The following is a 54955-nucleotide window of genomic DNA, read 5'->3' as shown; positions in this document are numbered from 1 at the left end:
CGTCGCCGTCCTCGACCTCGACCTCGAAGTCCGCGAGGCCGAAATCGACGCCGAATACGACATCTCCGACGTCGACCAGCTGAACGCCGCCATCGAGGCCGAGGAATCCGAACTCCGCGGCTACGCCGAAACCGTCGCCGACGCGGGCGTCGACGTCGCCTTCGTCACCGGTGACGTCGATGACGTCGTCGCCTCCTACCTCGCCAAGGAGGGCGTCCTCGCCTTCGACGGCGTCGACGACGACGAAGCGGCCTCCATCGCTCGCGCGACGGGCGCGACGACGGTCGGCACGCTCTCGGACCTCGACGGCGGCGTTCTCGGCTCCGCCGACTCCGTCAGCGTCCAGAAGTTCGGCTCCGACGAACTCGCCTTCATCGAGGGCGGCGCGGCCGCGAAGACGGTGACCGTCTTCGCCCGCGGCGGCACCGAACACGTCGCCGACGAACTCGAACGCGCACTGCGTGACGCGCTCGACGTCGTCACCGCCGCCATCGAGGAAGGTGGCGTCGTTCCCGGCGCCGGCGCGACCGAAATCGCCATCGCCGACCACATCCGCTCGGAGTCCGCCGCCGTCGAGGGCCGTCGGCAACTGGCCATCGAGGCCTTCGCCGACGCCGTCGACGTCCTGCCGCGCACCCTCGCGGAGAACACGGGCGCCGACCCCATCGACGCGCTCGTCGACCTCCGCTCGACCCACGAATCCGAGGGCCGCGCCGGCCTCATCAGCGAAGGCCAGACCGGCAACGTCGGCGACCCCGTCGAACACGGCATTCTCGACCCCGCCGCCGTCAAGCGGGAAGCCGTCGAAGCCGCGACCGAAGCGGCGACGATGATCGTCCGCATCGACGACGTCATCTCCGCGAGCTAAGGCCCGCGACTTTAGATTTCGTTTTTTATTTGGCGACTCCGCCGGTTAGCATCGCGTCTCTGGTTACTCTGTTTTATAAATAGAGCTTGGGAGCTACCTGACCGCAAACAGCCGGAAAGCCCTCGGCGGGGAGGCGGTCGCTGGGGAGGATACACTCGCTTCGCTCGGGTAGTACCTCCTCAGCGACTCCCCTCCGGCGCCACCGGGCCTCGCCCTTTCAGTCCACCAGGAGACGCACAGCGCCTGCCCTTCCCCGGGTTGCGCGGGCCTACGGCCCGCCCGCGCTCCCGGCCGAGTGTTTATAAATGGCGCGCGCTGGCCGACCGCCGTGAGGCTCGCCCGAACGGCGGTCGGGTGCCAGCGCGCGAGGGACGACCGACTGAGCGCAGCGAGGGAGGGAGTCGGTTGGGGAGGTGTGAGGTGCGGTTGCTGTCCTCGGTGGAATCGAAGGGCGAGGTCGGCTGGCGTTTACGTGGTCGCCTGAGCGGGCACTACTCGACCGAAGGGAGAGTATCCCGCTCAGCGACCGCCAGCCGGCTGAGGGCTTCGCAGGCTGTTGTACTGGAGCGAGCCGCTACGCTTGATTTATAAAAAACTCCGGAACCCCGTCGTGTTTTTCTGGTCGCCCACCAACACACCACCATGGGACGACTCGACGACGAGACGGTCATCGTGACGGGCGCCAGCCGCGGCCTCGGCGCGTCGATGGCGAAACGCTTCGCCCGCGAGGGCGCCAACACCGTACTGTCGGCCAGAAGCGCCGACGACCTGCGGGCGGTGGCCGACGAGGCCGACGGCGAGACGCTCGTGGTACCGGCGGACGTGACCGACGAGGAGTCGGTCGCCGAGTTGGTCGCCGCGACGGTCGACGAATACGGCGACCTGACGGGGCTGGTCAACAACGCCGCGACCGGCCTGTTGACCCTCTACGACGAGTTGCGGGAGGTTCCCGATATCGATGCCGAGGACTGGCGGCATATCATGGAGGTCAACACCACCGGCCCGTTCCTCTGTGCGAAACACGCCGTCCCCGAGATGGACCGCGGCAACGTCATCAACATCTCCTCGGGACTCGGCCGCCGCGGCGAGGCCGGGTGGGCGCCCTACGTCGCCTCGAAGTGGGCGCTGGAGGGCTTCTCGCGGACGCTCGCCGACGAGTGTGAGCCGGATATCAACGTCAATTGTCTGGACCCCGGCGGCCGCGCCGAGACGGGCTTTTGGGACCACCTGCCGGAGGAAGAACGCGAGAGCATTCTCGACCCCGACGTGATGAACGACGCCGCCGTCCTCCTGCTCGAACAGGGCCCCGGCGGCGTGACCGCGGAATCGATGCCCGCGAGCGACTGGGAAGCGCGCCTCGGCTGACGGAAGCGGCCGTATCGACGGGTACACAAGCGGTGAACTCCCAGCGCGCGTATGAGCGAACTCAGCGTCGAACCGGTCGAATCGGTCGACGACGCGGACGTGCCAGCGGGAATCGACGCCCCCGAATACGTCCTCTACGGCGGCAAGGGCGGCGTCGGAAAGACCACCTGCGCGGCCGCGACGGGACTGGCCAGCGCCCGCGACGGGACGGCCACGCTCGTCGTCTCGACGGACCCCGCCCACTCGCTTTCGGACACGCTGAGCACCGACATCCCCTCGGAGCCAGCGAAAATCAAGGACGACATTCCCCTCTATGCGGTCGAAATCGACCCGGAGGCCGCACCGGAGGGTCCCTTCACCGGCCCCGAGGGCGGACCCGAAGTCGAGGGCGAGAGCGACGCCGATGCGGGCGGTTTCGGTCCGATGGGCGGCGACGACGGCATGGGAGGAATGGGTGGCATGGCCGAGATGCTCGGTGGCGGTGGCCACCCGCTCGCTGGCGGGGCGATGCCCGGTGCCGACGAGGCGGCGGCGATGCAGTTGCTCTTGGAGTACCTCGACGACCCGCGGTTCGACCGCGTCGTCGTCGACACCGCGCCGACCGGCCACACGCTCCGACTGCTCGAACTCCCCGACGTGATGGATTCGATGGTCGGCCGCCTGCTTTCCTTCCGCGAGAAGCTCTCGGGGATGGCCGGTAGCCTCGGCAACCTCGGCGGCCTCTTCGGCGGCGACGACCCCGAGGCCGAGATGGACCAGGGAATGGACGACCTGAAGGAACTCTCGGCGAAAATCGAGCGCCTGCGGGCGGCACTCCGAGACCCCGCCCGCACCGACTTCCGGGTCGTGATGGTGCCCGAGGAGATGAGCGTCGTCGAGAGCGAACGCCTCATCGACCGCTTGGAGGAGTTCGGAATCCCCGTCAACACCGTCGTCGTCAACCGCGTCAGCGAGGACCTCGCGGACGTCGCGGACTTCGACCAGGACTGGTTCGTCGCACCCGACACCGAACACTGTGAGTTCTGCCGCCGGCGCTGGGAGGTCCAGCGGAACGCTCTCGCCCGGGCGCAGGAACTGTTTCGCGGCCGGGCCGTCAAGCGGGTGCCCCTCTTCGCGGAACCCGTCCACGGCGAGGCGATGCTCGGCGTCGTCGCGGCCTGTCTCGAATAGCGCCGGCGCTCCTTTTCAGGCGCTTCTGGCGATACCGACGCCCAGCATGATGACGAGGGCGGCGAGAACGCCCTGCATGACAGCGTTGACGGGGTCGTCGTGAATCAGGTTCCAGACGGCGACGCCGGAAAACAGCGCCGCTACCACGACGTGCAATCCCAGTATCCCGACGATTCGTGGCTCCACACGCGGCCTCACGCGGGACCGGTGCAAAACGATATCGGCTGTCCTACTCGCCGCCGAGGACGACGACTCGGAGGTCGTTGACGTTCGTGCCCGTCGCTCCAGACCGGAGCAACGCATCGCGGCCATCGAGGAACGGGTAACTGTCGTTGTCGGCGAGAGCGCGGCGAGCGGCCGCCTCGTCGTCGACGGTCCCCGCGTCGACGATGGCGCCCGCGGCGTCGGTGCTGCCGTCGCTGCCGTCGGTATCGACCGCCGCGAAGACGCTCCCCTCGGGGGCGTCGAGGCCCGCCGCGAGCGCCCATTCGAGGTTCGGCCCGCCCGTCCCGTCGCCGGTGACCGTCACCGTCGTTTCGCCGGCCGACAGCAAGACTGCGGGCGGTGCGACGGGATTTCCCGACTCGACGGCTTCCGCGGCGACAGCCGCGTGGAACCGCCCCGCCTCGCGTGCCTCTCCCTCGATTCGGGTCGACAGCAGACACGGCTCGGAGTCCGCTTCGCGTGCCACACCGACGGCGGCATCGATTGCGTCCCGGGCGGAGGCGATGACGTGGTTGTCGACGGCAAGCGAGGGTTCGGATTCGGGGTCGGCGGCGGCAAGCCACGCCTCGACGTCGGGGGCGTCGACATCGTACCGTTCCAGTACTGCGAGGGCGGCCTCCGGGTCGACGGCCGCGGGCACGGTCGGCCCGCTGGCGATGACGCTCGGTTCGTCGCCGACCACGTCGCTGACGAGCAGGCCGACGACGGTCGCGGGTGCGGCCGCCGCGGCGAGGCCGCCGCCCTTGATAGCTGAGCAGGCCCGCCGCACCGTGTTCACGTCCTCGATGGGCGCGCCCGCATCGAGCAGGCGGTCGGTGACACGCTGGACGGCGTCGAGCGAGAGGCCCTCGGCCGGCGCGCACAGCAGGGCGCTGCCGCCGCCGGTAATCGCCGCGAGTACGAGCGTCCGTTCGTCGGCCGTCTCGGCCGCTTCGAGAACTGCTTCGGCGCCGGCGACGCTGTCCTCGTCGGGCGTCGGGTGGCCGCCCGTCCGGACGGTCACGCGCTGGGGGTCGGCAGTCTGTTCGTTCGTCACGACGAGGCCGTCGTCGATGCGGTCGCCGAGCAGCGATTCGAGGCCCACCGCGAGGTCGTCAGCGGCCTTGCCGCCGCCGAGAACGAGGATTCGGTCGAAGGCGCCGAGGTCGTATTCGGCATCCCGGATGCGGAGCGTGCCGTCTTCGACAGCACAGTGTCGCCGCACCGCCGTCTCGGGGTTGGCGGCTTCGATGCCCGCCCGTAGACAGTCGAGGGCGAGTTCGCGGGCCGGCGTTGCCGGGTCGCGGTCGAACACGCTACGAGGTGAACTTCCGGACGGCCGCGAAGACCCGGTCGCTCAGCGGGTCAGGCAGGTGGCTGGCGAGCAACAGCGCCTGTGCGACGGTGCCGACCGGATAGCGGGGGTCGGGGTCCGGCGTGACCGCCGCCTCGACGATGACCTCCGCGACTTCGGCGGGGTGGACCGCGATGGGACTGTCGCCGCCGAACAGCGAGGCGTCCTCCTGGAACTCGTAGATGTCCTCGTAGGCGTCGGTGCGGTCGAGGCGACCGATTTCGTCGCCGACCCGGTCGCGGAACGACGTCTCGACGGGGCCGGGCTGGACGACGCTGACGTCGACACCGAAGGGTTCGACCTCCAGTCGGAGGGCGTCGCTGTACCCCTCCATGGCGTGTTTCGAGGCGGCGTAGGCGCCCATGCCGGGCGCGGCCAGTCGGCCGGCGACCGAGGAGACGTTGACGATGGTGCCGTCCTCACGGTCGCGCATGTGCGGGAGGACCTCCCGGACGAGCCGATGGGGCCCGAAGACGTTCACGTCGAACTGCTTGGCGAACAGGTCGTCGTCGACGTCCTCCAGCGGGCCGTGCTGGCCGTAGCCGGCGTTGTTCACTAAGGCGTCGATGCGACCCTCCTCCTCGATGATGCGGTCGACGACGCGCTCGACGTCCTCGGGGTCGGTCACGTCGATAGTGCCGATATCACAGCCCGCCTCGCCGAGTTGCTGGATGTCGGCGGGGTTGCGTGCCGTCGCGTAGACTTGCCACTCCTCGTCGAGGAAGGCGTAGGCCGTCGCCCGGCCGATGCCCGACGAACAGCCCGTAATCAGAACCGTCCGGTTGCTCATGTAGGTGGGGTCGGCGGGCCGGTAGTTAGGCGTTAAGGTCCCGGCGTCCTCCCGGCCGACTACAGCTCGGCCTTCAGGTCGTCGGCGTACGTATCTGCGAGTCGCGTCGGCCGCGGCAACTTGTATTGGCCGCCGCAGGCCTCGACACAGTCGACGGCCGTCTCCGCCGAGAGCCGATGGCCTGCCGAGACGTACAGCGGGTTTATCTTCGTCGAATCGGGGTACTGGCGGCTCTGATAGGCGTAGCCGACGGTCTCGCCGCCCGGCGCGGTCATCGAGTCGTCGGCCTCGATGGCGACGCGGGCGCCTGCCGGCAGCGAACCGACCGAGCGTCGCGGCTCGCCACACAGCAGGCTCTTGGCGACGCCGACGGCGGGCGTCTCGAAGAGCACGCCCACGTGGGTGGCGATGCCAGCCTCCCGGAAGTGGATGCGGCCGCTGCCATCGAGGACGAGCAGGTCGGGGTCGACGTCGAGTTCTTCGAGGGCGGCGACGATGGGTTCGCCCTCGCGGAAGGCCAGCAGGCCCGGAATGTAGGGAATCGAAAGCGACGTGACGGCGTGGGACCGGGCGACGACTTCCTCGCCGCGCAGGACGACGACGGCCGACAGCGCCCGGTCGTCGAGGAAGGCCTGGTCGACGCCCGCGACGAGGACGTCGCCGGCCGGAATGTCGTCGGGTTCGAAGTCGATGTCGTCGGCGAAGACCGCCGTCTCGGCGATGTCGCGTTGCATCGTCTCCATCCCCTCGCGGGAGAGAGCGGGGTCGGGCAGGAACCGCTCGCGTTCGACCTTCATGGGAACCGGCCGGGGCCGCCGGGGCCGTTACCGCCGCGACCGGGACCGAGGTTCAGGCGTCGGGGACCGCCGCGGACGCGGTCCTTGACGCGGTTGCCGTACCAGAGGCCGACCGCGAGGCCGGTGAGGTGTGCGAAGTGGGCGACGCCGCCGAGGATGCCGCCGGAGGCGACCGCGAACAGCGAGAAGGCCGCAAAGAGAATCGTCAGCGTCCGGATGGACATCGGGATGAAGAAGAACAGGAGCACCTTCAGGTCCGGTGAGGTAATCGAGAGGACGCCCATGATGGCCATCAGCGCGCCGGAGGCGCCGAGGACGCGCACCGTCTCGCCGGTGCCGAGGCCGAGGCCGACCTGTGCGAGGCCGGCGAGCATGCCGCTTGCGAGGAACAGCGCGGTGAACTTCTTGGAGCCGATTTGCCGCTCGACTATCGGCCCGAAGAAGTACAGCGCGATGCCGTTGAAAAGCAGGTGGGTCGGCCCGCCGTGGGCGAACACCGAGACGACCCACGTCCAGACGTATTCGGGGTTGGCCGTGGTGAGGGTAAAGAGGCCGTACCACTGCTGGGAGCCGATGGGGACGCCGAAAAGCGGCGCCAGCAGGTACTGAATCCCGAAGACGACGACGATGATGCCGAGGAACAGATACGAGACGTTGTTCCGGAAGTAGCCGAGGGGGCCGCCGGCGCCGGTGTCGAGGCCGACCTTCTCCATCACGCCCGTCGAGCGGCCGCCGCGTTGCTCGACGGAGTCGTCGAAGCCGCTATCGAAGACGCCCTTCGGGTCGTTCCAGTCCTCCAGGCCGGGACAGTTGTGGTTCTCCGGGAGGCGGTGTTCGCTACAGAAGGTCCCACCACAATGCCGGCAGTTGTACGGCATGTTCTCGTGGGCACCACACACGTCACACTTCGCCATTACACGTTCGTAGCCGTCGAGTCGGCAAAGTCGTTGGGATGTGTGGCAATTCCGCTGCACGGCCGGGCGGAGGGTGCCCGCTTCGAGCTATTTCACCTCGAAGGCGTCGGGCGGTTGCCCGGCCTCCTCGAGTACCTCGTCGGAGACGCGAATCGGGCAGTCGACCCGGAGGGCGATGGCGATGGCGTCGCTCGGGCGAGCATCGAGGACGACCTCCCGGCGCTCGCCGTCGGCGTATCGCTCGGCGTCGATCTTCGCGAGGAACGTGTTCTCCGCGAGGTCGTCGATGCGAACTCGGTCGATGGCCCCGCCGAACTCGGTGAGCATCTCCACGAACAGGTCGTGGGTCAGCGGCCGCTGGAAGGGGCGGCCCTCGAGCGCGTGCGAGATGGATTTGGCCTGGTCGGCGCTGATGAAGATGGGAATCGCCTCGTCGCGTGCCCGCAACACGACGACCGGCGCGCCTTCTTCGCCCCCCTCCTCGACGCTTACCCCGAGGCCGTGGACGGTCGCCTCGTGTGTCATCATATACCAATCGGGCGAGCGGCACCAAAACTTTTCGCACGAGGAGGTCCCACCGGGGGGTATGAGCGACCCCTACGTCGTCGCCATCAAGCCGTCGGCCCGCCGCGTCAGCCGTCCGGCGGGCGAGTGGGTCGCCAGCGAGGGCCGGTTCAGGGCCTTCGATTCGAAGGCGCTGGCCCGCGAGTGGGCCCGCGAGGCGAGCCCGCAGGGCCGCACGCTGTGGGTCCAGAACGCCCATCCGGACGACGCGGGGCCTGCGGACGGCTACCTGCTCGCTCGGGCCAGTCGCCTCAGAAGTAACGAAACGGAGTTGCCCGGCGAGCAGCGGGCCTTCGGCGACCTGCTCGCCGACGGGCAACGGAACCCGGGGCCGAAGGCGGACCAGTCCTGAACGCGCCGGTCGGCCGTCGGCGGGTACATCCCCACCCCGCTCGCACGGCCCCGACCAGAGGGAACGTGGCGGGGGAGCATTATGTTACCCCGTGCAATCGTTGCACGGTGTGCACACCCGGCCTCAGAACGCCTCGACCGGGAGGGACGCCGCGCTCTCGCGATACTCCTGGTAGACGCTTTCGGCCCACGCACGGACGCGCTCGTCGGTCGCCTCCAGTAGCGCCCGGGGAAAGCCCTCGTCGTCCTCGACGCCGACCTGGACGACCTCGCCGTCCGCGATGCCGAGATAGAAGGGCAGGGCCGTCTCCGCTCTGCGCACCGTCAGCCGACCCGTCTCCAGTTCCTCGCGGAACAGCGGTGCGAACTCCCCGGCGGTAATCGTCTCCTCGACCGCCGGTGCGACGACGATTTCGGCTTCGAGGGCGCCGCTGGTGATCTGGTCGTGGACGAGTTTCGAGCCTTCGAGGTCGATAGACGGGAACAGTCCCCGGAACCGCTCGGCCTCCCGGAGGAGTTCCGTCTGCGTTCTGGCTGGCGTGTAGGGGTCGCCTTCCGAGGGCGTCACGACCGTCGCCGCCGACAGCGCCGCGATGTCGAGGTCGAAGCGTTCGGTCGGGAACCACCGGAGGAACGGCGCGAGGTCCTCGGCGGCCTCGACTGTCTCGGCGAACCGCCGCGCGGCCTCGATGACCTGCTGGCCGACCGGGGTCAGCCGATAGGTGTCGCCGCTGTTTCGCACCCACCCGCGCTCCTGAAAGGCCGTGAGCGCCCTCGCGACCGTCGACCGCGAGGTATCGAGGTCGACCCTGAGGTCCCGCTGGGTCGCCGGCCCGCCTTCGAGCAACTGCTCCAACAGCCGGACTCGGGTCTCCGACCGGGTCAGAAAGGAGATGCTGTCTATCGTCGCTTGTTCCATTCGATTGGACGGTCATCCCTCGTGAATAAAATACCTGTCCCGTCTCCCCGTCACGTTTTAATAGCGACCACGGGACAGCATCGGTATGGAATCGGTTGGCACGGAACTGGCGGCGATCGACTACGAGTTACCGCGGGCGGACGTCTACCTCTCGCGGCCCGACAAGCGCAACGCGATGACCGTCGACCTGATGCGGGATTTGACGACTGCCGTCGAACAGGTCAGCCACAACGACGACGTGCGCGCGATAACGCTACTCGGCGAGGGCTCCGTCTTCTGTGCGGGGATGGACCTCGAGATGATGCGTGACCGGGTCGAGGAGGATTCGGACATCGAGCGGGACATCTTCCCCGACCTGCTCGATGCCATCGAGAACGCCCGCCAACCGGTCGTCGCGGGCATCAAACGGGCCGCTCCTGCCGGTGCCTTCGAGTTAACGCTGCCCTGTGACTTCCGCGTTCTCGGCTCGGAGGCGACCTACGGCGTCATCGAGGTGAAACTCGGAACCTTCCCTCACGGCGGTGCGACCCAGCGACTCCCCCGGCTGGTCGGCCTCTCGAAGGCCAAGGAACTCGTGCTGACCGGCGAGTTCATCGACCCCGAGGAGGCGCTGGACTGCGGGCTGGTCCACGAGGTTTGCGAGGACGAGGCGGTCGACGACCGCGCGCGAGCCTTCGCCGACCGACTCTGTGAGAACGCGCCGCTTGGGCTTCGACAGGGCAAGCGGGCCCTCAATGCGGCCTTCGAGATGCCGCTCCAGCAGGGCCTCGAACTCGAACGCTCGCTGGGCCAGAAACTCGACGACACCCACGACTACCTGGAGGGCTTCGAGGCCCGCATCGAGGACCGAGAGCCGGAGTTCCGCGGCGAATAGCTCTCGTTTGGACGAAACTGCCATAAGATACTTTCAGGCTCAGCGATAGGATTCGGTATGCGCTTGTCACCGCTGGCTATCGGCCTCGCAGTGTTGCTGACGGTCAGTCTGGCGGGGATGCCCGCCGCTGCTGCGGTTCAGGAACGCGACGACAGCCACAGCGCCGAGAACGTCGCCGCGACCTACAACGAGAACGTCGGCGACCTCCCGGACGTCATCAAGAACCGGGCGACGAACGAGCGAGTCGAGTTGACCATCGAAACCGCCGACGGCGAGGCGGTGACCTACACCGCCATCACCGACGACGAGGCGCGGGTCACGGAACTTCGAGAGGGTAGCCACGACCCGACCCTCCGTGTGAGTACCGACGAGGCGACCATCCGCGAGATCTCGAACGCGGACAACACCGGCGCGGCCGCCGCCGAGGCCTACGACTCCGGCGACATCCGAATCGAGGGCGTCGGCATGGTCAACAGCGTCACGGTCGAGGCAGTCAAGGTCGGCCACAGCATCGGTTCGGCGCTCGGCCTCCTGTAATCGGGCGTCGCTTCGCCGTTCCCCGTCCCGCTAACGAGGCGTTTTTCTCGCTGGCTCTCCAACCCCAGATATGGACGACACCGACGGGGGGTTCCGGAAGGGGCGCAAGACGGCGACGTTCGTCATCCTCCCCTTCGTCGCACTCGGCATCGGCAACCTGATTCTCATCCTGCTGTGGGGTATCGACCCGCTGTGGGGCTTCCTCGTGTTACCGCCGATACTCTTCATCTCGGCCATCGGCTGGATTGCCATTCGTGGCGGATTCGCTGAGGACCGGACCGGCGACGGCGACTACAACGGCGGCGTCTAGGATTCGACGATTGGTTGGGTCTGTTTAAATAGGGCTATCCGGCTACCGCTACTTCCTCCGAAGCCCTCGGCCGGCTGTTTGCGGTCCCGCTGTCGCCGAATCCGATTTATATACCAAACCAATCTTGGAATATGTCTAGTGGCCGTTCCGAACGGGCGCTGGCGCGTACGACTGGTCACGAGCGACGACGGACTCGGGCTCTATCCGGACCAGTAGCGCGGTGTCGGTCGGGTCGGCGACGTAGCCCGAGAAACGGGAGTCCCAGTCGGTGCGGTCGGGGCCGAGATACCGGGCCAGCAGTCGCTCGGCGAGGTCGCGGTCGAAGGGTTCGACGGTGCCGGTGCCGCGGATGCCGACGTGCTGGACGAGGCCGCGCTCGGCGTCGAAATCCACGACCCCGAGGGCACACCCGGAGTGCTTCTCGACGCGGTCGGGGAAGGTGTCGGTCGAGGAGTCCCCGAGTATCCAGGCGGCGTCGTCCTCCCAGAGGTACCAGACGGGCGATTCGCGGGCGCCTTCGGGCGCCGCAGTGGCGAGATGGCCGAACAGCGGGCGGGCGAGAAAGGCCTCGATGCTCGCACCGAGGGTGTTCTCGACGACGTTCATACCCGGACTGCGGGCGGTTCGGGAATGAGTGTGGCGATATTTGCCGAAAGAATCGCAGGCCCGCGGCTGGTCGATGTGAAGTGGTGAGAACGCCGAGGAGGAGATTTGAACTCCTGAGTCCGTGAGGACAGTTGCTCTCGAAGCAACCGCCTTGGCCAGGCTAGGCTACCTCGGCTCATCCGATTGTGGGGGTGTATCGACTTTATGGGTTTCGGTCCGCGGCCGTACGGCGGTTCGGATGGTGGGGTTTCACGGAAAGCGTTAGCCCTCGACGCGGTCGTGGCTCGGCGTCGCCTCGTGTTCGGCGCGGCCGCCGAGCGTCTCGAAATCGAAGTCGGTGAACTGCTCGGGCACCGAGCCCTCGCGGGCGTAGAGATACAGCGCCGTCTTGGCGATGCCGCGGATGGTCTGACCGATGAGGTAGGCCGCCAGCAGGCCGAAGACGACGACCAGTATGCCGACGCCGATGCCGGCGGTCGGCGATACCGTCGCGATGACGACTCCGAGGACGACGGCGATGGCAACCGCGCCGAGCGCGAGCAGGAGTTGGATGATGCCGAGGCCGAGACCGGCGCCGAGCGTCTCGCCCCACGTGTCCGTGAACGTCTCGGCGCTTCTGGTGAACATCGACGCGAGGTCGACGTCCTCGAAGACGATGACGGGGATGATGAAGAACGTCGTCACGGCCCAGCCGACCGAGAACAGCGAGGCGACGAGGCCCGACAGCGGGGTGTCGGATTCCTCCAGTTGCTGGATGATGAGGCTCACGGCGGCGGCGATGGCCGACCACACCGCGATGGTGCCCTTCATCCGCCACGCGGCGCGGGACGAACGGACGATAGAGGGCTTCCGCTCGTGGAAGGTGTCGTTGACCGCATGCACCAGCGCGGCGGTGAAAAACGAGGCGACGAACGTCGTCACGAAGTAGAGGACGAACAGCGCGACGTATTCGACGCCACCGCCGACGAGTTCGCCGACGAAGACGCCGATATAGAGGAAGACGAAGAACAGCCCCGTCGCGACGCCGCTGATGGCGGGAAACGCCAGCAGTTTCGGGTGGCTCCGAAGGACAGAGAGGCTGTCCATCGACAGCGTCCACCCCGTCTTGAGGTTCGCTACGATTCCCATACGGGGTCTGCGTCGAATCGGTATATAAAGCTCCGGCCGTCTTTATAAACAAGCTCGCTCGAACGGACGCGCTCGGGCGGGGCGGTGGTGGTCGTACGGTAACGTGATTCGCCTCAGTCGTCGGGCCGGATGACCGTGACGGGGACGGGCGAGCGGCGAACGACCGTTTCGGCGACGCTGCCGAGCAGGACTCGCGAGATGCCGTCCCGGCCGTGGCTCCCGATGACGATGTGGTCGATGTCGTGTTCCTCGGCGTAGTCGACGATGGCGCGTGCCGGTCGGCCGACGGTCGATTCGGTCGTGACGTCGACGCCGGCGTCGGCGGCCGCGTCCTCCGCACCGGCGAGGACGGTGTCGGCGCGCTCCTCGGCGGCCGCGAGCCAGTCGTCGGAACTGCCGGGCCCCCACGCCGTCGCGCCGTCGACGGGGTCCATCACGTACAGCGCGGTGATGGATTCGGTCGGGAACTGTTCGAAGGCGTGTTCCAGCGCCGCCTCCGACGGGGGCGACCCGTCGATGGGGATGAGTATCGACATGCCCGCCAGTTACAGGGGCCAGTATATAAAGCCGGCAGGCATTTGGATGGCCGACACGACGGGGCCGATATGTACGACGCGGTGTCGTCGCTGTTGGAGTCGTCTCCCCGTCTCGCCGCCTTCCCCGACGGCAGTCTCGATATCTTCTCGCGGGTGCGCGCTGCCGACGGAAGCCACCTCTCGAAAGCGGGATTCAGAGCCCGGCTCACCGACGCCCGCTCGCAGGCGTTCCACCTCGAGGAGCGCGTCGTCGAACCCGGCGGGCAGGCGGTCAACGCTGCTCAGCAGGCCCACGCCCTCGGCGACGACGTCCGTCTCGACGCCTGTCTGGACCACCATCGGCTCGACCTCCCCTTCGAGACGCACTCACACGGTCAGCCGAGTCGCGTTCACATCCACGAGTTCACCGACGGCGACCTCCTCTATGCCTCGGTCAGCGAGGACGTGGCGGGATGGTCCCCCGAGTCCTTCGAGACGCTGCCCGACGCCGACGGCTACTTCTGTGCCAACTGGGCCACCGTCGATGGGATGACCGACGCGCTCTACACGCTCGCCGGCGAACTCGATGGGGACGCGTTCGTGTTCGACCCAGGCGACCTGACGACCGCCGACCCCGAGGCGGTTCGCGGCCTCGCCGACGCGCTCGGCGCGGTCGACGACGGTATCGCCACCACACTCAGCGTCAACGCGCGCGAACTGGCGGCGTTCGCCGACGCCCTCGGTGTCGAGGCAGACACCGCGGCAGTACGGCGCGCGACTGACCTCTCGACCGTCGTCGTTCACGAGAAGGAGGCCGCCGACGCGGCCCACGCCGACGGCACCACGACCGTCCCCAACTTCGATATCGACCACGCGACCCGCAACACCGGCGGTGGCGACCGCTTCGGCGCCGGCCTCCTCCACGGGTTCGCGGTCGGCGGGGACCTCGATGCCGCGCTCGCGCTCGGCAACGCCTGTGCCAGTTACTACGTTGCGACCGGGGAGACGGGGACGGCAGACGAACTCGTCGAGTTCATCGACGGCCGGTCGACGCTGTAGCGGTCCCAGTCCTTCCGACGCGTCTCCAGATAAACAGGGCGAAGGATTCGGAGATTGGCCCGAGGCGGTTCACCGCGGCCGTTCCGGATGCTGATACTGTCGGACGTACTTCGGTGGCCACTCGAATCGCGGAGGTGTCCGAAACGCAGGTGCCGCCCGTGCGAAACGAGGCCGCGATTCGAGCAGTCACGTCCGACAGTATGAACCCTTTTGCGGCCGTCGCGCGTATCCTCGAGCATGTCACTCGACGACCTCGACCTCGATTTCGTCCAGTTGGGCGAGACGGGCCTCCAGACCAGCGAACTCCAGTTCGGCACGTGGCGCTTCGGCCGCGAAACCGAGGAAGGAAACCTCGAAATCAGCGAGGAGCGCGGCCACGAACTCCTCGACGCCTACGAGGCCGCCGGCGGCCGCTTCATCGACACCGCCGACATCTACGGCGGCGGCGTCGCCGAGGAGTGGATCGGCGACTGGCTCGCCGACCGCGACCGCGAGCGCTACACCATCGCCTCGAAGATCTACTGGCAGACCCGCGAGGGCGACCCCAACAGCCGCGGGACGAACCGCAAGAGCGTCCGCCACCGCATCGACGCCCTGCTGGAGCGTCTCGATACCGACTACGTCGACGTCCTCTACATCCACCGCTGGGACGACCAGACGCCCGCCCGCGAGATGATGAAGACCCTCAACGGCCTCGTCGAGGACGGCAAGGTCCACTATCTGGGCGCCTCGACCCTCCGGCCGAACGCCTGGAAGGTCGCCAAGGCCAACGAAATCGCCGAACGCGAGGGCTGGGAACCCTTCACCGTCGCCCAACCGCGGTACAACCTCGTCGACCGGGAGATAGAGGGCGACTACCTCGAGATGGCCCGCCACTACGGTATGGCCGTCTGTCCGTGGAGTCCCCTCGGACAGGGCTTCCTCACGGGCAAGTACGACCGCGAGGAGGGCCTTACCGGCGAATCGAAGGCCGCGGAATCCAGCCACTTCGAGTCGTATCTCACCGAGACGAACTTCGACGTCCACGACGAACTCGACGCCGTCGCCGACGAGGTCGACGCCTCGCCCGCCCAGACCGCCCTGGCATGGCTCATGCACCGCGACGGCGTCACCGCGCCCATCGTCGGCGCGCGAACGGTCGACCAACTGGAGGAGAACCTCGAAGCCGCGACCATCGACCTCTCCGACGAGCAGGTCGACCGCCTGACCGAGGCCAAGGGCGGCCCGTACGCGGGGCTGTAGCGGTCTCACCAGTAGATACAGACAAACCCACGCTAAAGCGGTAAATACGCGGCTTACGGTTCACGTCGAAGACGATTTATCGCGTCCGGTTTGGGGGTGGCCCGGGGTGTAATGGCTCTCAAGCGAGCCGGGCACCTGAAACCACAGCAGGGAAATGAGCGACATCCGAACCACGTATAAGGGCTACAAGAAATGATAGCGGTCTCCGGAGAGACCGTCGTCGAGTTCGTGACGACGGTCTTCGTGCTCTCGACGATGTTCTCGATGGGGGTGAAGCTATCCGTTAGTCAGCTCGTCAACGCGCTCCGAAAGCGACAGTTGCTGGCAAAATCCTTGGCTGTGAACCTCGTTGCGGTTCCGCTGATCGCCTATCTCCTCGTTCGGACGGTCTCGGTGGAGACCGGATTCGCGGCCGGAATCGTGCTGCTTGCGGTCTCGCCCGGTGCCCCGTTCGGCCCGAAGCTCGCGGAGATTTCGGACAGCGACGTGGCGTTCGCGAGCGGCCTCATGGCGATTCTCTGTATGCTCTCGGTCGTGACGATTCCTGTCTCCCTGTTGCTATTGCTCCCCGGTTCCGTCGCCGTCGATCCGCTTGCAATCGGACAGATGGTTCTGGGCATCCAACTGGTCCCGCTACTGCTCGGGCTCGGAACGTCGTTCGCGCTCCCGTCGCTCGCAGACCGGCTGTACTCCCCTGTTCAGCGACTCTCCGACTACACGTTCATCGGGCTGATTCTGCTGCTGGTGGTCGTCTACAGCGACAGTATGGTGTCTCTCGTCGGGACGGGAACACTCGGGCTCTCGACCATCGCCGTAGGCGCGTCGTTGGTCCTCGGGTACGGCCTCGGTGGGCCAGCACGAGGGACCCGAGAGGTGTTGGCGACGACGACTGCCGCCCGAAACGCGGCGATTGCGCTGTTCATCGCGACGACCGGGTTCTCGGACCCGAACGTCCTCACCACGGTCCTCGCGTTCTCGTTTATCGGGGTCGTTGGCTCCGGACTGATCGCGGGCGTGTGGCGACGACAGGTCGAACCGGTCTCATCACACGGCTAACGGCCAGCGCGGCGCTGCGATTGATACGTTTCCCACGGTTGATTGACGAGAAAACGAGAATCAGCGGATTGGTATCTGCCGCTGTTCCCCTACCGATGACGGTCGGAAAACGAAGTACAACCGCCTCCGTTGTCAACTGGTCGAACCTCGGTCCCGACTCACTCCTCGCTGTCGGCGTAGGTACTCCCCGTAATCTCTCGAATCCGCTCGGCGGTCACCTCGCCGACGCCGTCGACAGCCTGCAGGTCCTCTTCGTCGGCGGTCATCACGGCCTCGACGCTGCCGAAGTGTTCCAGCAGGCCGCGGGCGGTAATCGGGCCGACCTCCGCGACCGAACTGACGACGTACTCCTGTCGTTCCGAGAGGGTCTTGCCGCCCTTCTCGCCGTGGACGGAGACGCTGCGGTCGTCGGTTTCCTGTTCGCGCGTGGCGATGACCTCCAGCAGGTCCGCGGTCTCCTCGGGGTCGGATGTTTGCATCACGCTCGCACCGAAGTCGACCGCCAGCGAGGCCAGTGCGCCGCGAATCGCGTTCGGGTGGACGTTCCGCTTCTCGTAGAGCCCTTCGCCCTCGATGATGACGACAGGCCGGGCGTAATACCGGGCGGCCGCGCCGACCTGCTCGAACATCGAGCGGTCGCCGCCGGTCAGCGTATCGAGGAAGTCGTCGACGGCCTTCCGCTCGACGACGACCCTATCGGAGAGGACGTAGTCGCCGACCTCCAGCGTCTCGAGGCGGGTCTCGATTCCCTCCCGCGTCGAGAGGTCCCGGGCGATGTGGGAGTCGAGTTCGCGCTGGTCGGCGACGATCTCGACCGTCTCGCCGTCCGGTTCGGCGACCGGGACGGTTTCGGGTTCCTCCAGTTCGTCGTCGACCTGCGACGAGAAATCGGTGAGGCCGGCCTGCCCGTCTCCGCCATCGGACGAATCGGTTGATTCGTCGGCTTCGGTTTCGGATTCGTCGCCGGAGTCTTCGGCCGATGCTTCGGTTTCGTTTGCGTCTGCTTCCGCCTCGTCGTCCGTGTCTGTCTCGCTCTCTCCCTCGAACTCCGAGAGGCCCTTCTGTTCGGCGATTTCCGCCTCTATTTCGCCCTCGATGTTCTTCAGTTTCCGAAGCTCCTCTTCCATCTTGTTTTCCTCCCTGCGGGATATCCAGAAGAACGCCTCGTCGCGGGTATCCTCGGCCAGCAGGACGACGACGGCGCCCTCGCTGGCGCGGCCGGTCCGGCCCTTCCGCTGGATGGAGCGGATGCCCTTCGGGACCGGTTCGTAGAACAGCACGAGGTCGACGTCGGGCACGTCCAGTCCCTCCTCGGCGACGCTGGTGGAGACAAGTACCTCGAACTCGCCGTTGCGGAACGCGTCGAGCGTTTCCTTCTGCTCCTTTTGGGTCATCCCGTCGGAGCCCTCCTTGTCGCCCTGTCCGACGAATCGCTGGGTATCGAAATGCTCGCCGAGGAACTCCGTCAGGGTCTCGGCGGTGTCGCGGGATTCGGTGAAGACGATGACGCGCTCGCCGTTCTCGATGCCGAGCGTCTGGGCGAGCAGGATGCGCGTCCGCCTGAATTTGGGATGGAGGTCGTCGAACTCTTCGGCTTTCCGCATCGCCTCCTTGACCTTCGGTTCGGAGACGAACCGCTGGGAGGCCTTCGAGGAACCCGAGGAGCGGGCGGCGTCGCGCTGGCGTTCGAAGTACCGGCGGAGCGATTCGACGCTCTGGGTCTCGACGAGTTCGACCGCCCGCCGGAGTTTCATTATCTCCGCGTGGGCGGACATCCCCTTGTAGCCGTTGCTGTCGTCGCTGTTGATGAGTTGCTGGAGTTTCGCCCGAATCTTGTTCAAATCGCGCTGGGACATGTTCGGGTCCGTCGAGTTGGTCACGCCCAACCCCTTCAGTTTCTCCAGTCGCTCCGAAATCACCTCGTTGAGCGCGTCGCGAATCTCGATGACCGTCTCGGGCAACTCGACGCGCTCCCATTCGACGGACGTCTCGTGGGTGTGCTCCTCCACGTCGGCGTCGTCCTCGGTCATCACCGCGACCTCCCGGAGGCCGAGGTTGTCGCAGACGGTGAGAATCTCCTCCTTGTCGCCGCCCGGCGAGGCGCTCATACCCGTCACCAAGGGACGGTCGGCGTCCTGATGGTAGCGGTCGGCGATATAGTTGTAGGCGTAGTCGCCGGTCGCGCGGTGGCACTCGTCGAAGGTGATGTGAGTGACCGCCGAAAGCGAGACGCGGTTGCCGACGAGGTCGTTCTCGACGACCTGCGGCGTCGCACAGATTACGCGGGCGTCGTCCCACAGTTCGGCGCGGTCGTCGGGCCGGACGTCGCCGGTGAAGACGACCACCTCGTCGTCGTCGACGTCGAGGGCCTCCCGGTAGAAGGTCGCGTGCTGTTGGACGAGCGGCTTGGTGGGGGCCAAAAGGAGGGACTTGCCGCCGTACTCGGCCAGTCGGTGGGCCGTCACGAGCAGGCTGACCGCGGTCTTGCCGAGGCCCGTAGGTAGGCAGACGAGCGTATGGTCGGCCTTGGCCGTCTCGGCCAGTTTCCGCTGGTAGCGGCGGTCCTCGATGAAGCCGTCGACCAGCATCGGCCCCTCGATGTACGCCGCCTCGTCGGTGGCTGTCGCCATCTACTCCTCGCTTCGTCGTTTCCGCGGATAAGGGTTCGGTCAGCGGAGTGGAAGTGAAACCGTCGGCGTGTGGGACGAGACACGACGAACGCGACGGCCCTACTCGACGGTCGGCACCGGCACGGAATCGAGAGTATCGGCGACCACGTCGGCCTTACTGACGCCGGAGACGGTAGCGTCGGCGGTCAGGACGAGCCGGTGGGCGAAGACGGGTTGGATGCTATCGGCGATGTGGTCGGGGGTGACGAACTCCCGACCTTCGATGACGGCACGGGCGCGGGACGCCTCGAAGAGTCGCTGGATGCCGCGGGGGGAGACGCCCACGTCGACGCGGCCGTCCTCGCGGGTCGCTCGGCCCAACTCCGCCATGTAGGTCAGCAGGTCGTCGTCGACGCGGACGCTCTCGGGGGCTTCCCGGATGTCGTCGACCGCTTCGGCGTCGATGACCGGTTCGATGCTCGGACTGCGTTCGAGGCGGCCGGCCCGCCGCCGGAGGAGTTCCACCTCGCCGTCGAGGTCGGGATAGCCCATCGACGTCTTGACGATGAAGCGGTCCAGTTGCGCCTCGGGGAGAGGGAACGTGCCCTCCTGTTCGACGGGGTTCTGCGTGGCGATGACGAAGAAGGGCGACGGGAGGGGATGGGTGTCGCCGTCGACGGTGACCTGCCCCTCTTCCATGGCTTCCAGCAGCGCGGCCTGCGTTTTTGGGGGCGCGCGATTGATTTCGTCGGCCAGCACGACGTTGGCGAAGATGGGCCCCGGAGAGAACTCGAAGGTGCGGTCCCTCTGGTCGAAGACGTTCGTGCCGGTCACGTCGCTGGGCAGGAGGTCGGGCGTGAACTGGATGCGGGAGAAATCGAGGTCGAGGGCGGTCGCCAGCGTCCGGGCGGTCAGCGTCTTTCCGGTGCCGGGGACATCCTCGACGAGGGCGTGACCGCGGGCCAGCACCGCGACGAGCAGGTGTTCGAAGAAGGCCTCGTCGCCGATAACCGTCTCGCCGACGGCGTCGATGACCTCGCGACAGACGTCGTGGGGGGCGGGGTCAGGGCTCACACCGTGGCCTGTGGCGGCGGCGGACAAAAGCGCTTGCGTCGGGTGCCGTCGTCGCCGGCCCATTCCGGCGTTGGGTCCATCTGCCGTTCCGGGTCCGAAGATGGTTTTCGGGATGACTCCTAACGCGGGGTATGGACCAGCCAACGCGCCGGCGCTTTCTCGCGGGGGCCGCGGGAGTTGCTGCCGGCCTCGCGGGGTGTTCGGCCGGCCGACGCCAGTCGCCGGACCCGGTCGAGGTGCCCCAGCAGGAGGCTTCGAGCGATTCACAGTACGCCGCGGTCTACGACGCCACCATCGATTCGGTCGCCTTCGTCGGCGACGAATCCGGCGGCGGTTCCGGGTTCGTCTACGACGGCTACGTCGTCACGAACCAGCACGTCGCTCGCGATGCCGAGAGCATGGACGTCCGCTTCGAGGGCGGCGATTGGCGCGAGGCCGGCGTCACCGCGACGGACGTCTACTCCGACCTCGCGGTGCTGTCGACGGACGTCCCGGAGTACGCCCGCCCGCTTTCCTTCGTCGATAGCGTGCCGCCGGTCGGCAGCGAGGTCGTCGCCTTGGGCAGTCCCTTCGGCCTCGAATCCTCGATTTCGTCCGGCATCATCAGCGGCAAGAACCGCTCGCTGCGGAACCCGGTGACGAACTTCTCGATTCCCAACACCGTCCAGACGGACGCGGGACTGGACCCCGGCAACAGCGGCGGCCCGCTGGTGACGATGGACGGCGAGGTGACCGGCATCAACGTCGCGGGCGCGGGCACGAGCGTCGGCTTTGCCATCTCGCCGCTTCTGGCCGCCCGTGTCCTGCCGGAACTCATCGAGACGGGCGACTACGACCACCCGTTCCTCGGAATCACGCTGCTTACGGTGACGCCGGCGGTGGCGGAGGCCAACGACCTCGATACCCCGCGTGGCATCCTCGTCGTCGACGTCCTCGATTCGGGGCCATCGGACCAGACCCTGCAGGGTTCGGACGGCGAATCGACCGTCGACGGCCGGCGCGTCCCGACCGGCGGGGACGTACTCGTCGAACTGGCGGGCAACGAAATCCGGACGGACGCCGACCTCGGGACGACCACCGCCTTGGAACTGTCGCCGGGCGACCGCGTCCCCGCGACGGTCATCCGGGACGGCGAGCGACAGGAGATTCAGGTCCCCATCGGTTCCCGGCCGGAACCCAACCGATAGCTGGTGTCGAAACGACGGTCTGACCCGCCTCGCCGCCGCGGTATCGACTTCTGAATCCCGTCCGAGATTTAAGTAACACCCCACCTATCCCTCCGCTACTGGCTGGAAAGCCAGCGTGCCCCCACTTGGCGGGTATTCCCCACCCCCCGAAACGGTCCGTTCCTTGTCGGACCGCTTTTCACGCTCTCCCAGCGGCGCATTCGGGATTCGCCGGCGTGGGTTTATAAGCAAGGACGCGACCAGCACCGCCCGGGGCGTGTTCAGTCCCGAAGCGCGGTCAGCAGGAGGACGCCACCGAGCAGGAGGAAGACGAGCGCGGTCGTCGGCTGTCCGCCCGCCGCGACGAGGTAGCCGCTGAAGGCGAGGGCACCGGCGCTTCCGGTGACGGCGAGGCTCCCGGCGGCGTGGACGAGTTCGTTCCGCGAGGTGCGGGCCTCGCGGCCGACGTGGCGGCCCAGACCGATGCCGTGGTCGGCGACGTCCCACGCGCTCGTGGTAAGGACGGCGCCCCCGACCAGCGGCGCGACCGGCGCGCCCGTGGCGCCCCCGGCGACCAGCGCGAGCGCGAAACACCCGCCCGCCAATCCACACAGGCGGGTCGACGCGCGAGCCAGCGACGCCAGCAGGGCCGCAACCCCGAGCAGGGCGACGGCGCCGGACAGCGGCGACCCGGCCGCGAGGAAGGCTGCGGCGACGGTCCCGAGCGCCAGCGCCAGCCCCGTCGAGAGCTGCGGCGGGGCCTCGGTCGGTTCGGCGGCGTCGACCGGCGTCTCCGCATCCGCTGGCGATTCGGGCCCCGCGTCGCGTCCGTCTTCGGGGTCGCCCGCCGCGTCGGCTTCCGGTGCCGGTCCGCCGCTGGACGCGGCCCGAGCGTCACTCATCGCGACCACCGTCCGGCGACCCGGTCGGCGGCGACCGCGAAGGGTTCCGCGGGCGTCCAGTCGAGGACGCGAACCCCGCCGCGTCGGAGGTCGGCCAACCGAAGGTCCCGCTCGATGCCGACGAGTTCGCCGCCGAGGGTGGCCTCGGTGGTCGGGTCCGGCGAGATGACGGTCACCAGATGGCCGAGCGCGTCGAACCGCTTTGCCAACTGGACCGGCGGGTCGTCGACACACGGCGAGACGAGCATGACCTGTGCGTCGGCGGGGAGTCGCTGGCGGAACTTCCAGCGCCACAGCCGCGGGATGAACTGACGGTCGGCGCCGGCCGGCGTCGGCCCGAAGGCGGGGTCGGTCGCCAGCAGTTCCCGCAACTGCGCGCGGTGGGCCGTCCCGCTGCCGGGCGCAAGCCACGAATCCAGCGGCGAGAAGGCGGTCGCGCCGACGCGGTCGCCGTTCGACAGCAGCGCCTCCGCCAGCCCCGCGGTCGCCTCGATGCCGCGTTCGACCGCACCCTCGGCTTCGGGTGCGGGGGCCGCGTAGGCCGGCGCACGGGTATCGACCACGAACACGACCGTCGCGGCCCGCTCCTCGCGGAGTTCGAGCGTCGCCAGTTCACCGGTCCGTGCCGCCCGGTTCCAGTCGACGCGGGCCTGCGGGTCGCCACGCCGGTACTCCCGGACGGCGTGGAACTCGACGCCCGAGCCGCCGATATCTGTCGGGACACGCCCCGAATACGGCGTCGTGAGGCCGCGAAGCGGGAGGTCCGAACCGCTCTGGAAATCGGGGACACAGCGGAGCGTCGTCTCGGCGCCGACGGTCGTCTCGATCTCGTGGGCACCCATCGGGTCGCGGGCGATGGCCGTCAGCCGCCGCCAGTCGTGGTCTCCCCGGACGGCCCGGACGGTGTAGGCGAACGTCGCTGCGGTGCCCGGCCGCAGGGCAGTCGCGTGTCTCGCGGGACCGTCGACGACGGCCAGTCCGTCGGGCACCTCGTCGATGAGTCGGAGGTCATAGAGAGCGTCCCCCTCGTTGGTGACGGTTACCTCGACGCGAACCTCCGCTTCGGGCGCCGGCGTCGGGTCCTCGACGGTTCGTTCGACCCGAAGCGACGGTCGGGGCGGGGCGGAAGCGCGAGCGGCCAGCACCCCGGCCGCGACGGCGCCCGCGACGAGCAGCCCCGCGGCGCGGAAGAAGACCCCGGCACCGACGACAACCAGCGCGAGGCCGCCGAGGCCGAGCCAGCGGTTGGTCCTCATCGGCCGCCGCGCACCTCCCGGAGCGCGTCCAGCGCGTGGCGGACGAACACGCGCGTCGTCGACCGACGGCGGAATAGCTGTCGGACCTGCAGCCGCGGCGGAATCCGCATCGGTTCGGCGAGATAGCCGGCGGCGACCTCGTCGTCGGTCCACGTGCCGTCGTCGACGGCCTGCTGGGCGTCCTCGGGCCGATAGCCCCCGGTGGTAACGAGCACCTCGGCCGTCACCTCCCGCAGGCGGTGCCGAATACGACTCCGGCGTTCGGCGCCCTCGGTCCCGGTGGTGGCGAGGTCGGCGTCGACGTCCTCGCCGGGGACCGTCGACCGATAGCCCGGTTCCGGCGGGTCGACGTCCGCGGCTTTCCGGGGCGTTCCGCGACGGCGCCGGAGGTATTCGAGGCCGACGAGGACCGTGAGGCCGCCGATACCGCTGACGGCGAGCGAGCCGAGCGGGAGGGCGTTCGCGAGTTCTCGGAGCCACAGCATTCCGAGTCCCAGCACGGCGGCGATGAGGCCAGCCAACGCGCGCCGACGCATCAGGCCTCACCCCCGTAGGTCTCCTCGATGTGTCGGAGCGTCTCGACGGCCCGTCGCTCGCGCTCTTCGGTCGCGCCGAACCCGCCGTACCGAACCGTCTCGAAGAGGTCGGTCAACTCGGCGACGTCCTCGGCGTCCATCCCGGCCGCGATTGCGGCGTCGGCGAACTCGCCGGGTGTCGTCGCGTCGGGGTTTTCGACGGCCAACTCCTTGGTCATCTCCCGCCACGCGCGATAGACCTCGTTTTCGGCGGCGGCGTCGGCCTCGATGCGGTCGGCGGCCGTGCCAGCGACGCGACCGACGGCGGCCACGTCCTCGTCGTCGACCGCCGGTTCGATGTCGGGTTCCTCGTCGGGCACGTCGTCGCCGTGGGCGCCGAACACTGCGACGACCACGACGGCGACCGCGAGGACGAAAAGCAGCGCCACGAGCACGGTGGGTGACGAAAGCGTCTCGGCGGCGACCTCGCCGAAGCCGCCACCGCCGCCCCCCTCGGCGACCGAACTGCCGTTGGGGTCGGTGGTTCCGGGGGTCGCCGTCGTCGATTCGTTGTCGGGCGGATCCGGCGAGGGACAGGTCGCAAGCGTCCCCCAGATGATGGCGACGGGAACGACCGCGGCGAGACAGACGGCGCCGGCAGCGAGTTTCGAGTCGGTGGCTCGTCTCACGAGGGCGAACAGGGCGACGAAGAGGCCGAACAGCGCGAGGAGGGCTGGCGGTTCGGCGAGGACCGGCCAACAGGCGGCGACCGGCGACCCGCCGTCGACGGGGGCGGCCGACCGGTTCTGTTCGGGCGTCGGCGTCCGTGGGCTGTCGTCGCCGACGCCGGCGTCGCTGCCGCCGTATCCGGAGCCGCCCGGAACGACGGCCGAATCCAGCGTCGCGGCTGCCAGCCCTAACGAGATGATGGCGAGAAGGGCGAGGGCGAGCGGGAGGGCGCGGTCGCGGTCCACGCCCCCCGTTACGGGCCGAGTTTCAAAAGCATTCGTGCGGTTCCGGGGAATCCCCGGTCTGTGGTCGCTCGATGACGTCGTCGCCCCGGAAGGTGCGCCGTCGATTCGACAGGCATTTGCCTGACTGACTGGTCAGTTACCCTGTCGCTGTGTCTCCCGTTCCGAACCCCGTTCGACTGGCGATACTCGCTATCGGCCTCGCGCTGGCGCGTGTCGGCCTCATCACCGAACAGCGGGCGCGCCGGACGACCGAACTCGCGTGGCCGCGGGTCGTGACGGGTATCGCCAGAATGTCGAAAAACGCCGTCGACGTGGCGATGGTCGGCGTCGCCGTCGGGTCGGCGGCCATCGCCGGCGTCGGTATCGCCGGTCCCTTCTGGGGATTGGCCTTCTCGGTCGGCGGCGGCATCGCCGGCGGCACCATCGCCCTCGTGAGCCAGCGGTTCGGGGCCGACGCCTACGAGGAGTTGGGGTTGGCGGTCCGCTCCAGCGTCTTCCTCGTCGTCGCCGCGACGCTGCCGCTCACCGCCGTCTTCTGGACCTTCTCGACGGAACTCATCGGCCTGCTGAACAGTAGCGACGAGGTGGTCCGCCTCGGTGGCGAGTACCTCCGCATCGTCGGCCTCGGGGTGCCCTTCGCCGGCCTCAATCTCGTCGGCAGCCGCGTCCTCGTCGGCGCCGACGACTCCTATACCGCGATGATACTCCGGGCCGGCGGCGCCGTCGCCAACGTCGTCATCAACGCCGTCCTCATCTTCGGCCTCGGCTGGGGCGTCGAAGGGGCCGCCCTCGGAACGGTCCTCTCGAACGTCGGCGTCACGGCCGCCTTCGCCATCGGCCTCACCGTCGGCCGCTTCCCGGGGGCCGGAGAGTTCCCGGTCACCGTCGACCCCCTGGGTAACTACGTCGATGCGGGCAACATCGCCGACCTCATCTCCATCGGCCTGCCGGTCATGGGCCGGAACCTCGTGTGGACCGTCGCGGAGTTCCCCATGTTCGCCATCCTCGACATCTTCGGGCAGGACGTCGTCTCGGCGTTCGTCATCGCCCGCCGTATCTGGGGCCTGATGAACACCCCCGGTTGGGGCTTCGGGCTGGCCTCGTCCAGTCTCGTCGGACAGGAACTCGGCACGGGCGCGGAGGACATCGCCGAGGCCTACGGCCGCGAGATAATCCGCTTCTCCTTTGCCGTCTACGTCGCCTCGGCGGCGCTGGTCTTCGCCTTCGCCGACCCCATCGTCAACCTCTTCGTCGCCGACCCGGCCGCACCCGAGGTGCCCATCGCCATAACGCTCGTCCGGGTCGCCTGTGGGGCCATCCTCTTGCAGGGGATTTCGGGTGCAGCGGCGGGACCGCTGGACGCCTCCGGGGATACCCGCTGGACGTTCATGAGTCAGGCACTCGGAATGTTCGGCTGTTCGATTCCGCTGGTCTACATCGGCGCGACGACGCCGCTGGGCATCTACGGCCTCTATCTCGCCTTCGTCGCCGAAACCTCCGTCCCCGCGGTGCTGAACTACTACCGCTTCCACACCGGCAAGTGGAAGGCGAAAAGCCGCGAGTACCGCCCGGAGACGCCGGCCGACGACTGACCGTCGAGCGGCCGTCTCGCCGCCGTTCGACCGGTTCGCTCCCGAAACGGCCAACGGGCTTTTAAACACCTGACAGAAACGTTCCGGCAATATGGGCCTCGACGCCCCGGAGACGTCGACGGTCGAGGAGACCGCCGGGACCGACAGGTTCGCCGAGCGCTTCGAGTGGAACGAGACGGAGGGACCACGCTTTCTCGCCGCGTGGACACTGGCGGCAGTCCCCTACGCCGTTGCGGGCCTTCTCGTCTTCACGCTCCTCGTCGGCGCCGGTACCACGGCCGCCGGGCCGATGGGCGACCGCGTCGCTTCGGCCGTCGACGGCGTCGAACTGAACCCGCTGTCGGACGACGAGACCGACCCCGTCGCCGATTCCACGACGCTGACACCGACGCCCACCGACACGCCGACTCCGACCCCGACAGCAACACCGACGTTCACCCCCACGCCGACTTCGACAGCAACACCGACACCGACACCTACAGCAACCCCGACGCCTACGCCAACATCGACACCCACCGAAACCTCGATATCAGGCGGCGGCTCCGGTAGCACGGGCGGGTCCTCTTCAGGTGGCTCTCCGTCGACGCCGACAGCGACGCCGTCGCCGACTCCGATGGCGACTGTTACGCCAACGCCGACTCCGACGCCGTCGCCAACGCCCACAGCGACGTCGACACCGGCATCCACTCCGACATCAACCCCGTCGTCCACGTCAACGGCGACGACCACGCCGTCGTCCACGCCGACCTCTACCACGACCGTGACATCGACTCCGACCCCGACTCAAAGCCCCACACCAACGGCGACGGCGGCGCCGACGGCCACGCCCGAACCAACCCAAACAACGGAGACGGATGACCCGTTAATTCCTCTGTCTTCGACAGCGCCTCTCGGCTGGTCGCCGTCTTCGATGTGGCCCCTCGTAATGGGACTGGGACTGATGGCGCTCGGCGTTCGGCGTACGGATATCGAATGAACACCACGCGCGAACGTCTCTTATAAATCCGGTAGCGTCCCTACGCCGAGGCCAGCGAGGGCACGCGGTCGCTTCGGTCGGCGACCCGCTCCCACGTCACGATAATCGACGGCAGGAACACGATAGAGCAGGCGTAGGCGTAGAAGACGCCGAGCGCGAGCAGGAGGCCGAACTCCTGAATCAGCGGGATGACGGCGAAGAACAGCGCGCCGAGGCCGAAGACCGTCGTCAGCATGCTGCCGGTGAGCGCGCCGCCGGTCCCCTGTATCGTCACCCGGAGCGCGTCGAAGACGTCGGTTTCGGGGTCGTACTCGTCGACGAAGCGGTGCATGAAGTGGACGGCGTAGTCGACGCCGAGACCGATTGAGACGCCGAGTATCGGCGCGTTGATGGGCGATAGTGCGACGCCGAAGTATCGCATCGACGCCGCCAGAAGCGCGACGGTCACGAGGATGGGAAGCAGGTTGACGATACCGTAGACGGCCCGCCCCTCCAGCAGGCGGTAGGAGGCCATCAGGAACACCGCCGTCAGCAGGAAGGCGACCAGCAGGCTCTGAATGGCCGATTCGAGGATGACGTCGATGACGGCGGCGTTGACGATGAGGGTGCCGGTGGCGACGGCGTCCATCGGCATCCGGTCGGCGACCCGGCGGGCGTCGGCGACGACGGCGTCGTCGTCGGCGCCGGATTTCAGCGTGAAGTCGATGCGGGCGCTGCCCCGGTCGGCGGCCAGATACCGGCGTGCTTCGGCTTCGCCCGACGATTCGAGCAGTTCGTCGTAGACGGTGTCGACGTTGCGGTCGGGAACGCCGTTGCCAGTGTAATCGTTGCGCGCGACGAGGGTGGCGAACTCGGGGTCGCGGTCGGCCTGTGCGTCGATGACCGTGACGATGCTGTCGGCCTCGGCGGTGCCGTCGTCGGCGCGCTGGAAGGAGTCCGGCGGCTGTCTGGTCGCGCGATGGAGCCGTTCGAGCGAGTCGTCGTCTCTGACCGGTTCGTCGACGTAGATGGTGACCGTGCTGAACTGCCGGCCGCCGAACTCGTCTTCGAGCAGGCGGATGGTCGTCGTGAAGGTGTAGTCGGCGGGCGCGAACGGTTCCGGAAGCGACTGGTACTGCTCGACGCGGTCCTCGTCGGGGAAGAATATCTCCTGTGAGAACTCCGCGTCGACGCCGGTGCCGTAGGCGGCGGCGCCGGCGCCGCCGACCAGCGCCGCGACGAGGACGAACGCGGGCGCGATGCGTGCCAGCGAGACGCTGGATTCGAGTGCTCGGCCCATCAGCGACCCCTCCCGACCGAGCGGTGTCGTTCCGAAACTCGGGAAGCGGGGGATGCGGGCCCGGCCCCGGTCGGCGAGGACCTTCGCCGCCGGCAGGAACCCGCCGAAGGCAAGGAGCGTGACCGTGATGCCGAGCGCGGCGACGACGCCGAAGTCCTGCAGCGAGCCGAGGGGGCTGGTGAGGTTCGCGGCGAAGCCGATGGCGGTCGTAATCGTCACGATGGTGAAGGCGACGAGCAACTGGTCGGTGGTCCGCCGCATCGCCGGTTCGATGTCCTCGCCCGCGGTTCTGGCCTCCCGGTATCTGTTGATGGTGTGGATGCCGAAGTCGATGCCCACCGCCAGCAGGAGCGGGAACAGCGGCACCATCACGTTCGAGAAGGGGACGCCGAGCCAGCCCATCAGCCCGAAGGTCCACAGCAACACGAGGCCGAGCGTGCCGAGCCCCAACAGCATGTCGATGGGGTCCCGGTAGGCCAAAAGGAGGAAGCCGAGGATGAAAAGCACCGCCAGCGGGAAGACGATGATGGCGGTGTCGGTCAGCAGGGCGTTGAACTCGCTTTGGATGATGCCGGTGCCGAACAGGATGGCGTTCTCGCCGGGGTCGTTGCCCTCGACGGTCCCGATGACGTCGACGGTCCGCTCCTGCAGGGTCGCGACCTCGGCAGTCGAGGCCGACTCCGGCAGGTCGTAGGTGATGCCGATAATCGTGCCGGTCGCGTGCCCGCGGGTCGGGTTGTAATCCGTCGATAGCTGGGGTTCGAGACGGCCCTGTGCGTCGGCGTCGGCGATGGCTGCCCGGAGTTCCCTGTCGGTCGCCGCCTCGACCGCGCGCCGCTGTTCCAGCGGCGTCTCGGCGGTGGGGTCGAGCTGGCGGGCGACGATATTGGCGTGGCTGCTCGTGGAGGAAATCCGGAGGCTCCCGTGGTCTTCGAGCCGGTGTTGGGTCTCTAGGATGCGGACCAGCGCCCCCTGCGAGAGGACGTTGCCGTCCTGAACGATGAGGGTCCCCGAGGTATCGGAACTGCCGATGGAGCCCTCGAACTCCTCGTCGATCTCCTCCTGGGCCTGCTGGGCCTCGACGTCCTCCGTGAACTGGTCGGTGTCGGCCTGCGTCGTTATCATCCCGAGGCCCGGGACCATGAGCGCCGTCACCGCGAGGAAGGCGACGATGACGAGGCCCGGCCGTTCGACTATGAAACGGTCGATTCGCTCGACGACCGGCCGGTCGGTACCGCCCTCGGCGTCGCTCATCGTCGCCGGGCGAGCGCGATACCGATGATGACTGCGACGGGAATCACCAGCGGCGACAGCGAGCCGTCACCGTCCGTGGATTCTGTCACCTGCACGGGAAGCTGTGAGACCCCGGAGATGCGCTCGTCGCCGCGGGCGTCGGTGTACTGGAAGTCCATCTCGACGGAGTAGGTGTTCGGCATCGCGCTTCCGGCCGCCGAGAGTTCGAACTGCACGGTCGTCGTCTCGCCGGGTTCGAGTTCGTCGACGAACGACTCGTCCGTGCCGGTCGACAGCGGGCTGTCCGCATAGAGGTTGGCCGTGATGTCGGTCAGCGTCTCCTCGCGGTTGTTCGTGATGTCGACGGTCACGGTCTTCGAGCCGCCGGCTTCGATGGTCTCGTTGGCCGCGACGGCGAAGACCGGCTCGCGGGGCTGGACCTCGATGCGGCTGGGTTGCCGGTCGCTGCGGAGTTCGGTTCCGCCGTCGGTGTACTCGACGACGAAGCCGAACTGTCGTGGGCCGGGGTCGGCCTGCCCGCTGACCTCGGCGTCGAAGGCGAAATCGGCCGATTCGCCGGCTTCCAGTTCGGGAAGCGCGTATTCGCCCTCGCCGAGCGTGATGCGCTCGCTGCCGGTCGTGGCGACGAGGACGCCGTCGTCGACGGCGGTCGGCCCCTCGTTGGTGACGGTGCCGGTCACCCGGCCCGTCGACCCGACCGACAGCGTCGTCTCGACGCCGTCGACCGAGAAGGACTGCTCGGCGGTCGGCGTCAGCGACCCGACGGCCGGACCGGCCTGCCGCTGGAGGCCGTCGACCGTCCGGTACTCGAAGGTGGCCTCTATCGGCCGGGCGCCAGCCCCGACCGTCTCCGCGAGTCGGGCGTCGACGTCGACCGTCGCGGCCTCGCCGGGTTCGAGGTCGCCGACGAAGGCCTCGGCGGCGCCGCCGTCGAGGGTGAGCCCGCTGCTGCCGGTCAGCGTCGTGCGAACGGCGTTTGCGGGCTCGCTGCCGACGTTCTCGACGGTTATCTCGGCCGTGTCGGCGGTCCCGGGCTGGACGTCGCCCTCGACCGACGTAATCTCGAATCGGGGCTCCTCGGCCACCTCGATTTTGACGGTGCGGGTGACCGAATCGGAGTCCCGTTGCAGCGTCCGTTGAGAGACGTACTCGGAGTAGGTATAGCGGACCCGCACGTCGATTTCGTAGGTACCCGGTTCGACGTCTTCGGGGACGACCAACTCGACCGTGGCCGGGACCGACGACCCGTCGGGAATCGTCCCGACCGAGCGCCGACTCGTCCGGACGTCGAAGGGGCCGTCGTCGGTGACGCCGACGGTCACCGACTTCGCGGTCAGCACGGCATCGGGCTGGGTCCCGGTGTCCAGATCGCCGTCGTTGGCAATTTGCAGTTCGAGGACCGTTTCGCTGCCCGGCGATACCGTGTTGTCCGGCGCGTGGACCTTGATGTCGGGTTCGCCGCGGTTGACGTCGGCGGCGACCGACCCGGCGGCGACCGACAGCACAGCGGCCACGGCGACCGCGACGACGAGAAGTGTGCGGTTACGCGACACGGGACCGCCCCCAGCCCGCCTTCCCTTCGGTCGTCGACCGTCTCCCACTCCGCTGGATGCCCTCACGGGCTTCCGATGAAGAACGCATTAGCGATACTGTTATACCGACCGACAATAATCGTTTTGATTGAATGTTCAATCAATCTCGAGGATCGGGGGCCGGGCGGTGACCGACTTCTTCGAATCACCGGATTCGACCCGCGAGGAGATACTCGCGGCGGCCTACCGGGCGCTGTGTCGGCACGGCTACGCGCCGCTGACCATCGAGAAAATCGGCGCGGAACTGGACAAGAGCACGTCGCTGGTCTATCACCACTACGAGGGCAAGGACGACCTGCTGTTGGCGTGTCTGGAGTTCATGCTCGACCAGTACGAGGCCGACTTCGTGGCGACGGAGATCTCCGACCCGAAGGCGACCCTCGATGCGGCCTTCGACGAGTTCCTCGCACCGGGGATGCCGTCCGAACGCTACGAGTTCATCCAAGCGCTCGTCGAACTCCGGGGACAGGCCCCCCACGACGAACGCTACCGCAAGCAGTTCGACCGGAGCGACCGCCTCTTCGAGCGGCGCTTCGCCGAACTCATCGAGGCCGGCATCGAAACCGGCCAGTTCCGGGCGGTCGATGCCGAGTCGGTCGCTGCGATGCTCCATACGCTCTTTTCGGGCGCGCTGTTCAAACACGCGACCGCCGAGGACGAGTCGGGGGAGGCGCTTCGCGCGGAAATCGACGCCTACCTCGAAGCGCGACTGTACGCCTGATACGGACGGTCGACGACTGAATCGCCCACAACCGTCTTGCCGGGGGCGCCTGTATCCGAACCGATGACGACCGACGAGGAACTCCAAGCGGCCGCCTCGGAACTCGCCGAGTCGGTTCTCGTGGTCGGCTACGGTTCGTCGGGCCGTCGCGCGGCCGCCGAGGTCGTCGGCCGCGACGTTCCGGCCAGCGACGACGCCGACGCCCCCGACGCCGTCGTCCGCGCCGTCGACGGGACCGCCGACCCCTCGTCGGTCGCCGCCTCCGAACCCCCGGAAGCACCCCTGAACGTCGCCGTCGTCACCCTCCCGGACCGCCCGACCGACAGCGAACGCGACCTGCTGGCGGCCCTCGACGACCGGACCGACGCCGTCGTTCTCGCTCCCGGGACCGCCGATGATGCCGACGCCCTCGCCGATGCGGCCGGCGCCTTCGTCTCGGTCGTCCGCGACCCCGGGTTCGTCAATCTCGACCTCGCGGACGCGCGAACGCTGCTCGCCGACGTCGACCGCGCGGCCCTCGGCGTCGGGGAAAGCGACGCGGGCACGCCGGCGGAGGCCGTCGCCGCCGGCTTTGCCTCCCTGCCGGCCGGCATCGAAACCGACCCCGCAAGCGGCGTCCTCGTCGATCTGCTCGGCGGCCCCGAGATGAGCGTCGAGGACGTCAGCGATGCGGTCACGGCCGTTCGCGGACGAGTCGGCCCCGATGCCCACGTCATCTGGGGCGGCGCCGTCGACCCGACGCTCGAAGAGGCGGTTCGGGTCCGCCTCGTCGTCGCCGGCGTGGCCTCGGCCCGGGTGACCGCCGGCGACCCCTGTCCCCGCTGTGGCGCGCCACTGTCGGCCTACACGCTCGGCTCCGCGGCGACGGTTTCCTGCGACAACTGCGGATTCGCCGGTGTCTCCGCGAGATTGCGGGATTGACCGAGCGCGTCAGGCGAAATACGCGGCCAGTCGCTCGGCGGCCTCGTCGGCCCGCGGCGTCACCAGCGCAAAGCGGAGCCAATCGGCTCGGGACTCGCCGAAGACGTCGCCGGGCATCCCCGCGACGCCGGCCTCGTCGATGAGTCGTTCGGTGTTCTCCAGCGTGCCCGGGAAGCCGTCGAACCGCGCCATGACGTAGAAACTGCCCCGTGGGCGGGTGTACTGGGCCCCGGCTTCGTCGAGGGCCGCACAGAAGTTCTCGATGCGCTCGTCGAGCATCCGGCGGTTCTTCTCGTAGTAGTCGGCGGGCGTCTCCCGAAGCGCCTTCAGGACGGCGTATTGAGCGGGCCGCGACCCGGCGACGTTGACGAGCATGTGGCGGGTTCGGACCGCGTCCATCAGCCACTCGGGGAAGACGGCGTAGCCAACTCGGAAGCCGGTGATGGCCATCGACTTCGAGAAGGCGTTGGTGACGACGGCCCGCTCGGAATCGAATGTCAGGACGCTCTCGAAGGCGCCCTCGTCGTAGACGAAGTGGTCGTAGACCTCGTCGGAGACGAGCAAAGCGTTGTGGTCTTCGGCAATGCTCACGAGTTCCTCCTTCACGTCGCCGCCGTAGACGGCGCCCGTCGGGTTGTTCGGCGAGTTGACGACGATGACTGCGGTGTCGTCGCTGGCGGCAGCGCGGACATCCTCGGGGTCGAGGTTCCCTTCATCGTCCGCGGCGACGAAGCGGGGCGTGGCGTCCAGCATCTCCGTCCGCTTGTGGTAGTAGGGGTAGACGGGGTCGGTCAGGAGGATTTCGTCGCCGTCCAGCGCCTTCAGCGCGCAGGCCATCGCGAGGTAGTTGGCCTCGCCGGCGCCGTTGGTGATGACGACGCGGTCGACGTCGACGCCACGGCGGGCCGCGATTTCCTCGCGGAGTTCTAGCAGCCCCTCGCTGGGCGGGTACTGGAACTCGTCGACGGGCGCGTCGGCGTACTCCTTGAGGCCGGACCGCAACGCCTCGGGGGCCTCCCAGTCGGGGTTGCCGGAGACCATATCGACGACGTCTCGGTCGGCCGCGTCGGCGTACTCCATGAGATGGAAGAACAGAGGCCGCTCGTAGTCGTCCATACGCCCGCTTGCGTGGCCGGTTACGTCGGTTTGTCGCTTTTCCGTGGGGACGGTCGCTTCTCGGCCCCCGTCGACTTGAAGGGCCGGCCGGCCCTCCCTCCGGACATGGCAATCGAGGAACGGGTCGGCGAGGCGCTCGCCGACCGCGGCGAATACGTGGCGGCGGCCGAATCTTGCACCGGCGGCCTCATCGGGTCCCTTATCACCGATGTACCGGGGTCCAGCGACTACTTCGACCGCTCGATGGTGACCTACACCTACGACGCCAAACTCGAAGAACTGGGCGTCTCGCGCGAGGTTCTCGACGACGTGGGCGCGGTCAGCGAGCCGGTCGCCCGGCAGATGGCACGCAGAATCCGCGACGGCGCCGGGGTGGCGTGGGGCGTCGCGACGACGGGCATCGCCGGGCCGACGGGCGGGACCGACGAGAAGCCGGTCGGCACGGTCTACATCGGCGTCGCGCACGCCGCCGACTGGGGGACCGGCGATTCGTGGTGTGCGGTCGAACGCTACGTCTTCGACGGTTCGCGGACGGAAATCAAGCGGAAAATCGCCGAGCAGGCCCTCGAAGACCTCCTCGAAGCGGTCGAGCGAACGGACCCCCGCGGCGAATAGCCCCACGTCGGCGGCGCGGCGGCGAACAGGCTTTTGAGGCCCCCACGCGATTTCTCCGTCGATGGACAAAGAGGGTCACGTACTCAACGCGATTCTACTCGGTATCGGGCTCGGAATAATCATCGAGCCGTCGGGCACTATGGATACCCTGCAGGCCGTCGTTGCGGTCACCATCCCGGTGACACTCGGGGCGCTGTTTCCCGACGTGGACACGGCCTTCGGCAAGCATCGGAAGACCCTACACAACCTCCCGGTCATCGTCGTCTTCGCCGCCTTCCCGTTCGTCTTCGAGAACCTCCAGTTCGTCTGGGTCGGCATCCTCACCCACTACGTGCTGGACTACCTCGGCAGTCGCCGGGGTATCGCGGTGTTCTACCCGCTTTCGAGCAGCGAGTACGGCTTCCCCTCGGGTGTCACTACCTCCAGCAAATACGCCAACGTCGTCACCATCGTCGTGACTATCGTCGAACTCGCCATCGCGGCGGCTATCGTCCACGTCCTGCCGCAGTACGTCGACCTGAGCCAGTATGCGGCGATGCTGCCGGTCTAAGCGAGCCGAGACTTCTGTAATAAGCATCCGCCGAGCGGGGCGTCCGGTTGGGTCGCGGCGTAGCCGCGACCTTATAACGTGGCGGCTTCGCCGCCACGCAGGTCGCCCCCGAGGCGGTTCGCCGGACAAGGGCGCCGGAGGCGCCCGCAGTCCGGTAGCGAGAGCCGACTAACGCGGCCCGAAGGGACGCGGCTGGAGGCTCTCGCGCATATTTTCCCCACGTTTTTGCCGCGGAGCCGGGTCTGGCGCCGTAGCGCGCCAGACCGGCGGAGCGTGCAAAAAGTGGGTTCAGTAGACACTAACCCCGTCGAACCGCCCGTCGTAGGCGATGTGGTCGGGGTGGGTGGGCTCGGTGCCCGAGAGGAAGAGGCGGTCGACCTTCTCCCAGGTGTTCTCGTAGAAGAGATGGCCGAACTCGGCCAGACACCGGGCGCGGTGGCCGAGGCCGTCGCGGTGGTAGACGCGGCGGTCGGCGCCGGTTTTGAGCGCCGCGACCAGTTCGGCTTCGGTCTCGAAGGGCTCCTCGAAGGCCGTCCAGACCTCGCCGACGGTCTTCGGGAGGTGGGCATACGAGGAGCCGAAGACGGGCTTGTCGAACTCCCGTGCCAGTTCCCGTGCGCGTTCGTTGTGGTGGGCCCAGTGCTTGGGATTGTAGACTTCGATGGCGTCGATGCGGTCGCCGTGGGCACGCAGGTCGTGGGCTTCGAGGCTGACGGTCGCGAAGTCGGGATGGGGCGCGAGGACGGCGGCGTCCTGCCGCTCGAACTCGGCCATCGCACCCTCCAGCGAGATGAAGTCCGGAATGGGGTCCTCGAGGCCGACCGCCAGCACGTGTTTGCGGTTCCGCCAGTCTCCGGTGAAGACTTCGCGGGCGGGGACGACGAGCAACTCGTCGTCGGAGAAGCGCTCGGCGCGAGCGCGGATGTCGGGGAGGCGGGTGAAATGCGGCGCGTACACGAGCGCGTCGAGCCCCCGGTCTTTGGCCCGCTGGGCGACGGTCTCGTCGAGTACCTTCACGTGGAAGTCCACGCGGAACTCGTCCATATCGCCGTGTTCGACCGGAGGGCGTTAGCCGTTCCGATTCAGACAGGCCGTCTCCGGCACCGACTATCGCGCTGTCGCGGCCGGCGGTCGTCGATGACCCGTTACGACGGTCCGTATTAGCGGGAGCCTTTTTAACAACGGGTGACGAGGGACCGCGTATGTGGGAATGTGCGATCGCGGGGTGTGACTACGAGACGGGGGACGTCGAGGAGCTACTCGTCCATCAGGCGGAGACCCACGATCGACACCAGTGCCAGATCTGTGGAACCGTGATTCCGGACGGCTATTTCGCCATCCGCCACGTCTTCTCGGAGCACTCCCGGGCGGAGTACCTCCGGAACTACGACGCCGACACCGACGACATTCGCGTCCGCGAGCGGGTGCTAAAGGAAATCGAATCCGAGGCGGACGTCGAAGCGGTCGTCCAGCGACTCGGCGGCGACGCCAGCGCCTGAACGCGCCGCTGGTCGTGTAGCGAGACGAAAAACAGCCCGCTCGGTGTTCTTACCGTTCTTCGGAATCCAGCACCCGAATCTGGTCGCCACGGACGGTGACCGGAATCGGGACCGTCGCCTCGTAGAGTTCGACTGTGACTTGGTCTTTGCCCTCGTCGATGCGCTGGACCTGTGCTTTCTCGCCCTTGAACGGCCCGGCGATGAGTTCGACGATGTCGCCTTCCGCGATGCCCTCGACGTCGGGTTTGGGGCTGAGGAAGTGCTCGACTTCGGCCATCGACGACTTGCCGGGAACGAGGTTCCGCGCGTGGGGGATGTCCTCGAGCGCACGCTCGATGGACGCCGTGTCGTCGGCTTCGACCATGACGTAACTGGTCAGCGAGTCCGGCGCCAGCGCGGCGTGTATCTCGTCTTCCTCGCGGCTAATGATCATGTCCGCGACGGTCTGTTCCTGACTCGCGGTGGTCTTGACGGCGAAAATCGCCATCACGGACCCCCCGGGACGAACGTCATGATCGCGAAGATGACGAACCCGATGAGGCCCACGAGGACGATGCCGAGTCCGGCGACCAGCGAGACCTTCGAGAACTCGTCCCACGACGGCGTACTCGCGAGTTTGAGCACGCGAATGTAGGACGTGAGGTCGGTCGGCGTATCCATATCCGACAGTATCGTCTCCGGGGTTTTCTACCTGTTGGTTAGTCGGGACTGTCTATATGGCCGCGAACTGGCCGCTAACGTCAGCGTTCGACGGTTCCGAGAAGAGACGCAAACTGGACTCGGCTGGGCGCCGCCTTCATGTCCGTGAACGGCGACGCCGATGAGGACGGTCACGCACCGAACGGCGTACGGGGCCGGTTACTCGACGTAGTCGATGTCGTCGCCGCCGTCCTGGACGGCGCGTTCCTGCTCGGCCTCGCTCTTGCCGTATATCTGGGGGCTCTCGACGCCGGTGACGACGATCATCGTCTCCATCTTGCCGTCGAACTCGGGATTGACCGAGGCGCCCCAGATGATGCGGGCGTCGGGGTCGATGCGGTCGTAGATCTCCTCGACGACGCCCTCGGCTTCCTCGATGGACATGTCGGGGCCACCGACGACGTTGACCAGCGCCGAGTTGGCGCCGTCGAACTCGACGTCGAGCAGCGGCGAGCGCAGCGCCGACCGAATCGAATCCTGGGCCTTGTTCTCCGAGTCGGACTCGCCGAGGCCGATCATGGCGACACCGCCGTTCTCCATGATGGTCTTCACGTCGGCGAAGTCGACGTTGACGAGACCGGGCTTGGTGATGAGTTCGGTCATGCCCTTGACCGACCGCATCAGGACACGGTCACAGATCTTGAAGGCGTCCTGCAGGGGCATGTTCGGGGCGTAATCCAGCAGGCGGTCGTTCGGGATGACGATGACGGTGTCGGCGACGGCACGGAGGCGTTCGAGGCCGGCGTCGGCGTTGGCGCGACGGCGCTCGCCCTCGGCGGTGAAGGGAATCGTGACGATGGCGATGGTCAGCGCGCCGGCGTCCTGTGCGGCCTGTGCGACGACGGGTGCCGAACCGGTGCCGGTGCCGCCGCCGAGGCCGGCGGTGACGAAGACCATATCGGAGTCGTCGATGGACTGGTTGATGTCGTCGATGTTCTCCTGAGCGGCCTCCTCGCCTATTTTCGGGACGGAGCCGGCGCCGCGGCCGCCGGTTCGCTGGCGGCCGATGAGGATCTTCTCGTCGGCCTCGACCTCCGTCGCGAGGTGCTGGGCGTCGGTGTTGGCGGCGACGAGTTTCGCCCCGTGGATGCCGGCCTCGGCCATCCGGGTGACGGTGTTGCCGCCGGCACCGCCGCAGCCGACGACGGTGATCTTCGTCTCGAGGTCCTTGACGACCTCGGCGAGTTCGTCGTCGGTCATCGTCCCCGACCCTTTTACCTCCTGGTCGGTCGCTCCACCGTCGGTGGCGTTGCCGTTCGCCGCGGACGCTGGCTCCTCGCTGTCCCCATCCTCTTCAGCTTCGTCGATAGCGTCCTCGATAATCGAGTCCATCTATGAATGGCGGTGTCGCGCACGCGCTTAAAGTATCTTTCCCCCACGTCTGACACCCGTCATACGATTTGCGGCCGTTTCAGGGGCCGATAGGGTGAGTGGCCGATAAACCATTAGGCACGATATAAAATATGTCCCGTTCAGAACGGGAACCGCTGCTCGCGCGCGCGACGAACGTCGTCGGGCGTGACCGTCTCGCTGCCCGTTTCGACCGGTTCGCCCGTGGAGAGTCGTCCGAACGCTGGCCCCTCCTCGACGCCGGCCTCGCGTGCGAGTTCAGGGTCGAAGGCCTCGCGTCGGGCGACGACCGCATCGTCCGCGACGCTGACGGTGTCGTACTTCGATTCGAGAACGGCGGCCAACTCCCCGATGAGGTCCCGGTAGGTCGCCGCCTCGGGTAATGCGACCGGTCCCGAAACCAGAGAGGCACCCTCCTCCGTCTCGTAGGCGAGGGCGTGGGTGGAGAGGACATCGAAGACGGCCTCTCGGTCGATGCCGTTGGCCTCGTCGAGCAGTTCTGTCGGCAGGTCGTCGACGTAGAAGCCGCCACCGTATCCTTCGGCGGGACCGCCGAACCGGAGGCCGTCGTCGACCGGCGTCAGGTCCCGCTCCAGTTGTGCGACGAGGTCCAACGGAACGCCCGTCGTCTCCCGAAGCCACGTCTCGGAGACGACTTCGAAGCCCAACTCCTCGATGACGCCTTCGAGTTCGGGATACTCGCCGTCGACCAGCGCGTGGTCGGCGCCGCTGGCCTGAAACGCCTTGGCGACGACCGCCCGGGCTTCGTGGGGCTCGCCCATCTCCTCGAGGGCCCAGTCGGCGGCGATGTGGCCGACGCCCCAGTCGGTCTCGGTCAGCACGCGGTCGAAGCGGGGCGCGTAGTGGTTGCCGCCGAAGCCGACGACTGCTCGGTCGGTCGATGAGTCGACGCCTCGGAGATCCAGTATCGCGCGCGCGACGGCTGCTGCCCCTTCGGCGTCTTCCCACTGTTCCTCGCCGCTACCCAACTCGACGAACAGCGAGGGACAGCCGACGCTGCTCGGGCCGTGGTGGGTACACTCGATACCTGCGTCGTACCCCTCGGGTGCGTGTTCCTCGAAGGCCCTCCGGACGGTCGAAAGCGCGTTCGGTGCGGCACGGGCCAGGGACCCGGCGTAGCCGCCGTATTCGGCGGGGCCGAAGTTCCCGGTCGCGTGGGCCGTCAGGAGGGCGTCGGTATCACCCGAATGTCGCGAGGCGAAGACGAGCATGTCGGGGCTGTCGAAGGCGGCCGCCACGCCGTCGAGGCAGAGGTGTAAGTCCTCGAAGGTTCGCAGCTCTGCGCCGTCGGTGCGGTAGTATCTGCCGCCGCCGTTCTCGTCCGAACGAGTGTCGTCTTCGTGTTCGGTCCACTCGGCCAGCTCCAGCAGGTGTTCGCCGATGTGTTCGGAGGCCTCGTCGGCCCGTGAGACGACGATTGCGAGCATACGCCATCTCCTCGTACCGGCCGCTAAAGCGGCCCGGTTCGACGAACGCCCCGTTTCAGGTGGATTCCTGTGGCTTGGGGCAGCCACGAATCTCGCATTTGCTATCTCAGCATATGATTTATCTCGCGTTCGGGAACCCTTTTGCCGGTGGCCGGAGTCGCCCTCTATCATGCAGGTTTACGGCCTCATCGGCAATCCCGTCGGGCATTCGGTGTCGCCGCCGATGCACGAGGCGGCGTACGAGGAACTGGGTCTCGATGCTCGCTATGTCACCTTCGAACCGTCGCCGGACGCGCTCGGTATCGCGCTCGACGGCGCCAGTGCCCTCGGCGTGAGCGGCCTGAACGTCACGATTCCGTTCAAGGAGGACGTGCTGCCGCTGGTCGAACCGGACCCGCTCGCCGAGCGCATCGGCGCGGTCAACACCATCGATTTCGATGGCGAACCGACCGGCCACAACACCGACGCTGCGGGGGTCACGCGCGCGTTCGAACACCACGACGTCTCGCTTTCCGGCACCGCGGTCGTCGTCGGGGCTGGCGGCGCCGGTCGGGCGGCGTCCTTCGCCCTCGCCGACGAAGGGGTGGACGTCCACATCGCCAATCGAACCGTCTCACGGGCCGAAGGTCTCGCCGAGGACGTTCCGGGCGCCAGCGCCCACGGACTGGACGATCTCGCGGGACTCCTTTCGGACGCCGACCTGCTGGTCAACGCGACGAGCGTCGGCATGGAATCCGACGAGACGCCGGTCCCCCGCGAGGCGCTCCACGCCGACCTCGCGGTGCTGGATGCCGTTTATAAGCCGCTGGAGACGCGATTGCTCCGGGACGCCGACGACGTCGGTGCGACGGCCATCGACGGTGGGTGGATGCTGCTCTATCAGGGGGTCGAAGCGTTCGAGTTGTGGACCGGGCGCGATGCGCCCGTTGACCCGATGAACAACGCCCTTAGAGCGTCGCTGTGACCGGGTTCGCGGCGTTTGCGCCAGTGGTCGGGGTTTAAGTAACCGCCGATTAATATTTCAGATATGCCAATCGTCAAACTCCTTCGAACGGTTCTGGGTCTCGATGACTCCGACTCTGAGGAGTCGACCGACGTTACCGTCGAACACGACCCCGACACGGACGACGCCGCGGCGGCCGGGACCGACGCGACCGCCTCGACCGGTTCGATGACCGAGGAACCGCCCGAAGACGAGGAGTCGGCCGCCGAACCCGCGGAGGCCGGAACCGATGTGAGCGACCACAGCGGGACCGACACGCCGGCCGCCGAATCTGCCGAGGCCGCCGGTCCAGTCCCGGACGAGGCCGAAGGCGGCTCCGAGCCCGTCGAGAACGTCAGCGGTATCGGCCCGGCCTACGCCAAGCGGCTCGATGAGGCTGGTATCGAGACCGTACAGGACCTCCTCGATGCCGATGCCGAGGAACTGGCCGCGGAGACGGACCTCTCCGAAAAGCGCATCGGGCGCTGGCAGGACCGCGCGACCGAGACATAGACCGCAAAACGGTTACTCCTTCGCCGCTTTTCGCTGTGTAATGCGAGTCGTTACCGACCGGAACGCGTTCCGTGTGGCGGCCGCGTCGGCGCCTGCCGACGCACGCCTGCCGGTCGAACTCCGGGTCCGGGTCGCCGACCCATTCGAGGCCTACCGCCGGGCCCGACACGGAGACGGCGGCGACGTGTTTCTCGAAACCACGGGGGGACAGGAAGGATGGGGTTACTTCGCGACCGACCCCATCGAGCGCGCGACCGTCGGCCCCGATGCGGCGTCCCTCGGCGACGGGTCACCGTCGCTGGCGACGCTCGACGCCCTCCTCGACAGCGAGACGCTCGAACGCGGCGACTGTGACGTTCCGTACCCGTGCGGCGTCTTCGGCTGGCTCTCCTACGACATCGCTCGCGAACTGGAGGACCTTCCGGACGGAACGGTCGACGACCGCGGTCTGCCACGGCTTCAGGTCGCGAAATACGACCGGGTCGCCGCGTGGGAGGAGCCGTGGACGAGCGAGGCGACGCTCCGGGTGACTGCCTGTCCCCGACTCGACGAATACGAGTCCCCGGATGCGGCCTACGACTGGGCGGTCGGTCACGCCCGCGAACTCGTCGCTCGTGCGGTCGCCGGCGACCGCTCGGTCGGTCGTGCACCCGTCGAAACCGAACGCGCGACCTTCGATGCCGGCTGTTCCCGCGAGGAGTTCGCCGACCGGGTCCGACGCGTCAAAGAGTACATCCGGGACGGCGATACCTTTCAGGCCAACGTCTCCCAGCGGCTCTCGGCACCGGCGGCGGTCCACCCCGTTGAGGCCTACGCTGCACTCCGGCGGGTCAATCCCGCGCCCTATTCGGCACTCGTCGAGTTCGACGGTGTCGACCTGGTCAGCGCGAGCCCCGAACTCCTGCTCGACGTCGATGGGGACCGCCTGTCGACCGAACCGATAGCCGGCACGCGCCCACGCGGGCACACGCCCGACGAAGACGAAGCGATGGAGGCGGACCTCCTGTCGGACGACAAGGAGCGGGCCGAACACGCGATGTTGGTCGACCTCGAACGCAACGACCTCGGGAAGGTAAGCGAGTACGGAACCGTCGACGTCCGGGAGTACCGACGCGTCGACCGCTACTCGGAGGTGATGCATCTGGTCAGCCTCGTCGAGGGCCGCCGACGTGAGGACTGCTCGATTGCCGACGCCGTCGCGGCGGTCTTCCCGGGCGGCACCATCACGGGCGCGCCGAAACCCCGGACGATGGGGATAATCGACGAGGTCGAAACCACACGTCGTGGCCCCTACACCGGTGCAATCGGTGCGTTCGGCTTCGACGACCGGGCGACACTCAGCATCGTCATCCGAACGCTGGTCCGCCACGGCGACCGCTACGACCTGCGGGTCGGCGCCGGTATCGTCCACGATTCCGAGCCCGAACGCGAATACGAGGAGACCCTCGACAAGGGCCGCGCGCTGGTCAACGCCCTCGACCGGGCACTCGACGAGCAGACGGCGCTCGGCCTGGAGGTGGCCGACCCATGACCGACGAACCGACCGTGCTGGTCGTCGACAACTACGACTCGTTCGTCTACAACCTCGTCCAGTACGTCGGCACACACGCGGAGGTCGTCGTCCGGCGAAACGACGCCATCGACGTCGACGGCATCCGCGAGATGGACCCCGACGGCATCGTCGTCTCACCGGGGCCCGGAACGCCCGCGGAAGCCGGCGTGTCCGTGCCCGTCTTCGAAGAGCTTGCCTACCCCACGCTCGGCGTCTGTCTCGGCCATCAGGCCCTCTGTGCCGCCAACGGGACAGCAGTCGGCCACGCGCCGGAAGTCGTCCACGGCAAGCCCTCCGTGGTGACCCACGACGGTTGCGGCGTCTTTGCGGACCTGCCCGAGCAGTTCGAGGTCGGCCGATATCACTCGCTCGCCGTCGAACGGGATGGCCTGCCGGAGGCGCTCGTCGAGACGGCCCGAACTGACGCCGAAGGCAGCATCCTGATGGGCGTTCGCCACCGCGAGAAACCACACGCGGGCGTGCAGTTCCACCCCGAGAGCATCCTCACCGACGTCGGTGAGCGCATGGTCGAGACCTTCTGTACCACATGCAGTACCACGTAAACGGCGAACTGGTCGACCGGGAAGCAGCGACAGTCAGCGTCGACGACCGCGGGTTCCGCTACGGCGATGCGGCCTTCGAGACCTGCCGCGTCTACGGCGGGACCGTCTTCGCGTGGGACCGCCACCGCGACCGCCTCGAAGCCACCTGCGAGACGCTCGGCATGCCCGAGGCCGTCCCCGACGACATCGAGTCCCGCATCGACGAGACGCTGGCAGCGAACGACCTCGAGGACGCGTACCTCCGCGTTTCGGTCAGCCGCGGCGTCCAGCCCGGGAAGCTGACGCCCCACGAGGACGTCGACCCGACGGTCGTCGTCTACGTCAAGCCCCTCCCTCGCGGTGGCGTCGAGGGCGAGCGGGTCTGGGACGCCCCGGCGGTCGTGCAATCGGTCACGCGCCGTCGGCCGCCGGATGCCGTGTTGCCGGCCGACGCGAAGACCCACAACTATCTCAACGGTATCCTCGCACGATTGGAGCTCCGTCGGGCCTCCCGTGAGGGCTACCACCCCGACGAGGCGTTGATGCGCGATACCGACGGCTATCTCGCGGAGGGCGCGACGAGCAACCTCTTTTTCGTCGACGACGGCATCCTGCGGACGCCGGCCGAAGGCTCGTTGCTTCCCGGTATCACGCGGGAGACGGTCATCGAACTCGCCGAGGCAGAGGATTTCACCGTCGACCCGGGCCAGTACACCATCGACGACCTGCGGGACGCCGACGAGGCCTTCCTGACCAACTCGACGTGGGAACTCAGACCGATTGCGACGGCGGACGGCATCGATATCGGCGACGGCCCGATGACGAAACTCCTCCAGCGGCTCTACGACGAGCGAATCGAGGACCGCTGCTATTGAAGCGTCGTCCCAACCGACAGCAGACCGTCAGGCTGGTTCCCGATGCGGAGCCTCGAGGAGGCGGTCTCCACAGCCCTCACACCCGACCGCGACGACCGTCGTCGACCGACAGCAGGATTCGACGACTTCCGTGTCGGCGGTCACCGCGCCACCACAACTCGGACACTCGGTGACGAACACGCGGAGCCCGCCGAGCAACTGACTTCGGTTCCGCGATGACAGCTTCGGCCAGTAGTCTATCCAGTCCGGTAGTTCCTTTGCTGCCGCCAGATCGGCCAGCAGCGCTGCTCGTGACTCCCACTGGCCGACCTGCGTTTCGTCGCTGTGGGCGCTGAAGGCATCACCGTAGGCGTCGAAGGTGACCGTCTCCGGGTCGAGGTCCAACTGGTCGGCCAGTTCCGTTCGGAGGTCGTCCTCGTTTTCGAGGGCGTCGATACGCCTTCGCCACGCCGTCTCGAACTCCGTGGTCAAACAGAGGTCGTCGACCTCGGCGCAGGGTTCGACCACGTCGGCCTCCAGCAGGACGGCCTCGGGGTCGAACTCGCTCGGCGGTTCCGGAACCGGGTCCGGTGCCTTGTCGAACTTTGCCAGCAGCCAGTCGGGGAAATAGCGTTTCGTGAGCTCAGGGGTCTTGGGGACGAGATACCCCCGAAGCCAGATGCTCCCTGCGGCGAGGGCGACGAAGACGACGGCGAGCGGCGGCGATAGGAGTGCAAGCACACTGGCGAGCACAGCAGCGATGACGGCGTTCGTGACCGTACAGGGGATACATCGGTTCTCGCCCGTGTATTCTGGCTGGCGGAGCCTCGAGAGCACGTCGCTCGACGTTTTCATGGGATACCGTATACGGCGATACGGGAAAACTGGATGGGTCAATTGCCGCTGAAGCCGATACGCCCCGAGGTGGTCGAACTCGTGGTCTTCCCCGGCGAGGTAGACCCTGTCGTCGTCGACGGCCACGTCGACCTATTCGAGCGTCGCGCCCTCGCAGGGGCCGTAGGTGCACTCGCCCGAATCGGGCAGGAACGTCGCGCCGTGGCGAGTGCAAACCAGTTCCCCGTTCCGGAACTCGGCTCCGCTGCCCTTGTCGAGGCGAACGTCGCCAGTGGGGTCAGTAGAGTATATTATACAATTGCTGGGATTTCAACAGAGCCTCACTCTTCTGTAGTGGAGCCGAAATCAGGAACGCTGCACGGCGTCAAAATTTGTAGTTCGATTTTGATTCCAAATCAATTTCGTCTTCCTCAATCGGCCCTTGACTCACAAACTCGAAGTCCTCATCGGTGAGGAATACGTCTCCGTCCTTGACCGAGACGTCGACTTCATTGAGATAGGCGCCTTCGCAGGGGCCGAACGTACAGAAGCCGGTACTCTGTTCGAAATACGCCGCGTGGTTCGTACAGACGATCTCGCCGTCGCGCATCTCCGCTCCCGAGCCCTTGTCGAGTTTGATGTGGGTGTAGTGCTGGCAGTAGTTCAGCCATCCGTGGATGGAATCGTCATCTCGAAGCAGGATTGCCTCCTTTTCTTCGCCGGAATCGGTTTCCTCGAGAGTGAATATATACGTCGTATCGACGGGTACGTCATCGACAGCTACGATTCTGCTTCCCGAGTCCATTACCGGCGGCTAGCAGGTGCCGGGACTTAGATGTGTAGTTTGAAGATCCGCTCGCGGTAGATCGGTTCGATATTCTGGTAGTCCGTCTGCTGGGACCCACTACGGCTGGTATCCTGTGTACGGAAAAGATGGTCGGATACACAGCACTCAATAGATTCGTTCCCGTATCCGGGTGTAATGGGGCAGGATCTCATCGCAGCATTGTTCGGCGATCCATTCGCGGTAATGAACACGATCGGCCTGATCGCGTTCGCCCTCGTCGGATCGTCGAAGGCGATTCGTGAGGAGTTCGACCTGCTCGGTATCACCATCGTCGGTCTGGCGATGGCGTTTGCTGGCGGCGCAACCCGCGACCTGCTGGTGACACGCGTCCCCTTAGCACTTCAGTCACCGGTCGAAATCAGTCTTGGACTTTTCGGGGTCGGCTTAGCGATCGCCTTGAGCGTCGTCCTCTCGGAACCCGATACGCATCCAATCTCGCTTGTCGCCGACGCTATCGGACTCGCTGCCTTTACGACAACGGGTGCTATCGTCGCCACCGAAGCAGGCGTTTCGGCCTTCGGCGTCGTCGCTATCGCGACGATCAATGCAGTCGGTGGGGGTGCGCTTGCCGACATCCTCCTTGACCGAGCCCCGTTCATCCTCTTCGAGGATTTCTATGCGAGTTGTGCAGTCTTAGGCGGGAGTGCGTACTTCGTAGCCGGGGTCGTGGGAGCCTCCGGCGGTACCGCTGCTGGAATCTGTGCCGTCGTCACCGTCCTAACGCGGTTGGTTGCAGTTACGTACGACTGGCATCTCCCCTCGATACAGGACTTAGGGCTTCTTAAGCGATGAATCGGCACTCACGATAGGTCGTACTCGACTACCCGCCGCTTCTGAACGACTCGACCGTCTATTCGAGCCAGTCTTCGCCCCACTCGTCCAATGCCTCGAAGACGGGGCAAAGCGCATCGCCTTTCTCGGTCAGGGCGTAGTAGCTCGCGACCGGTGATTCGAACTCCTTGCGGTTCTCGATGAGTCCTTCGTCCTCCAAGTCATCGAGCACACGTGAGAGCGTGTAGGAACTCGCGCCAGTCGAGCGCTTGAGTTCGTTGAACCGCGTTTCGCCGTCCCGCAGATCGTTGAGGACGATAAGCTTCCACTTCGAACCGACCTTCTCGAGGGAGCCCACCACGTTGCAGACGTCCGCATTTAAGTGCTCGACCTCGGTGGTTTCGCCGGATTCTGCCGCCGGTGGTTGGGTCGTCATTACCTGGTCACACACTTATTGCCTGAGTTATATATGGGTTTGGAAGCAAACTAGCTAATGAAATGGAACTACAAAACTCGACCGTGCTCGGGGTCACTCCCACCGTCGTAGACACGTCCGTCAGCGATACTCTACAGTGACCGAAATGACCACGCAAACAGACCCAGACGTACTTCCACAGGAAACGCGTATCGGACGGACTGCGCTTCGTGTCGAAGACCTCGACGAGATGACCGGATTCTACCGGGATGTCGTCGGGCTCGGTGTACTGCGTCGATCCGAGACCAGTTCCGTTCTCGGCGTGGCGGACGAACCGCTTCTCGTCTTAGAGAGCGCTGAAAATACCGCGGAACGACATAGCTCGGCTGCGGGGCTCTTTCACAACGCGTTCAGGGTCCCTTCGCGTGAGGCGTTGGGTGATGCGTTGGCCCGAGTACGGGACCACTGGCAACTCGGCGGCGCGTCAGACCACGACGTCAGTGAGGCGCTGTACCTGACCGACCCGGAGGGAAACGGCATCGAGATTTACCGCGATTTCCCGCGCGAGGAGTGGCCCATCGACGCCAATGGGAAGGTCCGTATGGGAACGTATCCCCTCGACCTCGAACCGTTGGAAGCTGCTGCCACCGGCGATTCGGACGTACCTGTTGGAACGGATGTGGGGCATGTTCATCTCGAAGTGTCCTCACTGGAAGCGTTTCGAGACTTCCACGTGGACGTCGTCGGATTCGAAGTGCAAACGGAAATGCCAGCCGCTGTGTTCGTGTCTGCTGGCGGCTACCACCACCACATCGGTGCGAACACGTGGAATCACCGGTCCGGGCCAGCCAGCGAGAGGGGGCTGTCCTGGTTCGAAGTACTCCTCCCGGGAACAGGGGCACTCGAGGTGCTTCGAACTCGACTCAGGGACAGTCAGTATACGGTAACCGAGATAGATGACGGAATCTCTGTCATGGGGCCGGATGATATCGAGGTGCGATTCCGAGTCGAAACTTGACAGCCACTCTTCCTTCTCGTCGATATCCGTGATACGGCTCTCAGAACCTATTGCCCGCTCGTAGCCGCCGATGGGATTTAGCTTTATAGCTTGCGGTACCACTCACGCGGTCAGCCTTCCAGCAACGTGTCAGTGGCCACGTCGCTGTCCGGGCCTCCAACCACGAGGTCGCCCGTCGACTCGGGGCCGAGAACGATTGCTCCCCCTGCGACGATAGTGGCAACCAGTCCGGCAGCGACGACGCCGGGATCCGAAAAGCTCCCGTGAACGGCGACCTCGTCGTCGCTTCCGAGTCCCTCGTCATCGACGACTCCTTCGGCGGCCGCGAGAATCTCCCCGTGGGTGTAGGTCCCCTCGTCGGTCGCGAGGAGTGCGGCCTCCGGGGTGACGCGGTCCGGCGGCTGTGTCGGGTTCTCACTCCAGATATCGCGCTCGAAGTAGGCGACCGAGGGGTTCTCGTGTCGGTTCCCGTAGGCGATGAGCTTCGTTCCCGGCTCGGGGTCGTACCTGTCGACCTCGGATTCGGGAACGACGAGCGCACGCGGGCTGGCGTCTTCGGCTGGCGCGAATCGAACGACGGCGCCCAGTAGTGCCGCCCCGTAGAAGGTCAACACCGGCTCCGGAATCGGGTCATCGGCGATGCCGACGCCGGCGTCGCCACGGACGCCGTGGTGGCGCAGGAAGTTGCCGACCTTCCACGCGTTCGTACAGAACCGTCGGTAGTCGTAGCTTCGGCCGGTCGCGGGGGCCCGAAGCGCGGGGGCCGACGAGCGGCGGTCACGGCCGATGGCGTCGCCGAGTACGTCCATACGAGACGTTCGGTCCACCGGGCCAAAAGCGCCCCGCGTCCGGCCGAGTTTTTACCCTCGGCAATACACCGGCCTCTATGGACGCTCAAATTCGCGTCGCGGAGTTCATCGAGGCCAACGACCTGCAGGCGCCGGCCGCGTATCGTCTCCTCGATACGGTCTCGGAACTCGGCGAGGTGTCGAAGGAGGTCTGTACCTCGACCGACTACGGAAGCGACCCCGAAGCGGTCGACGTCCCCGAGGACGAACTCGGCGACGCGCTGTTCGCCCTGCTGGCGCTCTGTTCTGAACTCGATGTCGACGCCGAGGCGGCGCTGGAGACGACACTCGCCAAGTACGAGGACCGAATCGAGGAAAGCGGCGACGCTGGAAGCGGCGAGTAGCGAGCAGGCGGAACGGATTCGGGCTGGCTCTCGCCCGTTCGGCGGCGGTGCTCCACACAACGGCTCAGACCTACCGCCGATAGCTGGTCAGGTCACGAGCTGTCTGGCCGCGCTATCGGTTATAAATAAACGGGAGAAGCATACGTGAGCGCGCCGGAGGCGCGCGAACGTTTCACCGTGCGAGCGAAGCGAGCGCGGGACCGAGACTCGACCGTAGGGAGAGTCGACGTGTCTTTTTCATCGAAGTTTTTGCCGGCGCGGCTTCGCCGCGCCGTGCAAAAAGTTCGGGTTTCAGTAGAACTCGCGAACGAGGTCCATCGCGCCGTCGGGCGCGCCGTCGGGGATGTCGGTCATCGGCTCGGTGACGCCTTCGCGTTCCTCGAAGCCGACGGAGCTGTCGTCCTGATAGATGACGCCCTGATACTCCTTGTCGCGGTCCATGATGAGTTCCTTCGCGGCGTCGTAGTCGGAGGAGTCGTGGTCGAAGTCCTCGTCGCCGACGTCGACGATGGCGTCGCGGAAGTAGTCGTAGGTGTCGACGTCGTTGAACGTCACGCAGGGGGAGTAGACGTTCACGAAGCCGAAGCCATCGTGTTCGATGGCCTTCTGGACGATTTCGGCGTGTCGCTGGGAGTCCGAGGAGAAGGACTGAGCGATGAACGTGCCGCCGGCCGCAAGCGCCAGCGCGAGCGGGTTGACCGGCTGCTGGTTCGTGCCGTCCGGCGACGTCGAGGTCTCGAAGTCCTCACGCGAGGTCGGCGAGAACTGTCCCTTCGTCAGGCCGTAAATGCGGTTGTCCATGACCACGTAGGTCATGTCGACGTTCCGGCGGACGGCGTGGACGAAGTGGCCGGCCCCGATGGAGTAGCCGTCGCCGTCGCCGCCGGCGACCATCACTTCGAGGTCGGGGTTGGCCATCTTCACGCCCGTCCCCACGGGGAGGGCGCGACCGTGGACGCCGTGCAGCGCGTAGCTGTGCATGTACGTCCCGATCTTGCCGGAACAGCCGATACCGGCGACCACGAACGTGTTGTCGGGGTCGTTGCCGGTTTCGGCGAGGGCTTTCATCATGCCGTTCATCGTGCCGAAGTCACCGCACCCGGGACACCAGGTGGGCTGCTTGTCGGACTTGAAGTCGGTGAATCGAATATCGGAGCTCATGCTTCTACCTCCGCGGTTTCGCCGAGTTCAGCCTTGATGTCCTCGGCGAGTTCGTCCGCGTTGAAGCGGACGCCGTTGTACTTGTTGATGCGCTTGACGCGAGTCAAGGCGTCGTGTTCGATGAGGTCAGCGAACTGGCCCGTCGCGTTACACTCGACGACGATGACCTCGTCGGCGGCCTCGATATCCTCGCTGAGGTCCGGTCGCGGGAAGATGTACGGCACCGAGATAAAGCGCACGTCGATGTCGTCCTCCTCGAGGAAGCCGATGGCCTCCCGCATCGCGCCCTCGTTGGAGCCCCACGAGATGACGAGCGTGTCGGCATCGGCGTCGCCGAACTCGCGGTAGTCGAAGTCCTCGCGCTCGCGGGCGGTGTCGACCTTGCGGTCGCGCTTTTCGACCTGTTCGACGCGCATACCGGTGTCCTCGGTCCGGCGACCGAGTTCGTCGTGTTCGAGGCCCGTCGACATGTGGGCACCGTCGGTCGTGCCGGGGAAGGCACGCGGCGAAACGCCGTCGTCGGTGATGGCGTGCGGCTTGAACTGGCCCTTCTCGTTGGTCCACTCGTCGATGGTGTCCTCGTCGACGACCTTGCCGCGGTCGATTTCGACCTCGTCCATGTCGAACTCCTCGGGCTCGAAGGTCTGTTCGGTGACCGCAAGCGCGAGGTCCGCGGTCAGGTAGACGGGAAGCTGGTACTTCTCGGCGAGGTTGAACGCTTCGACGGTCTTGTGGAAACACTCCGAGATGGTGGTCGGCGCGAGCACGAACCGCGGGACTTCGCCGTGGCCACCGTAGAGCATGGCGTTGAGGTCGCCCTGCTCCTGTTTGGTCGGCATCCCGGTCGAGGGACCGGAGCGCATGACGTTACAGATGACGAGCGGTGTCTCGGAGGTCGCCACGAGTCCGAACGTCTCGGACATCAGGTCGATACCCGGGCCGGACGTCGCTGTCATCGACCGTGCGCCCGCGCGGGCGGCACCGAGAGCCATGTTGACCGCCGAGAGTTCGTCTTCGGCCTGCACGACGACGCCGCCGTAGTTCTCGACGCGGCCCTTCATGTACTCCATCACGTCCGTCGCGGGCGTGATTGGGTAGCCGGCGTAGAACCGGCAGCCGCCGGCGATGGCGCCCATCCCGATGGCCTCGTCGCCGTTCAGCAGGACGTAGTCGTTGTCCGTGGTTTCGAGGTCGTAGGGCGTCGTGAGGTCGAACTCCTCCTCAACGTACTCGGCGCCGAGGCGGGCGGCCTCCTTGTTGTTCTGGACGATTGCCTCGCCCTTGTCGCCGAAGCGCTTTTCGAGCGACTCGTCGAGGTATTCGATATCGAAGCCCGCAACCGAACAGGCAGCCCCGAGCGCAACGATGTTGCGCATGATGGCGCCGCCGGCGTCCTCGGCCAGCGCCTTCAGCGGAACGTCGAGACCCGTCGTCTCGCCGGGCGCTTCGAAGTCGCTCATCATCGTCCGCTCGCCGTCGTAGATGATGATGGAGTCTTCGTGGAGTTCGTCGAGGTTCTCATCGACGGTCCGTTCTGTGAGCGCGATCAGGATGTCGAGTCTATCCACGACGCTCTCGACGCGGTCGACCGACGTCCGTACCTTGTAGGCGGTATAGCCGCCACGGATTCGTGATGCGAAGTCCTTCGAGGTAAAGACGTGGCGCCCCGCACGCGAGAGCGCCTGGGCGAAGATCTTCCCGGTGGAGTCGATCCCGTCGCCGGCCTCCCCGCCGACGGCCCAGTTGAGGTCCTCTGGCATACTACGTTCGGCTTCTGCGCGACGCACGTTAAGCCTTCTGAATATTGCCGCAGTTGAGTGATTTTCCGGTTTCTCGCCCCGAACGACGGCGTTGCCGATTAACGGTACGAAACGGGTATCCGGTTTATAAAACGGCCTGCGTGCCTTCGAAAACGCCTTCCCTCCGGAACGACCCCTTTCGAGTATGGACCCCATCGAGACGACCGTCGCCGCCGTCCGCGAAGTCGGACCCGACGCCGTCGCCATCGACCTCGAAACCCCCGCAGGATTCGAGGCCGAACCCGGACAGTTCGTCAAGCTCTCGACCGAAATCGACGGCGAAACCGAAGGCCGATTCTACACCGTCTCCTCGCCCGACACCGACGAGACCTTCGAGTTCACCATCTCCTACGACCCCGAGGAGGGCGGCGCCTTCAGCGAGTACCTCCCCAACATCGAGGCCGGCGATACGGTCACCATCACCGGCCCCTTCGGGGGCGACTACTACGAGGGCGAAGACCGCGTCGTCGTCCTCGCGGGCGGCCCCGGCGTCGGCCCCGCCGTCGCCATCGCCGAACGCGCCCTCGCCGACGGCAACGAAGCCGCCGTCGTCTATCGGGACGATAACCCGCTTCACGAGGACCGCCTCGCCACTCTCGCCACCACCGGTGCTGACGTCTTCGTCCTCTCCGAATCCGAACCCCTGACCGACGCCGTCGCCGCCGTCCTCACCACCGACGAGGGCGAGCAGGTCTTCATCTACGGCTTCGCCGACTTCCTCGCGGACGCCGAAGCGGCCATCGAAGCCGCTGGCGGCGACCCCGACGAGGCGAAGGCCGAGAACTTCGGCTGACGAACTTTTTGCACGGTCGCCTCGCTTCGCTCGGCGACCGGCAAAAACGTCGATGAAAAAGACACGTCGACCCTCCCTACGGTCGGGTCTCGGTCCCGCGCCTCCCTTCGGTCGGCGCGGGGAACCGCTCGCTCACTTCGTTCGCTCGCGGATGCTACCATCGTTGTTTGTGAAGATAACGCGGATTCGTTGTCCGCGGAGCAATGGTTGATGATACCCCTATTCGACTTGGTAGCAACCGAACTGCTTGGTTCGTTACAGAGGCACTCTCCGAGACTATGATTTCTATCTCCCTACGAACAGGAGTGGTAGAATTCGAACCCTGATGCATCTTCCTCGGTCAGAATAGATACCCGTAGATATTCTGCTCGACCGTCACATCGAGGATAGAGGTGATAGTGGTCACTGATTGGTTCGCCCTCTATATTCGCACGGACGAGGTATGGTCCACTCGGAAGAAGTTCCTCACGGACAGCAAGACCTGCACCTTCAGCATCCTTCATGTCGACATCGATTTCTCCTTCATAACGAGTTGACATTTCGTCCCCACCATCGACCCGTAAAAATTCGATACCGACAGTATGCGGCGACGTATCCGTATTGAGCAGTTCGAGCGCTATCATCGAATTATCCGTCTGGGAGAACGAGCATCCGGAAAGGCCGACAAACAGCGTTGCGCTGCCAGCGCGGAGGGCGCTTCGACGTGATATCGGGGACATGTCGTGTATGAGATGGCATTTATTCTATAAAAAATCCTGTTATAAATTACGGTGGCAAGTTATTTCCTGGAGGTGTGGCGAAAAAGGTCTTCGTCCCGGTTATCCGGTCGTGTTTAGTTAAGGATGAAGAGTGAGGCGTGGTGATTTTGTGCTGGTCTATGGCAGAAATCACACGCCTCAGCGGTCGTAGCGACTGGATCGAGTTAGATTTTGTGGAGCGAGAGCGGACACC

General features: G+C 66.7%; 58 protein-coding genes, 1 tRNA gene and 1 pseudogene (1 of these 60 cut by a window edge). 27 read left to right on the top strand and 33 right to left on the bottom strand.

What is annotated here, in order from left to right; genetic code table 11:
• The 3 genes from thsA to U5914_RS12455 all read left to right on the top strand — a co-directional run.
• A protein-coding gene (thsA, locus tag U5914_RS12465) for a thermosome subunit alpha (protein ID WP_336136218.1) crosses the window boundary here: on the top strand, positions 1-868 show its 3' portion. The gene continues 713 nt to the left of window position 1, outside the view; 868 of the gene's 1581 nt are visible here — the last part of the coding sequence; the start codon falls outside the window, past its left edge; the stop codon is at positions 866-868.
• A gap of 642 nt (positions 869-1510) precedes the next feature.
• Positions 1511-2233, top strand: coding sequence for an SDR family NAD(P)-dependent oxidoreductase (locus U5914_RS12460; protein WP_336136094.1), 723 nt, complete (start codon positions 1511-1513; stop codon positions 2231-2233).
• 51 nt (positions 2234-2284) lie between these two features.
• Complete coding sequence (locus tag U5914_RS12455; protein WP_336136093.1) at positions 2285-3403, top strand: ArsA family ATPase; 1119 nt, start codon at positions 2285-2287, stop codon at positions 3401-3403.
• Positions 3404-3418: 15 nt separating this feature from the next.
• On the opposite strand, the gene U5914_RS12450 is transcribed toward U5914_RS12455, so the two are convergent.
• The 6 genes from U5914_RS12450 to U5914_RS12425 form a co-directional block, all read right to left on the bottom strand.
• Positions 3419-3589 carry a hypothetical protein gene (locus tag U5914_RS12450; RefSeq protein ID WP_336136092.1) on the bottom strand — a complete coding sequence of 57 codons (171 nt, stop codon included), beginning with the start codon at positions 3587-3589 and terminating at the stop codon, positions 3419-3421.
• Positions 3590-3632: 43 nt separating this feature from the next.
• Positions 3633-4922, bottom strand: coding sequence for a glycerate kinase type-2 family protein (locus U5914_RS12445; protein WP_336136091.1), 1290 nt, complete (start codon positions 4920-4922; stop codon positions 3633-3635).
• A gap of 1 nt (position 4923) precedes the next feature.
• Positions 4924-5751 (bottom strand): SDR family oxidoreductase, encoded by an 828-nt coding sequence (locus U5914_RS12440; protein ID WP_336136090.1) that lies wholly within the window; start codon positions 5749-5751, stop codon positions 4924-4926.
• A 59-nt stretch (positions 5752-5810) separates the two neighbouring features.
• The gene (locus U5914_RS12435; protein WP_336136089.1) at positions 5811-6548 is read right to left on the bottom strand and encodes an endonuclease V; all 738 of its coding nucleotides are present in this window, start codon (positions 6546-6548) and stop codon (positions 5811-5813) included.
• Entirely contained in the window at positions 6545-7462 is a 918-nt protein-coding gene (locus U5914_RS12430) for a rhomboid family intramembrane serine protease (protein ID WP_336136088.1), read from the bottom strand. The genes U5914_RS12435 and U5914_RS12430 overlap by 4 nt, the downstream gene beginning before the upstream one ends.
• An 87-nt stretch (positions 7463-7549) precedes the next feature.
• Positions 7550-7987, bottom strand: a complete 438-nt coding sequence (locus tag U5914_RS12425) for a bifunctional nuclease family protein (RefSeq protein WP_336136087.1) — start codon at positions 7985-7987, stop codon at positions 7550-7552.
• Between the two features lie 61 nt (positions 7988-8048).
• Between U5914_RS12425 and U5914_RS12420 the strand changes: the two genes are divergently transcribed.
• Entirely contained in the window at positions 8049-8378 is a 330-nt protein-coding gene (locus tag U5914_RS12420) for a DUF8081 domain-containing protein (protein WP_336136086.1), read from the top strand.
• A gap of 123 nt (positions 8379-8501) precedes the next feature.
• Here the strand turns inward: U5914_RS12420 and U5914_RS12415 are convergent, their stop codons facing one another.
• Positions 8502-9296, bottom strand: a complete 795-nt coding sequence (locus U5914_RS12415; protein ID WP_336136085.1) for a helix-turn-helix transcriptional regulator — start codon at positions 9294-9296, stop codon at positions 8502-8504.
• An 85-nt stretch (positions 9297-9381) separates the two neighbouring features.
• Here U5914_RS12415 and U5914_RS12410 point away from each other — a divergent pair, with 85 nt between their 5' ends.
• From U5914_RS12410 to U5914_RS12400, 3 genes are all read left to right on the top strand, one after another.
• Positions 9382-10170, top strand: coding sequence for an enoyl-CoA hydratase/isomerase family protein (locus tag U5914_RS12410; protein WP_336136084.1), 789 nt, complete (start codon positions 9382-9384; stop codon positions 10168-10170).
• A 57-nt stretch (positions 10171-10227) separates the two neighbouring features.
• On the top strand, positions 10228-10707 hold the full coding sequence (locus U5914_RS12405) for a hypothetical protein (RefSeq protein ID WP_336136083.1): 480 nt from the start codon (positions 10228-10230) through the stop codon (positions 10705-10707).
• A 70-nt stretch (positions 10708-10777) separates the two neighbouring features.
• The gene (locus U5914_RS12400) at positions 10778-11017 is read left to right on the top strand and encodes a DUF8142 family protein (RefSeq protein WP_336136082.1); all 240 of its coding nucleotides are present in this window, start codon (positions 10778-10780) and stop codon (positions 11015-11017) included.
• A gap of 135 nt (positions 11018-11152) precedes the next feature.
• Here the strand turns inward: U5914_RS12400 and U5914_RS12395 are convergent, their stop codons facing one another.
• The 4 genes from U5914_RS12395 to U5914_RS12380 all read right to left on the bottom strand — a co-directional run bounded on the left by U5914_RS12395 (position 11153) and on the right by U5914_RS12380 (position 13287).
• Entirely contained in the window at positions 11153-11623 is a 471-nt protein-coding gene (locus U5914_RS12395) for a pyridoxamine 5'-phosphate oxidase family protein (RefSeq protein WP_336136081.1), read from the bottom strand.
• 90 nt (positions 11624-11713) lie between these two features.
• Positions 11714-11798 (bottom strand) — tRNA-Ser (locus tag U5914_RS12390).
• An 86-nt stretch (positions 11799-11884) separates the two neighbouring features.
• On the bottom strand, positions 11885-12751 hold the full coding sequence (locus U5914_RS12385) for a DUF6159 family protein (RefSeq protein WP_336136080.1): 867 nt from the start codon (positions 12749-12751) through the stop codon (positions 11885-11887).
• Positions 12752-12864: 113 nt separating this feature from the next.
• Positions 12865-13287 (bottom strand): universal stress protein, encoded by a 423-nt coding sequence (locus tag U5914_RS12380; protein ID WP_336136079.1) that lies wholly within the window; start codon positions 13285-13287, stop codon positions 12865-12867.
• 69 nt (positions 13288-13356) lie between these two features.
• Here U5914_RS12380 and U5914_RS12375 point away from each other — a divergent pair, with 69 nt between their 5' ends.
• The 3 genes from U5914_RS12375 to U5914_RS12365 all read left to right on the top strand — a co-directional run bounded on the left by U5914_RS12375 (position 13357) and on the right by U5914_RS12365 (position 16623).
• A complete protein-coding gene (locus tag U5914_RS12375) occupies positions 13357-14325 on the top strand; it encodes a PfkB family carbohydrate kinase (RefSeq protein WP_336136078.1) in 969 nt (322 codons plus the stop codon).
• A 237-nt stretch (positions 14326-14562) separates the two neighbouring features.
• A complete protein-coding gene (locus U5914_RS12370; RefSeq protein ID WP_336136077.1) occupies positions 14563-15567 on the top strand; it encodes an aldo/keto reductase in 1005 nt (334 codons plus the stop codon).
• Between the two features lie 192 nt (positions 15568-15759).
• Positions 15760-16623 carry a bile acid:sodium symporter family protein gene (locus U5914_RS12365; RefSeq protein ID WP_336136076.1) on the top strand — a complete coding sequence of 288 codons (864 nt, stop codon included), beginning with the start codon at positions 15760-15762 and terminating at the stop codon, positions 16621-16623.
• A gap of 158 nt (positions 16624-16781) precedes the next feature.
• Here the strand turns inward: U5914_RS12365 and U5914_RS12360 are convergent, their stop codons facing one another.
• Positions 16782-19253, bottom strand: a complete 2472-nt coding sequence (locus tag U5914_RS12360) for a DEAD/DEAH box helicase (protein WP_336136075.1) — start codon at positions 19251-19253, stop codon at positions 16782-16784.
• A gap of 99 nt (positions 19254-19352) precedes the next feature.
• Positions 19353-20306, bottom strand: a complete 954-nt coding sequence (locus U5914_RS12355; protein WP_336136074.1) for an AAA family ATPase — start codon at positions 20304-20306, stop codon at positions 19353-19355.
• Between the two features lie 131 nt (positions 20307-20437).
• Here U5914_RS12355 and U5914_RS12350 point away from each other — a divergent pair, with 131 nt between their 5' ends.
• Positions 20438-21493 (top strand): S1C family serine protease, encoded by a 1056-nt coding sequence (locus U5914_RS12350; RefSeq protein ID WP_336136073.1) that lies wholly within the window; start codon positions 20438-20440, stop codon positions 21491-21493.
• 260 nt (positions 21494-21753) lie between these two features.
• Here the strand turns inward: U5914_RS12350 and U5914_RS12345 are convergent, their stop codons facing one another.
• The 4 genes from U5914_RS12345 to U5914_RS12330 are packed head-to-tail and all read right to left on the bottom strand — an operon-like array spanning position 21754 to position 25119.
• Positions 21754-22374 carry a DUF7519 family protein gene (locus U5914_RS12345; protein ID WP_336136072.1) on the bottom strand — a complete coding sequence of 207 codons (621 nt, stop codon included), beginning with the start codon at positions 22372-22374 and terminating at the stop codon, positions 21754-21756.
• Positions 22371-23630 (bottom strand): DUF58 domain-containing protein, encoded by a 1260-nt coding sequence (locus U5914_RS12340; protein WP_336136071.1) that lies wholly within the window; start codon positions 23628-23630, stop codon positions 22371-22373. Before U5914_RS12340 ends, U5914_RS12345 begins: the two co-directional genes overlap by 4 nt.
• Positions 23627-24166 carry a DUF7269 family protein gene (locus U5914_RS12335; RefSeq protein ID WP_336136070.1) on the bottom strand — a complete coding sequence of 180 codons (540 nt, stop codon included), beginning with the start codon at positions 24164-24166 and terminating at the stop codon, positions 23627-23629. Before U5914_RS12335 ends, U5914_RS12340 begins: the two co-directional genes overlap by 4 nt.
• A complete protein-coding gene (locus U5914_RS12330; protein WP_336136069.1) occupies positions 24166-25119 on the bottom strand; it encodes a DUF4129 domain-containing protein in 954 nt (317 codons plus the stop codon). The genes U5914_RS12335 and U5914_RS12330 overlap by 1 nt, the downstream gene beginning before the upstream one ends.
• 149 nt (positions 25120-25268) lie before the next feature.
• On the opposite strand from U5914_RS12330, the gene U5914_RS12325 reads away from it, so the two are divergent.
• Complete coding sequence (locus U5914_RS12325) at positions 25269-26711, top strand: MATE family efflux transporter (RefSeq protein WP_336136068.1); 1443 nt, start codon at positions 25269-25271, stop codon at positions 26709-26711.
• Between the two features lie 222 nt (positions 26712-26933).
• Here the strand turns inward: U5914_RS12325 and U5914_RS12320 are convergent, their stop codons facing one another.
• From U5914_RS12320 to U5914_RS12310, 3 genes are all read right to left on the bottom strand, one after another.
• Positions 26934-27467 (bottom strand): hypothetical protein, encoded by a 534-nt coding sequence (locus U5914_RS12320; protein ID WP_336136067.1) that lies wholly within the window; start codon positions 27465-27467, stop codon positions 26934-26936.
• A 260-nt stretch (positions 27468-27727) separates the two neighbouring features.
• Positions 27728-30220, bottom strand: a complete 2493-nt coding sequence (locus tag U5914_RS12315; protein WP_336136066.1) for an efflux RND transporter permease subunit — start codon at positions 30218-30220, stop codon at positions 27728-27730.
• Positions 30217-31773: a COG1361 S-layer family protein gene (locus tag U5914_RS12310; RefSeq protein WP_336136065.1), complete on the bottom strand. Its 1557-nt coding sequence runs from the start codon at positions 31771-31773 to the stop codon at positions 30217-30219. Before U5914_RS12310 ends, U5914_RS12315 begins: the two co-directional genes overlap by 4 nt.
• A gap of 166 nt (positions 31774-31939) precedes the next feature.
• Between U5914_RS12310 and U5914_RS12305 the strand changes: the two genes are divergently transcribed.
• Positions 31940-32533 carry a TetR/AcrR family transcriptional regulator gene (locus U5914_RS12305; RefSeq protein ID WP_336136064.1) on the top strand — a complete coding sequence of 198 codons (594 nt, stop codon included), beginning with the start codon at positions 31940-31942 and terminating at the stop codon, positions 32531-32533.
• Positions 32534-32596: 63 nt separating this feature from the next.
• Positions 32597-33454: a hypothetical protein gene (locus tag U5914_RS12300; RefSeq protein ID WP_336136063.1), complete on the top strand. Its 858-nt coding sequence runs from the start codon at positions 32597-32599 to the stop codon at positions 33452-33454.
• Between the two features lie 9 nt (positions 33455-33463).
• Here U5914_RS12300 and U5914_RS12295 read toward each other — a convergent pair whose 3' ends face one another.
• Positions 33464-34570 carry a pyridoxal phosphate-dependent aminotransferase gene (locus U5914_RS12295; protein WP_336136062.1) on the bottom strand — a complete coding sequence of 369 codons (1107 nt, stop codon included), beginning with the start codon at positions 34568-34570 and terminating at the stop codon, positions 33464-33466.
• 105 nt (positions 34571-34675) lie between these two features.
• On the opposite strand from U5914_RS12295, the gene U5914_RS12290 reads away from it, so the two are divergent.
• Both U5914_RS12290 and U5914_RS12285 read left to right on the top strand, forming a co-directional pair.
• Positions 34676-35185, top strand: coding sequence for a CinA family protein (locus U5914_RS12290; RefSeq protein WP_336136061.1), 510 nt, complete (start codon positions 34676-34678; stop codon positions 35183-35185).
• Between the two features lie 61 nt (positions 35186-35246).
• Positions 35247-35735: a metal-dependent hydrolase gene (locus U5914_RS12285; protein ID WP_336136060.1), complete on the top strand. Its 489-nt coding sequence runs from the start codon at positions 35247-35249 to the stop codon at positions 35733-35735.
• 288 nt (positions 35736-36023) lie between these two features.
• Here the strand turns inward: U5914_RS12285 and U5914_RS12280 are convergent, their stop codons facing one another.
• Positions 36024-36779, bottom strand: coding sequence for a PHP-associated domain-containing protein (locus U5914_RS12280; protein ID WP_336136059.1), 756 nt, complete (start codon positions 36777-36779; stop codon positions 36024-36026).
• A gap of 158 nt (positions 36780-36937) precedes the next feature.
• On the opposite strand from U5914_RS12280, the gene U5914_RS12275 reads away from it, so the two are divergent.
• On the top strand, positions 36938-37234 hold the full coding sequence (locus tag U5914_RS12275) for a DUF7565 family protein (RefSeq protein WP_336136058.1): 297 nt from the start codon (positions 36938-36940) through the stop codon (positions 37232-37234).
• A gap of 49 nt (positions 37235-37283) precedes the next feature.
• Here the strand turns inward: U5914_RS12275 and U5914_RS12270 are convergent, their stop codons facing one another.
• From U5914_RS12270 to U5914_RS12255, 4 genes are all read right to left on the bottom strand, one after another.
• Positions 37284-37721, bottom strand: coding sequence for a transcription elongation factor Spt5 (locus tag U5914_RS12270; RefSeq protein ID WP_336136057.1), 438 nt, complete (start codon positions 37719-37721; stop codon positions 37284-37286).
• A complete protein-coding gene (locus U5914_RS12265) occupies positions 37721-37894 on the bottom strand; it encodes a protein translocase SEC61 complex subunit gamma (RefSeq protein ID WP_336136056.1) in 174 nt (57 codons plus the stop codon). The genes U5914_RS12270 and U5914_RS12265 overlap by 1 nt, the downstream gene beginning before the upstream one ends.
• A 198-nt stretch (positions 37895-38092) precedes the next feature.
• Positions 38093-39265, bottom strand: a complete 1173-nt coding sequence (ftsZ, locus tag U5914_RS12260; protein WP_336136055.1) for a cell division protein FtsZ — start codon at positions 39263-39265, stop codon at positions 38093-38095.
• A gap of 140 nt (positions 39266-39405) precedes the next feature.
• Positions 39406-40731: a D-aminoacyl-tRNA deacylase gene (locus tag U5914_RS12255; protein ID WP_336136054.1), complete on the bottom strand. Its 1326-nt coding sequence runs from the start codon at positions 40729-40731 to the stop codon at positions 39406-39408.
• Between the two features lie 169 nt (positions 40732-40900).
• On the opposite strand from U5914_RS12255, the gene U5914_RS12250 reads away from it, so the two are divergent.
• From U5914_RS12250 to U5914_RS12230, 5 genes are all read left to right on the top strand, one after another.
• Positions 40901-41695 carry a shikimate dehydrogenase gene (locus U5914_RS12250; protein WP_336136053.1) on the top strand — a complete coding sequence of 265 codons (795 nt, stop codon included), beginning with the start codon at positions 40901-40903 and terminating at the stop codon, positions 41693-41695.
• Positions 41696-41758: 63 nt separating this feature from the next.
• Positions 41759-42226, top strand: coding sequence for a helix-hairpin-helix domain-containing protein (locus U5914_RS12245; RefSeq protein ID WP_336136052.1), 468 nt, complete (start codon positions 41759-41761; stop codon positions 42224-42226).
• Positions 42227-42266: 40 nt separating this feature from the next.
• On the top strand, positions 42267-43757 hold the full coding sequence (gene pabB / locus U5914_RS12240; RefSeq protein WP_336136051.1) for an aminodeoxychorismate synthase, component I: 1491 nt from the start codon (positions 42267-42269) through the stop codon (positions 43755-43757).
• Entirely contained in the window at positions 43754-44341 is a 588-nt protein-coding gene (locus U5914_RS12235; RefSeq protein ID WP_336136050.1) for an anthranilate synthase component II, read from the top strand. The genes pabB and U5914_RS12235 overlap by 4 nt, the downstream gene beginning before the upstream one ends.
• Complete coding sequence (locus U5914_RS12230; RefSeq protein ID WP_336136049.1) at positions 44326-45195, top strand: aminotransferase class IV; 870 nt, start codon at positions 44326-44328, stop codon at positions 45193-45195. The genes U5914_RS12235 and U5914_RS12230 overlap by 16 nt, the downstream gene beginning before the upstream one ends.
• A gap of 27 nt (positions 45196-45222) precedes the next feature.
• Here the strand turns inward: U5914_RS12230 and U5914_RS12225 are convergent, their stop codons facing one another.
• On the bottom strand, positions 45223-46029 hold the full coding sequence (locus U5914_RS12225) for a DUF8054 domain-containing protein (protein ID WP_336136048.1): 807 nt from the start codon (positions 46027-46029) through the stop codon (positions 45223-45225).
• A gap of 364 nt (positions 46030-46393) precedes the next feature.
• Positions 46394-46813, bottom strand: coding sequence for a Rieske (2Fe-2S) protein (locus U5914_RS12215; RefSeq protein ID WP_336136047.1), 420 nt, complete (start codon positions 46811-46813; stop codon positions 46394-46396).
• A 177-nt stretch (positions 46814-46990) separates the two neighbouring features.
• Between U5914_RS12215 and U5914_RS12210 the strand changes: the two genes are divergently transcribed.
• Positions 46991-47647 carry a trimeric intracellular cation channel family protein gene (locus U5914_RS12210; RefSeq protein ID WP_336136046.1) on the top strand — a complete coding sequence of 219 codons (657 nt, stop codon included), beginning with the start codon at positions 46991-46993 and terminating at the stop codon, positions 47645-47647.
• Positions 47648-47705: 58 nt separating this feature from the next.
• On the opposite strand, the gene U5914_RS12205 is transcribed toward U5914_RS12210, so the two are convergent.
• Positions 47706-48062 (bottom strand): winged helix-turn-helix transcriptional regulator, encoded by a 357-nt coding sequence (locus U5914_RS12205; protein ID WP_336136045.1) that lies wholly within the window; start codon positions 48060-48062, stop codon positions 47706-47708.
• 145 nt (positions 48063-48207) lie between these two features.
• Between U5914_RS12205 and U5914_RS12200 the strand changes: the two genes are divergently transcribed.
• Positions 48208-49059, top strand: coding sequence for a VOC family protein (locus tag U5914_RS12200; protein WP_336136217.1), 852 nt, complete (start codon positions 48208-48210; stop codon positions 49057-49059).
• Between the two features lie 110 nt (positions 49060-49169).
• Here the strand turns inward: U5914_RS12200 and U5914_RS12195 are convergent, their stop codons facing one another.
• Positions 49170-49868 carry a hypothetical protein gene (locus tag U5914_RS12195; RefSeq protein WP_336136044.1) on the bottom strand — a complete coding sequence of 233 codons (699 nt, stop codon included), beginning with the start codon at positions 49866-49868 and terminating at the stop codon, positions 49170-49172.
• Between the two features lie 77 nt (positions 49869-49945).
• Here U5914_RS12195 and U5914_RS12190 point away from each other — a divergent pair, with 77 nt between their 5' ends.
• Positions 49946-50251, top strand: coding sequence for a MazG nucleotide pyrophosphohydrolase domain-containing protein (locus U5914_RS12190; RefSeq protein WP_336136043.1), 306 nt, complete (start codon positions 49946-49948; stop codon positions 50249-50251).
• A gap of 291 nt (positions 50252-50542) precedes the next feature.
• Here the strand turns inward: U5914_RS12190 and U5914_RS12185 are convergent, their stop codons facing one another.
• Positions 50543-51412: a 2-oxoacid:ferredoxin oxidoreductase subunit beta gene (locus U5914_RS12185; protein ID WP_336136042.1), complete on the bottom strand. Its 870-nt coding sequence runs from the start codon at positions 51410-51412 to the stop codon at positions 50543-50545.
• Positions 51409-53172, bottom strand: a complete 1764-nt coding sequence (locus U5914_RS12180; protein WP_336136041.1) for a 2-oxoacid:acceptor oxidoreductase subunit alpha — start codon at positions 53170-53172, stop codon at positions 51409-51411. Before U5914_RS12180 ends, U5914_RS12185 begins: the two co-directional genes overlap by 4 nt.
• Positions 53173-53356: 184 nt before the next feature.
• On the opposite strand from U5914_RS12180, the gene U5914_RS12175 reads away from it, so the two are divergent.
• Positions 53357-54004, top strand: coding sequence for an FAD-dependent oxidoreductase (locus U5914_RS12175; protein ID WP_336136040.1), 648 nt, complete (start codon positions 53357-53359; stop codon positions 54002-54004).
• A gap of 293 nt (positions 54005-54297) precedes the next feature.
• Here the strand turns inward: U5914_RS12175 and U5914_RS12170 are convergent, their stop codons facing one another.
• Positions 54298-54723, bottom strand: a complete 426-nt coding sequence (locus U5914_RS12170; RefSeq protein ID WP_336136039.1) for a hypothetical protein — start codon at positions 54721-54723, stop codon at positions 54298-54300.
• A 158-nt stretch (positions 54724-54881) separates the two neighbouring features.
• Between U5914_RS12170 and U5914_RS12165 the strand changes: the two are divergent.
• Positions 54882-54955 (top strand): annotated as a pseudogene (locus U5914_RS12165) (IS6 family transposase); the annotation flags it as partial.

This window comes from Natronomonas amylolytica, from assembly GCF_037031205.1.
Classification (GTDB): domain Archaea; phylum Halobacteriota; class Halobacteria; order Halobacteriales; family Haloarculaceae; genus Natronomonas; species Natronomonas amylolytica.
Note: the sequence above shows the minus strand (reverse complement) of the source record. Positions and strands in the feature narration are given on the sequence as shown.

Bases quoted from the DNA above. Each gene is read 5' to 3' on its own strand.
- U5914_RS12460 (WP_336136094.1), top strand. From the start codon at position 1,511: ATGGGACGACTCGACGACGAGACGGTCATCGTGACGGGCGCCAGCCGC.
- U5914_RS12455 (WP_336136093.1), top strand. From the start codon at position 2,285: ATGAGCGAACTCAGCGTCGAACCGGTCGAATCGGTCGACGACGCGGAC.
- U5914_RS12440 (WP_336136090.1), bottom strand. From the start codon at position 5,751: ATGAGCAACCGGACGGTTCTGATTACGGGCTGTTCGTCGGGCATCGGC.
- U5914_RS12435 (WP_336136089.1), bottom strand. From the start codon at position 6,548: ATGAAGGTCGAACGCGAGCGGTTCCTGCCCGACCCCGCTCTCTCCCGC.
- U5914_RS12430 (WP_336136088.1), bottom strand. From the start codon at position 7,462: ATGGCGAAGTGTGACGTGTGTGGTGCCCACGAGAACATGCCGTACAAC.
- U5914_RS12425 (WP_336136087.1), bottom strand. From the start codon at position 7,987: ATGACACACGAGGCGACCGTCCACGGCCTCGGGGTAAGCGTCGAGGAG.
- U5914_RS12420 (WP_336136086.1), top strand. From the start codon at position 8,049: ATGAGCGACCCCTACGTCGTCGCCATCAAGCCGTCGGCCCGCCGCGTC.
- U5914_RS12415 (WP_336136085.1), bottom strand. From the start codon at position 9,296: ATGGAACAAGCGACGATAGACAGCATCTCCTTTCTGACCCGGTCGGAG.
- U5914_RS12410 (WP_336136084.1), top strand. From the start codon at position 9,382: ATGGAATCGGTTGGCACGGAACTGGCGGCGATCGACTACGAGTTACCG.
- U5914_RS12405 (WP_336136083.1), top strand. From the start codon at position 10,228: ATGCGCTTGTCACCGCTGGCTATCGGCCTCGCAGTGTTGCTGACGGTC.
- U5914_RS12400 (WP_336136082.1), top strand. From the start codon at position 10,778: ATGGACGACACCGACGGGGGGTTCCGGAAGGGGCGCAAGACGGCGACG.
- U5914_RS12395 (WP_336136081.1), bottom strand. From the start codon at position 11,623: ATGAACGTCGTCGAGAACACCCTCGGTGCGAGCATCGAGGCCTTTCTC.
- U5914_RS12385 (WP_336136080.1), bottom strand. From the start codon at position 12,751: ATGGGAATCGTAGCGAACCTCAAGACGGGGTGGACGCTGTCGATGGAC.
- U5914_RS12380 (WP_336136079.1), bottom strand. From the start codon at position 13,287: ATGTCGATACTCATCCCCATCGACGGGTCGCCCCCGTCGGAGGCGGCG.
- U5914_RS12375 (WP_336136078.1), top strand. From the start codon at position 13,357: ATGTACGACGCGGTGTCGTCGCTGTTGGAGTCGTCTCCCCGTCTCGCC.
- U5914_RS12370 (WP_336136077.1), top strand. From the start codon at position 14,563: ATGTCACTCGACGACCTCGACCTCGATTTCGTCCAGTTGGGCGAGACG.
- U5914_RS12365 (WP_336136076.1), top strand. From the start codon at position 15,760: ATGATAGCGGTCTCCGGAGAGACCGTCGTCGAGTTCGTGACGACGGTC.
- U5914_RS12360 (WP_336136075.1), bottom strand. From the start codon at position 19,253: ATGGCGACAGCCACCGACGAGGCGGCGTACATCGAGGGGCCGATGCTG.
- U5914_RS12350 (WP_336136073.1), top strand. From the start codon at position 20,438: ATGGACCAGCCAACGCGCCGGCGCTTTCTCGCGGGGGCCGCGGGAGTT.
- U5914_RS12345 (WP_336136072.1), bottom strand. From the start codon at position 22,374: ATGAGTGACGCTCGGGCCGCGTCCAGCGGCGGACCGGCACCGGAAGCC.
- U5914_RS12340 (WP_336136071.1), bottom strand. From the start codon at position 23,630: ATGAGGACCAACCGCTGGCTCGGCCTCGGCGGCCTCGCGCTGGTTGTC.
- U5914_RS12335 (WP_336136070.1), bottom strand. From the start codon at position 24,166: ATGCGTCGGCGCGCGTTGGCTGGCCTCATCGCCGCCGTGCTGGGACTC.
- U5914_RS12315 (WP_336136066.1), bottom strand. From the start codon at position 30,220: ATGAGCGACGCCGAGGGCGGTACCGACCGGCCGGTCGTCGAGCGAATC.
- U5914_RS12300 (WP_336136063.1), top strand. From the start codon at position 32,597: ATGACGACCGACGAGGAACTCCAAGCGGCCGCCTCGGAACTCGCCGAG.
- U5914_RS12295 (WP_336136062.1), bottom strand. From the start codon at position 34,570: ATGGACGACTACGAGCGGCCTCTGTTCTTCCATCTCATGGAGTACGCC.
- U5914_RS12290 (WP_336136061.1), top strand. From the start codon at position 34,676: ATGGCAATCGAGGAACGGGTCGGCGAGGCGCTCGCCGACCGCGGCGAA.
- U5914_RS12285 (WP_336136060.1), top strand. From the start codon at position 35,247: ATGGACAAAGAGGGTCACGTACTCAACGCGATTCTACTCGGTATCGGG.
- U5914_RS12280 (WP_336136059.1), bottom strand. From the start codon at position 36,779: ATGGACGAGTTCCGCGTGGACTTCCACGTGAAGGTACTCGACGAGACC.
- U5914_RS12275 (WP_336136058.1), top strand. From the start codon at position 36,938: ATGTGGGAATGTGCGATCGCGGGGTGTGACTACGAGACGGGGGACGTC.
- U5914_RS12270 (WP_336136057.1), bottom strand. From the start codon at position 37,721: ATGGCGATTTTCGCCGTCAAGACCACCGCGAGTCAGGAACAGACCGTC.
- U5914_RS12265 (WP_336136056.1), bottom strand. From the start codon at position 37,894: ATGGATACGCCGACCGACCTCACGTCCTACATTCGCGTGCTCAAACTC.
- ftsZ (WP_336136055.1), bottom strand. From the start codon at position 39,265: ATGGACTCGATTATCGAGGACGCTATCGACGAAGCTGAAGAGGATGGG.
- U5914_RS12255 (WP_336136054.1), bottom strand. From the start codon at position 40,731: ATGCTCGCAATCGTCGTCTCACGGGCCGACGAGGCCTCCGAACACATC.
- U5914_RS12250 (WP_336136053.1), top strand. From the start codon at position 40,901: ATGCAGGTTTACGGCCTCATCGGCAATCCCGTCGGGCATTCGGTGTCG.
- U5914_RS12245 (WP_336136052.1), top strand. From the start codon at position 41,759: ATGCCAATCGTCAAACTCCTTCGAACGGTTCTGGGTCTCGATGACTCC.
- pabB (WP_336136051.1), top strand. From the start codon at position 42,267: ATGCGAGTCGTTACCGACCGGAACGCGTTCCGTGTGGCGGCCGCGTCG.
- U5914_RS12235 (WP_336136050.1), top strand. From the start codon at position 43,754: ATGACCGACGAACCGACCGTGCTGGTCGTCGACAACTACGACTCGTTC.
- U5914_RS12230 (WP_336136049.1), top strand. From the start codon at position 44,326: ATGCAGTACCACGTAAACGGCGAACTGGTCGACCGGGAAGCAGCGACA.
- U5914_RS12225 (WP_336136048.1), bottom strand. From the start codon at position 46,029: ATGAAAACGTCGAGCGACGTGCTCTCGAGGCTCCGCCAGCCAGAATAC.
- U5914_RS12215 (WP_336136047.1), bottom strand. From the start codon at position 46,813: ATGGACTCGGGAAGCAGAATCGTAGCTGTCGATGACGTACCCGTCGAT.
- U5914_RS12210 (WP_336136046.1), top strand. From the start codon at position 46,991: ATGGGGCAGGATCTCATCGCAGCATTGTTCGGCGATCCATTCGCGGTA.
- U5914_RS12205 (WP_336136045.1), bottom strand. From the start codon at position 48,062: ATGACGACCCAACCACCGGCGGCAGAATCCGGCGAAACCACCGAGGTC.
- U5914_RS12200 (WP_336136217.1), top strand. From the start codon at position 48,208: ATGACCACGCAAACAGACCCAGACGTACTTCCACAGGAAACGCGTATC.
- U5914_RS12195 (WP_336136044.1), bottom strand. From the start codon at position 49,868: ATGGACGTACTCGGCGACGCCATCGGCCGTGACCGCCGCTCGTCGGCC.
- U5914_RS12190 (WP_336136043.1), top strand. From the start codon at position 49,946: ATGGACGCTCAAATTCGCGTCGCGGAGTTCATCGAGGCCAACGACCTG.
- U5914_RS12185 (WP_336136042.1), bottom strand. From the start codon at position 51,412: ATGAGCTCCGATATTCGATTCACCGACTTCAAGTCCGACAAGCAGCCC.
- U5914_RS12180 (WP_336136041.1), bottom strand. From the start codon at position 53,172: ATGCCAGAGGACCTCAACTGGGCCGTCGGCGGGGAGGCCGGCGACGGG.
- U5914_RS12175 (WP_336136040.1), top strand. From the start codon at position 53,357: ATGGACCCCATCGAGACGACCGTCGCCGCCGTCCGCGAAGTCGGACCC.
- U5914_RS12170 (WP_336136039.1), bottom strand. From the start codon at position 54,723: ATGTCCCCGATATCACGTCGAAGCGCCCTCCGCGCTGGCAGCGCAACG.